At 65.1% G+C, this 57,671-nt stretch carries 45 protein-coding genes and 1 pseudogene (1 of these 46 running past the window's edge); 23 read left to right on the top strand and 23 right to left on the bottom strand.

The features are described 5' to 3' along the window. The 3 genes from Q0627_RS14620 to Q0627_RS14610 all read right to left on the bottom strand — a co-directional run. Positions 1-829: the 5' portion of an amidohydrolase gene (locus tag Q0627_RS14620; RefSeq protein WP_291015182.1), read on the bottom strand. 827 nt of this gene lie to the left of the window's left edge; the window shows 829 of its 1,656 coding nt (coding positions 1-829); the start codon lies at positions 827-829; its stop codon lies beyond the left edge, outside the window. 71 nt (positions 830-900) lie between these two features. After that, positions 901-4,236 carry a DEAD/DEAH box helicase family protein gene (locus Q0627_RS14615; RefSeq protein WP_291015179.1) on the bottom strand — a complete coding sequence of 1,112 codons (3,336 nt, stop codon included), beginning with the start codon at positions 4,234-4,236 and terminating at the stop codon, positions 901-903. Positions 4,237-4,556: 320 nt separating this feature from the next. Beyond that, positions 4,557-5,228 (bottom strand): hypothetical protein, encoded by a 672-nt coding sequence (locus Q0627_RS14610; RefSeq protein ID WP_291015176.1) that lies wholly within the window; start codon positions 5,226-5,228, stop codon positions 4,557-4,559. Positions 5,229-5,249: 21 nt separating this feature from the next. Here Q0627_RS14610 and Q0627_RS14605 point away from each other — a divergent pair, with 21 nt between their 5' ends. From Q0627_RS14605 to Q0627_RS14590, 4 genes and pseudogenes are all read left to right on the top strand, one after another. Then, positions 5,250-6,320 carry an XRE family transcriptional regulator gene (locus Q0627_RS14605; RefSeq protein WP_291015173.1) on the top strand — a complete coding sequence of 357 codons (1,071 nt, stop codon included), beginning with the start codon at positions 5,250-5,252 and terminating at the stop codon, positions 6,318-6,320. A 9-nt stretch (positions 6,321-6,329) separates the two neighbouring features. After that, positions 6,330-6,875 carry a hypothetical protein gene (locus Q0627_RS14600; protein WP_291015171.1) on the top strand — a complete coding sequence of 182 codons (546 nt, stop codon included), beginning with the start codon at positions 6,330-6,332 and terminating at the stop codon, positions 6,873-6,875. A gap of 393 nt (positions 6,876-7,268) precedes the next feature. Then, positions 7,269-8,414: pseudogene (locus tag Q0627_RS14595) on the top strand (IS3 family transposase). Positions 8,415-8,648: 234 nt separating this feature from the next. Further along, entirely contained in the window at positions 8,649-8,873 is a 225-nt protein-coding gene (locus Q0627_RS14590) for a hypothetical protein (protein ID WP_291015168.1), read from the top strand. 352 nt (positions 8,874-9,225) lie between these two features. Here Q0627_RS14590 and Q0627_RS22510 read toward each other — a convergent pair whose 3' ends face one another. Further along, positions 9,226-9,519 carry a helix-turn-helix domain-containing protein gene (locus tag Q0627_RS22510; protein WP_324384037.1) on the bottom strand — a complete coding sequence of 98 codons (294 nt, stop codon included), beginning with the start codon at positions 9,517-9,519 and terminating at the stop codon, positions 9,226-9,228. 579 nt (positions 9,520-10,098) lie between these two features. On the opposite strand from Q0627_RS22510, the gene Q0627_RS14580 reads away from it, so the two are divergent. Together Q0627_RS14580 and Q0627_RS14575 are read left to right on the top strand one after the other, a co-directional pair. After that, a complete protein-coding gene (locus Q0627_RS14580) occupies positions 10,099-10,644 on the top strand; it encodes a hypothetical protein (RefSeq protein ID WP_291015162.1) in 546 nt (181 codons plus the stop codon). 429 nt (positions 10,645-11,073) lie between these two features. After that, on the top strand, positions 11,074-11,739 hold the full coding sequence (locus Q0627_RS14575; RefSeq protein ID WP_291015160.1) for a hypothetical protein: 666 nt from the start codon (positions 11,074-11,076) through the stop codon (positions 11,737-11,739). An 814-nt stretch (positions 11,740-12,553) separates the two neighbouring features. On the opposite strand, the gene Q0627_RS14570 is transcribed toward Q0627_RS14575, so the two are convergent. From Q0627_RS14570 to Q0627_RS14545, 6 genes are all read right to left on the bottom strand, one after another. Beyond that, positions 12,554-14,050 carry an RNA-directed DNA polymerase gene (locus Q0627_RS14570; RefSeq protein ID WP_291015158.1) on the bottom strand — a complete coding sequence of 499 codons (1,497 nt, stop codon included), beginning with the start codon at positions 14,048-14,050 and terminating at the stop codon, positions 12,554-12,556. A 35-nt stretch (positions 14,051-14,085) separates the two neighbouring features. After that, entirely contained in the window at positions 14,086-15,249 is a 1,164-nt protein-coding gene (locus Q0627_RS14565; protein ID WP_298810965.1) for a restriction endonuclease subunit S, read from the bottom strand. Then, positions 15,234-16,697: a class I SAM-dependent DNA methyltransferase gene (locus Q0627_RS14560; RefSeq protein WP_291015154.1), complete on the bottom strand. Its 1,464-nt coding sequence runs from the start codon at positions 16,695-16,697 to the stop codon at positions 15,234-15,236. Before Q0627_RS14560 ends, Q0627_RS14565 begins: the two co-directional genes overlap by 16 nt. Before the next feature lie 143 nt (positions 16,698-16,840). Further along, a complete protein-coding gene (locus Q0627_RS14555; protein ID WP_291015153.1) occupies positions 16,841-17,260 on the bottom strand; it encodes a type II toxin-antitoxin system VapC family toxin in 420 nt (139 codons plus the stop codon). Further along, the gene (locus tag Q0627_RS14550; RefSeq protein WP_291015152.1) at positions 17,260-17,487 is read right to left on the bottom strand and encodes a FitA-like ribbon-helix-helix domain-containing protein; all 228 of its coding nucleotides are present in this window, start codon (positions 17,485-17,487) and stop codon (positions 17,260-17,262) included. Before Q0627_RS14550 ends, Q0627_RS14555 begins: the two co-directional genes overlap by 1 nt. A gap of 332 nt (positions 17,488-17,819) precedes the next feature. Beyond that, the gene (locus Q0627_RS14545; protein WP_291015150.1) at positions 17,820-18,578 is read right to left on the bottom strand and encodes a PIG-L family deacetylase; all 759 of its coding nucleotides are present in this window, start codon (positions 18,576-18,578) and stop codon (positions 17,820-17,822) included. Between the two features lie 154 nt (positions 18,579-18,732). Here Q0627_RS14545 and htpG point away from each other — a divergent pair, with 154 nt between their 5' ends. Further along, positions 18,733-20,688, top strand: coding sequence for a molecular chaperone HtpG (gene htpG, locus Q0627_RS14540; protein WP_291015149.1), 1,956 nt, complete (start codon positions 18,733-18,735; stop codon positions 20,686-20,688). Between the two features lie 112 nt (positions 20,689-20,800). Here htpG and Q0627_RS14535 read toward each other — a convergent pair whose 3' ends face one another. Then, positions 20,801-21,220, bottom strand: a complete 420-nt coding sequence (locus Q0627_RS14535) for a hypothetical protein (RefSeq protein ID WP_291015147.1) — start codon at positions 21,218-21,220, stop codon at positions 20,801-20,803. A 102-nt stretch (positions 21,221-21,322) separates the two neighbouring features. On the opposite strand from Q0627_RS14535, the gene Q0627_RS14530 reads away from it, so the two are divergent. Beyond that, positions 21,323-21,790 carry a nitroreductase family deazaflavin-dependent oxidoreductase gene (locus tag Q0627_RS14530; protein WP_291015145.1) on the top strand — a complete coding sequence of 156 codons (468 nt, stop codon included), beginning with the start codon at positions 21,323-21,325 and terminating at the stop codon, positions 21,788-21,790. A gap of 45 nt (positions 21,791-21,835) precedes the next feature. Here the strand turns inward: Q0627_RS14530 and Q0627_RS14525 are convergent, their stop codons facing one another. Further along, on the bottom strand, positions 21,836-22,663 hold the full coding sequence (locus Q0627_RS14525; protein ID WP_291015143.1) for a crotonase/enoyl-CoA hydratase family protein: 828 nt from the start codon (positions 22,661-22,663) through the stop codon (positions 21,836-21,838). A 43-nt stretch (positions 22,664-22,706) separates the two neighbouring features. Beyond that, positions 22,707-23,783, bottom strand: coding sequence for a diacylglycerol kinase (locus tag Q0627_RS14520; protein ID WP_298810954.1), 1,077 nt, complete (start codon positions 23,781-23,783; stop codon positions 22,707-22,709). Between the two features lie 160 nt (positions 23,784-23,943). On the opposite strand from Q0627_RS14520, the gene Q0627_RS14515 reads away from it, so the two are divergent. Further along, entirely contained in the window at positions 23,944-24,678 is a 735-nt protein-coding gene (locus Q0627_RS14515; RefSeq protein WP_291020445.1) for a glucose 1-dehydrogenase, read from the top strand. A 114-nt stretch (positions 24,679-24,792) separates the two neighbouring features. Further along, entirely contained in the window at positions 24,793-26,421 is a 1,629-nt protein-coding gene (locus tag Q0627_RS14510; protein ID WP_298810951.1) for an AMP-binding protein, read from the top strand. A 3-nt stretch (positions 26,422-26,424) separates the two neighbouring features. On the opposite strand, the gene Q0627_RS14505 is transcribed toward Q0627_RS14510, so the two are convergent. From Q0627_RS14505 to Q0627_RS14490, 4 genes are all read right to left on the bottom strand, one after another. Next, positions 26,425-27,405: an arsenic resistance protein gene (locus Q0627_RS14505; protein WP_298810949.1), complete on the bottom strand. Its 981-nt coding sequence runs from the start codon at positions 27,403-27,405 to the stop codon at positions 26,425-26,427. 422 nt (positions 27,406-27,827) lie between these two features. Further along, positions 27,828-28,457: a uracil phosphoribosyltransferase gene (upp, locus tag Q0627_RS14500; RefSeq protein ID WP_298810946.1), complete on the bottom strand. Its 630-nt coding sequence runs from the start codon at positions 28,455-28,457 to the stop codon at positions 27,828-27,830. A gap of 15 nt (positions 28,458-28,472) precedes the next feature. Then, a complete protein-coding gene (locus Q0627_RS14495) occupies positions 28,473-29,729 on the bottom strand; it encodes a URC4/urg3 family protein (protein WP_298810943.1) in 1,257 nt (418 codons plus the stop codon). Beyond that, positions 29,726-31,000: a GTP cyclohydrolase II gene (locus Q0627_RS14490; RefSeq protein ID WP_291018080.1), complete on the bottom strand. Its 1,275-nt coding sequence runs from the start codon at positions 30,998-31,000 to the stop codon at positions 29,726-29,728. The genes Q0627_RS14495 and Q0627_RS14490 overlap by 4 nt, the downstream gene beginning before the upstream one ends. Before the next feature lie 184 nt (positions 31,001-31,184). Here Q0627_RS14490 and Q0627_RS14485 point away from each other — a divergent pair, with 184 nt between their 5' ends. Next, positions 31,185-31,898, top strand: coding sequence for a CPBP family intramembrane glutamic endopeptidase (locus Q0627_RS14485; protein WP_298810940.1), 714 nt, complete (start codon positions 31,185-31,187; stop codon positions 31,896-31,898). 66 nt (positions 31,899-31,964) lie between these two features. Here Q0627_RS14485 and katG read toward each other — a convergent pair whose 3' ends face one another. Further along, entirely contained in the window at positions 31,965-34,184 is a 2,220-nt protein-coding gene (katG, locus tag Q0627_RS14480) for a catalase/peroxidase HPI (protein WP_298810937.1), read from the bottom strand. Between the two features lie 211 nt (positions 34,185-34,395). After that, positions 34,396-34,869: a Fur family transcriptional regulator gene (locus Q0627_RS14475; RefSeq protein WP_291020043.1), complete on the bottom strand. Its 474-nt coding sequence runs from the start codon at positions 34,867-34,869 to the stop codon at positions 34,396-34,398. A 209-nt stretch (positions 34,870-35,078) separates the two neighbouring features. On the opposite strand from Q0627_RS14475, the gene Q0627_RS14470 reads away from it, so the two are divergent. The 5 genes from Q0627_RS14470 (at position 35,079) to Q0627_RS14450 (ending at position 41,348) form a co-directional block, all read left to right on the top strand. After that, positions 35,079-37,682, top strand: a complete 2,604-nt coding sequence (locus tag Q0627_RS14470; protein WP_298810933.1) for a LuxR family transcriptional regulator — start codon at positions 35,079-35,081, stop codon at positions 37,680-37,682. Between the two features lie 117 nt (positions 37,683-37,799). Then, positions 37,800-39,101, top strand: a complete 1,302-nt coding sequence (locus Q0627_RS14465; RefSeq protein WP_298810930.1) for a DUF2235 domain-containing protein — start codon at positions 37,800-37,802, stop codon at positions 39,099-39,101. Between the two features lie 40 nt (positions 39,102-39,141). Then, positions 39,142-39,453, top strand: coding sequence for a hypothetical protein (locus Q0627_RS14460; RefSeq protein WP_298810927.1), 312 nt, complete (start codon positions 39,142-39,144; stop codon positions 39,451-39,453). 109 nt (positions 39,454-39,562) lie between these two features. Continuing rightward, on the top strand, positions 39,563-40,414 hold the full coding sequence (locus tag Q0627_RS14455; RefSeq protein ID WP_291020055.1) for a 3-hydroxybutyryl-CoA dehydrogenase: 852 nt from the start codon (positions 39,563-39,565) through the stop codon (positions 40,412-40,414). 79 nt (positions 40,415-40,493) lie between these two features. Beyond that, positions 40,494-41,348: a hypothetical protein gene (locus Q0627_RS14450; protein WP_291020057.1), complete on the top strand. Its 855-nt coding sequence runs from the start codon at positions 40,494-40,496 to the stop codon at positions 41,346-41,348. 33 nt (positions 41,349-41,381) lie between these two features. Here Q0627_RS14450 and Q0627_RS14445 read toward each other — a convergent pair whose 3' ends face one another. The 4 genes from Q0627_RS14445 to Q0627_RS14430 all read right to left on the bottom strand — a co-directional run bounded on the left by Q0627_RS14445 (position 41,382) and on the right by Q0627_RS14430 (position 44,500). Beyond that, complete coding sequence (locus Q0627_RS14445) at positions 41,382-42,236, bottom strand: ABC transporter permease (RefSeq protein WP_291020060.1); 855 nt, start codon at positions 42,234-42,236, stop codon at positions 41,382-41,384. Then, the gene (locus Q0627_RS14440) at positions 42,233-42,952 is read right to left on the bottom strand and encodes an ABC transporter ATP-binding protein (protein ID WP_291020063.1); all 720 of its coding nucleotides are present in this window, start codon (positions 42,950-42,952) and stop codon (positions 42,233-42,235) included. The genes Q0627_RS14445 and Q0627_RS14440 overlap by 4 nt, the downstream gene beginning before the upstream one ends. Before the next feature lie 53 nt (positions 42,953-43,005). Beyond that, positions 43,006-43,494 (bottom strand): hypothetical protein, encoded by a 489-nt coding sequence (locus Q0627_RS14435; protein WP_291020076.1) that lies wholly within the window; start codon positions 43,492-43,494, stop codon positions 43,006-43,008. A gap of 139 nt (positions 43,495-43,633) precedes the next feature. Further along, a complete protein-coding gene (locus Q0627_RS14430; protein WP_291020082.1) occupies positions 43,634-44,500 on the bottom strand; it encodes a neutral zinc metallopeptidase in 867 nt (288 codons plus the stop codon). Between the two features lie 229 nt (positions 44,501-44,729). Here Q0627_RS14430 and aspS point away from each other — a divergent pair, with 229 nt between their 5' ends. The 7 genes from aspS to Q0627_RS14395 form a co-directional block, all read left to right on the top strand. Continuing rightward, complete coding sequence (aspS, locus tag Q0627_RS14425; protein WP_291020078.1) at positions 44,730-46,523, top strand: aspartate--tRNA ligase; 1,794 nt, start codon at positions 44,730-44,732, stop codon at positions 46,521-46,523. 153 nt (positions 46,524-46,676) lie between these two features. Then, positions 46,677-50,156 carry a DUF2126 domain-containing protein gene (locus Q0627_RS14420; RefSeq protein ID WP_298810910.1) on the top strand — a complete coding sequence of 1,160 codons (3,480 nt, stop codon included), beginning with the start codon at positions 46,677-46,679 and terminating at the stop codon, positions 50,154-50,156. After that, positions 50,153-52,873: a circularly permuted type 2 ATP-grasp protein gene (locus Q0627_RS14415; protein ID WP_298810906.1), complete on the top strand. Its 2,721-nt coding sequence runs from the start codon at positions 50,153-50,155 to the stop codon at positions 52,871-52,873. Before Q0627_RS14420 ends, Q0627_RS14415 begins: the two co-directional genes overlap by 4 nt. A gap of 86 nt (positions 52,874-52,959) precedes the next feature. Then, a complete protein-coding gene (locus Q0627_RS14410; RefSeq protein ID WP_291011116.1) occupies positions 52,960-53,853 on the top strand; it encodes a transglutaminase family protein in 894 nt (297 codons plus the stop codon). Between the two features lie 108 nt (positions 53,854-53,961). After that, positions 53,962-55,215, top strand: a complete 1,254-nt coding sequence (locus tag Q0627_RS14405) for a hypothetical protein (RefSeq protein ID WP_291011068.1) — start codon at positions 53,962-53,964, stop codon at positions 55,213-55,215. 9 nt (positions 55,216-55,224) lie between these two features. Then, a complete protein-coding gene (locus Q0627_RS14400) occupies positions 55,225-56,640 on the top strand; it encodes a replication-associated recombination protein A (RefSeq protein ID WP_291011070.1) in 1,416 nt (471 codons plus the stop codon). Between the two features lie 140 nt (positions 56,641-56,780). Continuing rightward, a partial coding sequence (locus tag Q0627_RS14395; protein ID WP_298810900.1) for an alanine--tRNA ligase-related protein occupies positions 56,781-57,671 on the top strand: 891 nt, incomplete at its 3' end.

The raw sequence follows: 57,671 nt of genomic DNA, 5'->3' as shown, positions 1-57,671 counted from the left end.
CTGCGCGCCGTTCGAGGATGGTGTCGATCTGTGCCGGACCCTCCTCCGCGGTCCACCAGAGTGCGCCACACACATGTGCCACGAGCTCGCCGGCGGCGTCGGCGGCGAGATAGGTGTCGAGCGTGTCGGTCAGACCGAAGGCCGGGATGCCCACCCCCGCGTCCTGCCAGCCGGTGATGCCCACCGACAGCAGCCGCTGCTGCGCCAGGAGCAGCGCGTCGCGCAGCCTGCCGGGTCCGTACGCGGGGATGAGGGCGTTGACGGCATCGAAGGCGCGTTCGAACAGCACCCCGGTCGGTTCACCCGCGCTGTCGCGCTCGATCCGGCCGCCCTCGGGATCGGTTGTGTGGGAATCGATCCCGGCGCGCCGCAGGGCCTCGGAGTTGGCCCACACCCCGTGGCCGTCGTGGCTGGACAGAATCACCGGCCGATCGGCGACCACCGAATCAAGATCGTCCTTGGTGGGTAGTCCACCGGGGAAGGCGTCCCCGTACCATCCGCTGCCGCTCACCACCGGCTCGTCCGGGTGGGTGCGGGCATACTCGGCGACCGCGTCCAGGTATCCCCGGCGATCGTGGGGGAGTTCGGACAGGTCGCACCGCAGTGCGGCCAGACCCCCGGCCACCGGATGAACGTGCGCGTCGATGAACCCGGGCAGCAGGCTTGCACCGCGCAGGTCGTGAACCTGCGTTCCCGGTCCGAGGAGATCGGTGTCGACGCCGACACCGACCGCGGTGATACTCCGGCCCGTGACCGCTACCGTATCGGCGAATGTTGCCGTTGACGGCTGCCAGAGAGAAGCATTGGTGAAGACGTGATCGGCGGGCATATCAACCCCTGATGATCGGTGGTAACTGATGGATCCACCGTATCCCTCATAGGCCGTGCGTTACTGCCGTTCTATGCGACCGCTTCGGGCATCGCAGTCCGGGTGATCTGCCGCAGGGTGTCGGCGATCGCGAACAGGTCGTCGTCCTCGAACGGGGTGCCGTGGTCTGTGTACGGCGACTCGAAGAGCCGGCCCGGCTCCATGACCCCGTTGCGGGTGAGTTCGTCGACGATATGGCCCACGAACCGCACCTGCTCGACGGTGAACGATGTGCCGCCGAGATAGTGCTCGAACGCCTCGGTGGCGGCGGCGCGGTCGAGGCCGACGAGGCTGCGGACGAACAGGCCGAGCCCACCGGTCTGCTGCTGCGCCCACACGATGTCGTTCTCACCTCCGCCGGAGGCCAGCAGCATCTGTTCGAGCTCTCCGAGGTCGTCAGTGGTCAGTTGCCGATTACGGCGCAGCCGTTGCAGCGCGATGTTGTCGAGGTGTTCGCGCAGGTAGGCCTCCGCTTTGGAACGGAACCGCTCGAAGTTGGTGCCGGGGGTGATGCCGGGCAGATGAACTTCGACACTCTCGCCGAGGGTGTCCTCGAAGTCGGTGTACACCGGGTTGCGGCTGGTCTTCTCGATGAGCCGCACCAGGCTCCGCATTTTTCTCCGGGCTTCTTCGAGCATCGGGAGTGTGACATCGATCCACCATTCGTCGCCGGCCACCGATTCCAGCAGCACGGCCTGCTCGGCCACCGACGGGATCGTCGCAAGTGCGAGCAGGTCGGCTGCCACCTGCTGAACCGTTTGCCGGAGTCGTTCGGCGGCAAGGGTATCCGATTCCAGTTGGGCGAGTTGGCGGCGCAGCACGATGAGATCGAAACGTTTGGCCTCCTCGTCCTCGTCCCGTACCGACGAGGGCAGCCCAGCCAGCGTGCGCGCGGCCTCGGCGTCATCGGCGGTAAGCGTCTGCCACACGCCGGCCTGGGCAAACCGTTCGACGGTCTGCCGGTGTTTGCGGACGACGAAGTTGTCCAGGTTCATGCCGGCGACGATCTCGTGCAGCGTCGCGGTGGTGGCGGTGCGCAGCTCGGATTCGTTGTCGCCGAGTGCGGTCACCAGACTCAGGCGGGCCTCGAACAGTCGCTGCGACAACGACTTCTGGATATTTCCTTCTGATCCGGGCAGATTCTGGCTGAAATACTCGAGGTTGCCGCAGAAGTCGAATACGAAGAAGTCCTGTTTGTCCTTGCCGGGCTCGAACAGATCGGGGCACAGGCGGGTACCACGGCCGATCATCTGCCAGAACTTCGACTTGGACCGCACCTGTTTGAAGAACACCAGGTTCACCACTTCGGGCACGTCGATGCCGGTGTCGAGCATGTCGACGCTGATCGCGATATGCGGTGCTTTGTCCTTGATGGAGAAGTCGTCGATGAGCGACTGCGCGTACGGCGTGCCGTGGGTGATGACGCGCGCGAACCGCCCGGCGTGTTCGGGATAGGCCTGGTTGAACCGCTTTTCGATGAATTCGGCGTGCTTCTGGCTCTTCGCGAAGATGATCGTCTTACCGAGTCTGTCTCCACCGGCGACCCGGTAGCCCTGCGTCATGAGCGTCGACAGCACCTTGTCGACGGTGTCCTCGTTGAACAGGAACCGGTTGAGTTCTTCGGCGCCCACTTCGGCGGGCGGTCCGTCGTCGCCCCAGTCGAGGGCATCCCACTGGTCCTTCTCGTCGTCGGTGAGGTCGTCGTACTTGATGCCCGACCGCAGAAACTGGGTACCCACACTGATGCCCTTGGGCGGCACCAGGTATCCGGCGTCGACGGCCTCGTCGAGGCTGTACGCGTCGGTGGGGACGCCGTCTTCGAGATGGAACAGCCGGTAGGTGTTGTGGTCCACCTCGTCTTTGGGAGTGGCGGTCAGGCCCACCAGCAGCGAATCGAAGTACTCGAAGATCGCGCCGTACTTCGCGTAGACGGACCGGTGTGCCTCGTCGATGACGATGAGATCGAAATATCCTGGCCCGAAACGCTTCTGGTCGTCTACCGTATCGTCGATGAGGTTCATCATCGTGGGATAGGTGGATACGTACATGCGGCCGTCGGTGACCTTCTCGGTGACGAGATTGACGGTGGTGGAGCCGGGCAGATGCTCTTTGAACGCATTGGCGGCCTGGTTTACCAGGGCGGTACGGTCGGCGAGAAACAGCACCCGTTTGACCCAGTTGGCCTTCTGCAGCAGGTCGACGAGCGCGATGACGGTGCGGGTCTTGCCGGCGCCGGTGGCCATCACTAGCAGCGCCTCGCGTTGTTTGCTGTCAAAGGCGTCGCCGACCGCCTTGATGGCGCGGACCTGATAGGGGCGTCCGGCGATGCCGCTATTGACCGGGGTGGTGGCCAGCGGAATCCTGGTGTGGCGGCGCTGGATCAGTAGTTCGAGTTCGGCGGCCGTGTAGAAGCCGTCGATCTCGCGGGGCGGGTAGCCGCCTGCGTCATCCCAGATGCGATGTTCGTAGCCGTTGGTGTAGAAGATGACAGGCCTTCGGCCGAAACGTTTTTCGAGGCAATCGGCGTACAGTTCGGCCTGCTTCTGCCCGACCTCCGGCGACTTCGTGGTGCGTTTGGCCTCCACCACAGCCAGCGGCAGACCGTCGGCACCCCACAGCACGTAGTCGACGAAGCCTTTGCCGGTCGCGTTCGGCATGCCGGTGACTTCGTATTCACGATCGCGGTCCTGGTCGAGTGGCCAGCCCGCTTCGAGTAACAACTGATCGATGAACCGGTCGCGCGTGTCGGATTCGGTGTAGTCGCGGTCATCGGGTTTCGCGTCGGCCTGTGCGGCGGCGATCTTCGCCTGAAGGTCGGCGATCTCGGCGTCACGCGCCGCGAGCAGTTCGTCCTTCTCCGCCAGCGCCTTCGCACGCGCCTCGTCCTGTGCCCTGAACTTGGCCGCGATCTGGGCGAACTGCTCGCGCGACAACGGTGCGGCTCGCGCTGCCAGTTTCGGGTCGAACTGCGCGTGCAGCGGCACCGAATCCGGCTGTGCTGAATAGTGATACGACACCCACACCACAACATGGAACACTTCCCGCACGACGGCCAGTGACACCTCGGGCCGAATCTGCCGGTTCTCGTGCACCGCAGTATTGGCCGTCTTCCGGATCATCGTCATCTTCTGCGTAATACCTTGCGGTACTTTCGCTTTGAACGCCGAATCGCCGATCCGCGCAGCAAGATCGTCCCGGTAAGGAATGCGCAGCGACAGCACATCGTAGAGATACCCGACGACTTCCTCAACGACGCGCCGCGAGTAGAAGCACGCCGACCGCGGATCGGAATGCAGATACGACTCGGCCCGCGCACAGTCTTCGTGGACCGACGGCAATGTCTGGCGGACAAACGCGAAGTTACTCAAGACCGCAGAAGTCCCCGGTGAGTCGTTCCATCGGCTGGCCGATCATCGTTGCCGATGTTGTCGTCCGGAACGCCGGTCATTGCCACCACCTCCATGGGCGTCGATACTATCCGGCATGGGCTGATGCCGATGCTTTGACCTCGGGGTTCCTGCTGTGGAGGAGGCGCTTGAGATTTCCGCGCAGACGGCAGTGGCCACCAGTCTGAAGAGCAATCGAGCGTCACTCTCGGCGCGTTCTTCATGGCCGCCGCTGGGGACCGCTGTTGTCGATGATGGCGGTGTGGTGGTCGGGGCTCGTCCGTATACGGTGTTTGGCGCTATCAGGTGAGCAGATCCTCGACGGTCGGTACGGATGCTGCTCGTGTCAGCCAATTCTGGATCTGTTGGCCGTCGTCGCATCCGAGGATCCGCGCGCGGTCGGTGTCGGTGATCGTCAAGCTGCGGGATTCCAGGACCGTCAAAAGCGCCTCGGCTTTCCCTTCGGCCTTCCCTCGGGCCTCGCCGCGGGCCCGCTGTTCTTGGGCGTATTCGGTGTCGTCCGCCCAGGGGAAGTTGATGGTTGTCATGAGTTCCTCCAGATATTCTCGGGCGGATTTGGGCAGGATGAGTCGGCTCAGTACATCGTACAGTTCGTGGTCGGGGATGTCGGCGGCAAAGATCCTGGTCAGAGCCCTGAGGACGGCCCGGTTGTGGTGGTGGACCATCGCCGAGAGCATCATCAGGTCGGGCAATTCTCGTGCGGTATCCGGCTCGGCGATCGCTGGGATTGTGTCGGGTCCGATGACGGTTGGGGTGAGTGTTCCGGCTCCGAAGTCGATGGGGGTTGCCGCCCAGCGGGCGACTGTCGTGGTCGGGCAGAGCACGAGCAGGTGGACCGGGCAGGCGAGTCGTCGGTAGAGGGCGATGACGTAGTGCGGCCAAGTGAGGTGTTTGCTGTCACCGGCGCCGAGTTGGTGTAGACGCCGTAGTGCGCGGTATTGGGATTTTCCCAAAATACCAGTACGATCGACCAGGTGGACAACTCGATTGGCGACCGTGTAGCACGTCTGATTCCGCGGGGCGAGCAGGGGCGTGTGGCTGCTGCTGTCGGGATGACGCCCGACGCGTTGTCGCGGGCAATTCACGGTCAGCGCGGTTTCGGTGCCGCGGAGCTGATGAGGATTGCGGACCACTTCGACGCTGATCTGCACACCCTCATCTCGGGCGAGCCCGATCCGAGGCGGCCGCGGCTGGTGGCCCGACACGACTACGACCAGAGCACGAGAACCCGATCGATCCCTGGTCATAGCGCCGATCGGCCGATCCTTGATGACATCACGCTCGCATACCGCCAGGCGTTACTCGCACCGCGCGAAGGCTGGAGCGCACCGTCCGACGTCGAAGCCGCGAGAACGCAGCTCGGTGCCGGGTTTGTGCGGCCATTCGTCGAACGAATCGAGGAGAGGCTGGGTATCGAGGTTGTACGAGTCGGTGAACTGTCCACCGCCTACAGCTTCATTGTCGACGGCCGGCCTGTGATTGCGATCCCGGCCACGGCGAGCTGGTTCCGTGAAAATTGGAGCATCGCACACGAACTCGGCCACCTGGTGCTCGGTCATCACGCCAACCCGGAAACCCGCGATGCCGACGAACGAGCGGCCCACGGATTCGCGGCCGAACTTCTCCTGCCCGCCGCCGATATGCGTTCCCTGGACTGGCAAGGTGTCACGCCGGCCGATCTGGCTGCGTGGATATGGGATCTTGGGGTCTCAACCGAAGCGCTCGCCAATCGCCTTGAGTCGCTGGGCATCGAGTCGCCGGTTGTTCGTGATTGGAGCGGGTACACAACTCAACGCTTACTGCGCCATCATTGGGTGCCGAGCGAAGCCGACGACCCGATCACAATCCGGATGGACGCTGCGGCTGTTCGGCGATTCCCGGTCGCACTACAGACCGCCCACCTAGACCGCATCGCACGGGGTGAGGTCGGCAAGGGTATCCTGGCTTGGATGCTCGGCGTAGCTGACGACTCACTGGAGGTGGAAGAGCCGACGCCGCGCCCCGGGGTGTCGACGTCAGATCTGCTTGACGCACTCGGGATCTGATCGGCGCGGATGGTGATCGTCTTCCCGGATAACACTGCCCTCATCAACTTCGCAGTCATCGGTCGGATGGACCTACTTGAGAGACTGGTCGGGCGCAACGGAAGCTGGTGTCGGACCGTGTCGGAGGAGTGCGACGATTGGTCACGCAAGCCGAATCTTGCGGATATGCGGCGAGCGCACGATATCTTCGGTGAGCCACTCACGCCGGAGAATCCGCGTGAACATGCGACAGTGCTGCGGTATCGGGACATGCTTCGAACACCGGGGCAGCCACGAACTCAGAACCTGGGGGAGGCTGAGACGCTGGCCATCATTGAATGCCGAAACATTCGCGCGCTGTTCGTCACCGACGATCAGTCCGTCGGTCGGGTGGCGCCACCTGGCAGTCCGAAGGTCGTAGGAACGTGGGAATTGCTCAGAGCATCTCATCGGCGTGAGTGCGTGACAGCAGACGAGCTGTGGGACTACTCGCGCCGCCTGCATGAAGCAGAGCGGCATACACCACCGACCGGCCCATTCGACCGCGGTGCATTCAATTCCTGGCTGCGAGGCTGACGTACTGCGGCGACGATGGGGCGTCCGTGGGGCAGTTGCCCCGAACCAGCTCACCTTCATTCGAATCGACACGCCATGAGGAGAGTGCCAACAATTGATGCTTCTCAAGTTCCAAAGTAGATCAACTGGCAGTCGAGGCACGTGCTCGCGAGTCTCTGACTCACGGCGAGAGCGGTGTCACATCAGCAGGTTTCAGTCGTTGTTAGCGATCCCCACACCTCATAGCTGGCGGTGTGGGGGCTCCCTGACATGTTGGAGGGCGAGAGTGAGGTCCCGGAGACTCGGTCGAGCGTAGAATCGACTTGTGACTGTGGCATGCCTCCCGTGAACCGGTCCGGGGTGTTTTAGAGTCCTGATTGCCCTGATGAGGGCACAGAAGGGACGATGAAGGACATGGCAGGACGCAAACGCCACACGGCCGAGGACATCGTGCGCAAGCTGCGGCGCGCCGATGAGCTCGCGGCCGAGGGTAAGACCGGTGAGCAGATCGCGAACGAGTTGGAGGTGTCGGCGGCCACCTTGTACAACTGGCGCCGCACCTACGGCGGCATGGACACCGACGCCGCCAAAGAGCTCAAGGAGTTGCGCGAGCAGAACGGGCGCCTCAAGCGGCTGCTGGCTGATGCGGAGTTGGAGAAGGACGCGTTGCGGGAGATCGTCAAGGGAAAATTCTAGGCCCGGCCGCCAAACGCGCCGCCATCGACATACTCAAAGAGGTGAAGGGTATGTCAGAGCGTATGGCGTGCAAGGTGGTTGGGCTTTCCCGCTCAGCGTATCGACGCCTTCCGCAAGCACAGACCCCCGCTGATCCGGATGCGGATCTGCGCTCTGATCTGCGCACGTATGCCGACAAGAATCCCCGGCATGGGTCCCGGCGGGCGTGGGCGCATCTGCGGTTCGACAAGGGTATGACGATCAACAAGTAGAAGGTGCACCGACTGTGGAAGGAGGAAGGGTTGCAGGTTCACCGGGCGCCGCGGCGCAAACGTGCCGGGCAGTCCTCGGTCCCGGTGATCGAGGCGGATGCTCCGAATGTGGTGTGGGCTTTGGATTTTCAGTTCGATGCCACTGTTGGTGGGCGTAAGATCAAGATTGCGTCGATGGTTGATGAGCACACGCGGGTCTCGTTGCTGGACATCGTGGATACCTCGATCCCAGCTGAGCGGCTCGTTGCCGAGCTCGAGCAGGTGTTTGCGGCCGTCGGCGGAGCGCCGAAGGTGTTGCGGATGGACAGTGGACCGGAGTTCATATCGCATGCGTTGCAACAGTTTTGCGACGGGAAGGTAGGTATCAGCTACATCCCGCCGGGCACGCCATGGAACAACGGGTTCGTCGAATCGTTCGGGCAGTCGTCTTCGGGATGAGTGTTTGAACCGCAACTGCTGGACCAGTGTGTTGGAGGCCCGGGTGGTGATCGGGGATTTCAAGGACGATCACAACCGTCGGCATCGGCACTCGGCGTTGGGTTACAAGACCCCGGCCGAGTACGCTGCCGGATGCACCTGCACCCACCACCCGGTGGTGTGTGAGATCGCGTGAGCGATCACCTGTAGGAACTGGCTCTACAACGGCCTGGACCGACTATCGGGGACCTGCCAGGACGAAGTCTGCAGCACGGGAATGGTGTCGGATTCGGGCTTGTGGAAGGCGAACGCCACGCCTACGGCCGCCGGCGGTAGCCCTCGGTGCGAGTGACGTGGTTTTCGAGACGAAGGGGCGTGGAACTGGCAGGACTTGGCGGCCGACCTCGTAGCAATCACAAGGTTACGGTGAATGAGCAGCAGCTCGTATCGTCTCGACGGCGTCGAGCATCCCGTATCGTCGTCCGAGTACATCGAGTACATACTCGAAGGTTTCCGGAGGATTGGTGCGGCGTCTGATCATCGTCTGCAGCGCACGAACCGCAGCGTCAGGCGACACCGCGACAATGTCGGCGACGAACAGGGCAGGTCTGACAACGCGGATCCGATCGGGTACTTTCCCTCGGGGAAGATCTGAGATGTTGTCGGACACGATGGCTTCTGCACCACCGACAACCGCTGCTGCCACAAGGTGCTCATCGTCTGGGTCCGGCAGCCCGAACGAGCCGTCCAGCACCCGGAGACACAGGCGTCACTGAATGCGGCTGCCATCTGCTCGACAAGGTGCGCTGCGCGCGCCGCGGCATCGCCAGGATCGATGCCGCGGTCAACGAGTTTGAGCGTCTCGTGAAACTCGAGTTCTTCCAGGACGGCATCTGACCATACGGGGCGGTATAGACTCTCGGCTGCGAGCGAGAGAAGAAGGTCTCGTTGCAAGCTTGGCCACAGGACACAGGTATCGAGTACGGCTACAAACATGGCTGATCGTGTCAGCCGACCTTCTTCGACGTCTTGCGACGTGCCGCGACGGCCTTACGGACCTCACGCAACTGCTTGCGGACGACCGCTGGGTCGTCTTCGGCGTCGATGGCCACCGATGTCGCGGCGATGGCATCGTACTGCTGTGTCCGGCGAGCATCCCGGTAGGCGAGCACATCATCGAGCAGCAGCCGATGCCGATTGCCGACCCGCTCAGCATTGATATGTCCGTCGTTGATCAATCGGACGATGGTCGGCCGACTCACACCGAGCAGGTCGGCGGCCTGCTGCGTCGTGAGAGTCATGCTCTGCGGCGCCACGGTGACAGCTCGACCCTGTGACATTGCCTCGACCACCCGCTTGAGAACCTGGTGAAGGTTCCCGGGAAGCTCGATTCGATCGTGCCCGTCGTCCCCGACCAGGGCATACGAAGACGAGGCGGTCATCCCCGCTGAACGTTCATGGGTCTGTAGGAAACTCAGCACTGGCGCGAGCTGATCAACATGCTCGGGCAGGAACGTCTCAGACGAGAGCTGAGATTGCGTTGTCATGCCGGACCACCTCTCTGAACGAACAAAACGAAAACTATTTCGATACGTTCGAATATTTCAGATTGCGGCGAAGAAGTCCACTACAGCGGTGCATGAACTGTCGATACGAGCACCTTCGCGCGCATGGGGGGTCAGGCTACGAGGATGGCGAGTCATTTGGCGGGCGACGATACGGGACCACCGAAACGGACTGACCTGGCTATCGCTGTTGTCGCCAGCCGTGATGCCGATATTGTGGACAACTGCGCAGTCGCCCACATTTCGGTGCGGTCCTATGCAGTTCGCCCGGACGGGCTATTTGTGGAGGTTGCCCGGCTGAAATAGTGTCGGGCGGTGGCCAACTACTCCTTCGGCGACCAGCATCAGGCTCCGGGCTTCGTCGAACCGCCGAGCCGAGAATCCGACGGCCGGCGAAAGTCGTGGATACGGCTCATCGTCGGAGCCTTCGCAATCCTGCTCGTCGGGGTGGCCTCCGGAGCGCTGATCGGCGGCCAGACCGGGGACGACGGCGGGACCCGGCAGGCAGCCCAGGCGATGACCGTAACGGTCACTCAGACCGTGCACGAGACCGAAGCCGTCGAAACAACCAAGCGGGTGACCGAGACCGTCACCGCCACGCCGACCACAACGGAAGACGAGGATTCGGGCGACACCTTCGGTGACGGCACCTGGATGGTTGGCGAGGACATCAAGGCCGGAACTTACCGGACCAAAGGTGATCCTGATGGCTGCTACTGGGCTCGGCTCAGCGGAACCAGTGGCGAGTTCACCGATCTCATCGCGAACGGCAACCCCACGGGACCGACGACCGTCACCATCAGCGCAACTGACGTTGCGTTCGAGACGCGTGGATGTGCTGCCTGGCGGCCGGTCTCGTAGTTAGCGGACCTGCCATCGACGTCCGCTCCTCCCGTGGTCTGGCGCAGGTCAAATGGAAGAGCGGGGCCACACGTCTCCCAGACGTTCAGAACCTTGTGGGCGCACACGGCACTGGCTCAGACGAGCTCGTCTTCTTCAGCGCGTCCGGCTGCAGCACGCAAGCTCTGGACTACGCCGACGAGGTGGGCGTGGCACTGTTCACGTACGACCCAGCGGGCGCGGCGGAGGCCGCGAACCCCGAGGCGAAGCGTATGTTGGAGCGAGCGCGCCCACGACGGGGACGAGATCGTGGACTGGGTGTTCGTGCTGGTGCTCGGAGGTCCTACTGTGTGGCTGTGGGTCGGAGCATCGTTCCTAAAAGTCTGACCGAAAGCTACGTCTGAGAGTAGAGTTTCGTGACACAAGACCCATAGCTGAGGGGAACACATCATGCCGACCGTTTCGTACAAGATCCGCAAGGACGACACTGAAGGTGAAGCCAGGTTGCAGGCAGCCGGGTGGACAGAAACTGATCTGGTTCGTGACGGTGAAGACGATTACGTGATCTATCTGCTCGAGTTTGAATCTTGGGCGGATGCCGCGGCCACGGTGGCAGCTATTCCAGACGCAGCGATTCTAGTGGATTCGAGCAAACGACCGCTACCACGAGACGGCCTCCAGGCTTTCATGACGCAGGAGCCGCACAGTGCTGTTAGCACGCTCTCTTCCGTCTTTGAGAAGATTCCAGAGTCGGATGCGAAGATCCGTCGCAGATACTTACGAGCCGTTGCCTTGATGGCGGAGAAGCTAGTTGAGCAGGCGGAGGCTTGGAAGAAGCTAGCGTTTTTTGCCGCCGGGCTTTCGGTAGCGTTACTCGTATTTTCAGGTTTCGTGATCCGGGACGTGGCCGGGAAGGTGCAGGCGAGTGCAAGTGTTGGCTATCAGCTAATTGGAGTCATCTTTGCGCTCACGGTATTTGTCGCTTCTCCGGGCGTACTGTTTCTCTTAGGGCGTCCACTCAAGGGGGTTGATGAGTGGACACCTGACGGCGTTATGAAGAGCGAAAAGGGTGGTAAGGGTGACGATGTTGACAAGGCGGACGAAGAGAAGAAGTAGGATAGACAACCCCCCGACGTGATTTCTGGCGGTAGTTAAAAAGAGCGGGCAGTGCCGTACCGTGGTAGCAACAGCGCAGTCGTCGGCTTGCCCGACCAGGGTGTCGGTCCGTTCAGCTGGTCGGTGCCTCATCAAATCTACAGCTCTTGCCAGTCAGTTGACGGGCTCGGTGTCGCCATTGATGGCTAAATAGTGATCCATTGTGACCCGCGATACGAACACTGGTGGCAGAACTACGAACGCTTCACACGTTGGTCAATCCAGTCAATGAATTCGACTGCTATACATGCGCACTTCCTTACGTCCTCGGCGCTTCCAGATATCAGTCCATCCGTCACAGTGAGGCCTGAGCGCTTAATGTTTGCCCGGACCTCTTGATTCTGGAGCTGGCGCTTTGTCAGTTTCCCTTGGCCGTGTGCCCACGCATTCCTTGCCTCGACGAAACCCATCCACTCCTTCCATGAATCGGTGCTGCCATATTCCGGATCCAACCAGATTTTAATGAACTCCAGCCTTCCCTTCCATGTGCTCTCGAGGGGCTTTCGAACAGATTCTCGAACGATCTTCGGTATCGGTTCTACACACATCGACGAAACAGTTTCGGCGTGATCAATGAACGATTCGGCAGCGAAGGCTTCTACGTAACTGGCGATCTCACATATTGCGGACAGTACTGCTCTCGAAGGTTCATTGCCAGTTTGCTGCCAATCTGCAATATTTGAAGTAGTCCTCTGTGTCCTATCGTAAGCTGCCAATGCCAGCCAAACGAATTCGCACACATCCTCGGCGTACTGCGATCTTACGCCACTTTCATTCATAACGACTGGGCCCATTTCCGCACTATGGCATCGAACTGGTCCCCACTGTCATTGTTTTCTTTGTTCGTGTTTCTGAGTTTTCCGAGTGTCGCAGCTGTATACTGCTGGCTGTAAGGCCCTTGTTTAGAGTTGAGGCGTATCCAGTCCTCCTTGGTTAGGGCTCCGTTAATTGCCAATGCCCAGGTGGCATGGGAGGAAACGACCGCATCGTTGTGCCATGTTAGAGTCCTAATCCAGTCCCTCACCTCTGGATTTATATCGTCAGATCCCCAGGGAAGTGAAGCGTGTTCGCTCGCAGGGTTGCTCAGTCCGTGGCACAGCCACAATGATGTCCATTTACTCAGGGATGCGTTCTTTATGATCTGAATTACCGTGTTATCGACTGCTTTTGCGTGTGTTTCCGACATCACATAGAGGTAGTCAGCGACTTGGTGTGCCATCTGAGGTTCCATTAGTAGAAGGTCGGAGATATAGACCAGTGCTGCGGGGTCTTTAGCTATGGTGACGACAGCCAGTGCGAGTCCCAGATCGAGTCGGACGGGCTGTGGTATTTGATCATTGTCGCGGTTGTGCGCAATGTCTTTGGCCCACGCATCCATCTCGTCCAAAGCGACCCCGCAGAACACGGATATATCTGCCGGTTCATGCACCTCGAAGCTGTAGAAGTCGACTGTTGTCAATTCTTCCCGCTTCTGTTCCCATGCTTCGGTGAGGAAAGCGTGCTGTCGACCTCGACTTTCTACGTATCTGTCTCTACTCATGACGTATGTCTTGCGCTCGTTGACGAATAGCCCCATCGATCGAACCTCTTCATCGAAGATCTCGAGTGAGTTGATCGCATTCTGATAGCTAGACGCACCAATGCGGAAGTCGTCGGAGTATCTCCAGACGGATAGGCCGCGGCGGCGTAATCTGCGTAAGAGCGTATCTGCGTAAGTGTCAGCGAGCCTATCGCTAACCGTACTTCCTTGAGGGAGACCACCTACGTCAGGAGAGATTCCGTGTAGAAAGTCATTTAACCAGTTGATAGTCGACCACTCGCCGGTCCTGGATAGAAGAACGCGGGAAAGTCTATCAATTTGAATTGAGGAGTAGAAGTTTGCGAGATCTGTGACAATTACGAAGTCGTCGCCATTTTCGACTGGCGCGCTAGTGAACGACGAGAAGTCGCCTTTTCCTCGCTCTTTGGCGAGTCCTGCGTCAAGGAGTCTAGCAGCTGATCGATAGAGGACGCGCTCTGGCAGCGGTATCGCGGCTACGGGCCGCCGTCCGTGACGCCATTTGCTGGCCGCGAGTACTGGTGCAGCCTCAGTGCCCACGTTACCCTCTTTGGCTCGGGTATCAATGATCTGAGCAACCTCGTCGAGATGGTTCTCGGCGGCCAGATCGCCGACTTGGACGGGCAGGAGGTCTCGCTGTGCGCTGGAGATTTCGGTTTCGAGTGCCGCACGGACGTCCATCCGTTCGAGGAGACTGGGATCAGCTTTACGCATGCGTCTACCGTAGTGCATCGGGTAGCCATGTCTGACTACAGGGCTCCACGGAAGGCGCGGGATTGGAGTGATATGAAGAGATCGTTGTCGGCTTCCAAAACATGCTCAGTCTCTATCCGTTGATAGTGGATTGATTCCAGTATAGATTGGAAGGATTTGCGAACTGATGCCGGAGGCTGCGCGATCGCTATTCTTTGCATCTCGGTTGCGTTGATGTTGGCCTGGTTTACTGCAGTTTTCGCTAATTTCTTCCGGACTGCTTTCCCGTGTGGGCTCCTCAGATACGCCGACACAAACTCGGCAGATGCGGAGTCGTCGAAGCGAACTCTGACGAGGTACCCCGCCAGGGCAAGCGGCTCGTCCGTCCGAATCACCGCGGCTTTGCCGACTTTCTCCTTGCTATTGGTTCGGTTGAACACCATGTCACCACGCCTCACGGTGTACTTGGGGATCTCTGCAGGTGTGAGGTCGATGTACTTCAGATCGGAGAGGTCGAGGTGGCCGTCATCGGTGACATTACCCATACGAAGAATCGGCCATTCACCGGTGTCGCCCGCCTTGCCGGACGTTCCGTAATCGACGTTTGTGGCAAGTTCACCGATCGTTCCCATCGACCAGTGGGTCGGCCATAGCTGGGGAGGTCCGAACGTTTCGAGGAAAGTCGCATCGGCCAGCGAGTCGAGGTGGGTGAGGACTTGGCGGCGTTTGGTGCGGAGGGTGTCGGCGTGGTCGAGGATTGTGGCGATGCGGCGTTGTTCGGGGAGGGAAGGAAGGGGGATCGGCCACGCCTTGAGATCTGCTTGGCCGATATTCATTTGCGTTCCGCCGCGGCCCAAGGCTTGCAGCCTTGGGCGCTGGGCAAGTAAGTAATGGAACAGATAACGTCGGTCAACTAGGTCTTCCCGGGGCTTCGCGAAGGCGATTGCTTGAGACGTTGCCATCTCGGTCGCGGCAATACCGAGTTTGCCGATTGAGCCGTACATTGCGACGAGGAGTGTTCCGGGTGGAACGATCTTGGCTGCGCTGTTGGCAATCCCGTCGGCAGTGAGCGACTCTTTGGCACTCGTGACGATGCCATCGTTCAAGTCTGCGATCGACAGCCACGGTGTCCCGTCGCCGAAGTATTCGGGGATACTTCGTTTTGGCGTGCCGCCACTGCCCCACTGAGCGACATCTCCAAGTGTTACCTCTGTCGACACAGCATCGCTTTCAGCTCGGCGATGCCCTGTGTGATTTCGGCATCTAACTTTTCGATGTCGGCGATGATGTCCAACGGTGGGCGGTGCTCAACTTCGTCGTATTCGATCTCTTTGTAGCGGTTGAGGGACAGGTCGTAGCCCTGGGCGATGATGCCGGCTTTGGGGACGAGGAAGGATTGGGCGGTGCGGGGGCGGTCGGCCTCGGCGTTGAGGTTGTTCCAGCGGGTGAGGACGTCGGGGAGGTCGTTGGCGTCGACGGGGTTGCGTTTGTCGTCGAGGGAGAAGCCGTCGGCTTGGACGTCGTAGAACCAGACGTTGTCGGTGCCGCCGGAGTTGGTTTTCGTGAAGAACAGGATGGCGGTGGAGACGCCGGCGTAGGGGCGGAAGACGCCGGAGGGGAGTTTGACGACGGCGTCGAGTTTCTGGTCGTCGACGATGATCTGCCGAAGAGTCTTGTGCGCCTTTGAAGATCCGAACAGGACACCGTCGGGGACGATGACCGCGGCCCGGCCGGCCGGCTTGAGGAGTTTGAGGAACAGGGCCAGGAACAGGAGTTCGGTCTTCTTCGTTTTTACGACGCGTTGGAGGTCTTTGCTGGTGGCTTCGTAGTCGAGGGAGCCGGCGAACGGGGGATTGGCGAGGATCAGGGTGTACTTCTCGGCGTCGTCGCTGGCGCCTTCGGAGAGGGAGTCGCGGTAGCGGATGTCGGGGGACTCGATGCCGTGCTGGAGCATGTTCATCGAACCGATCCGCAGCATCGTCGAATCGAAGTCGTAGCCGTGGAACATCGAATTGTGGAAATGGTTGCGCTGCTTGGCATCGAGAAGGGCGTCGGTGTGGGTGTCGCGGATGTACTCGCTCGCCGCGACCAGGAAGCCCGCGGTGCCGCATGCCGGGTCGCAGATCTCGTCGGCCGGGCCGGGCGCGGTCATCTGCACCATCAGGTCGATGATGTGGCGGGGAGTGCGGAATTGGCCATTCACGCCGGCGGCGGCGATCTTCGACAGCAGGTACTCGTACAGGTCTCCGTTGGTGTCGCGGTCGGCCATCGGGATGTCGTCGAGCATGTCGACGACCTTCGACAGCAAGGCCGGGGTGGGGATGGTGAAGCGGGCATCACGCATGTGGTCGCTGTAGGTGGTGCCGTCACCGAGCGACCGCAGGAGTGGGAAGACGTGGTTGGCGACGGTGTGGTGCATGACCTCGGGAGAGGCATTCTTGAACTGGGACCACCGCAGGTGGGTTTGGTCTGGGTCGAAGACCGGGTTCTCGAGGGGTTTGCCGGTGATGTTCGCTTTGCGTTCGGCGAGCGTCTGGACATCGTCGAGGCGGCGGATGAACAGCAGGTAGGTGAGTTGTTCGATGACTTCGAGGGGGTTGGAGATGCCGCCGGACCAGAAGGCGTCCCAGATGCGGTCGATCTTGCTTTTGAGCTCACCGGTGATCACCCGGACAACTCTAATGGACACCACCGACACCGCCGGTCTCAGAGCCAACACATCGACCACTCCCGCGACCGAAACTTCGTCCCGCTCTTCCGATATCGCGACATCCGAAGAGCGGGACGAAGTTTTGGTCGCGGGAAGGCTGGTCAGGTGGGTGAGTCGAAGGGGTTGATGATTGGGGTGCCGGCACCTTGGAAGTCCGCGACCTTGCGGGTCGCTATCGGGTAGTTTGACACCTTGCAGATAGCAGCGGTCATGGTGTCTTCGACGCCGACGTGGACACCCTTCGATTCTCGCTCTGCGCGAATGGCGGCGTAGTGCTCAGCAGCGGCAGGGCCGAAGCTGAGTAGACGATCACCGGCCTGCGTCACGAGTGCGGTGACCGCCGCATCCAGTGCGTGCCGCCGACGTCCGACGGGAAGCCGGTACACCCCATAGCGAAGCTCCGCGACCGTGAAGGTCGTAATCGCGAGTTCAGGTGCGTGCGCCGCAAGCCAACGGATCACACGGTGATCCGGCTGAGGTCGCAGAGGTTCGGACAGGATGTTGGTGTCAGCAACAATCATCAGGCGAGATCGACGTGACGAGCGGCGGAGCGGTCGGGCAGGGTGAATTCACCACGAAGGCTCTCAGCACTGGCAAGCCATCCCGTGATGAAGTCCTGCTCCGAGGCGACGGCGTTCTGCAAGATGTCACGCACCTCCGCTTCCATGGATCGGTCGTTGCGGGCGGCCCTGGCTTTGAGGGCACGTTGCGTCTCGTCCGGGAGATTGCGAATCGTCAGCGTTGCCATGGTTACCTCCAGCTAGCAACGCTAGCAAGAGTGGGCTCGCCTGTGAACGGGTTAACGCGGTGTCGTTTGGGAGCCTCGGGTCGCCGGACCCTTCGTGACCCTCGCTCCTTCGTCGCTTCGGCCTCAGGGATCAAGATGGTTGGTTCTTCGCTCCTTCGTCGCTTCGGCCTCAGGGATCAAGATGGTTGGTTCTTCGCTCCTTCGTCGCTTCGGCCTCAGGGATCAAGATGGTTGGTCCTTTGCTCGTTTTTTGCTTCGGTTTCGGGGATCGAGACGGTTGGTCGCTCTGGTCGTGGGGATCGAGAAGGTGCTCGATGTGGTGGTGTATCTCGTCAGAGGAGGTCGATGCCGCCGGGGGTGAGGTCGCGGCGGCGATAGCATTCGGTGGCCAGGAGGGTGCGGCGGATCTCGGGGGGCAGAGTCATCAGGGCTTTCATGGCGAGGCTGCGGTCCATCTCCGTGTGGTGGGCGCTGATCGCGGACTCCTTGCGGTCGACGATCGCGGCGGACTCGATGTCGACGCGGAGATCGACCTCGTGGTCCGGGGTGCCCTGTAGCCGTTCTACCGGCATGTCGTCGAAGACGTGCTCCCAGAGGATGTCGATCATCCATGCCGTGGCAGTGACCTCGTAGATGGACTTGACCTGCCACGGATCGCCCAGGCGTCGATAGATGTTGGGGACTGCGGCGGCGCGGGCGGCGGCGTCGGCGAGGCGGTGGGTGTGGATGTGGTCCTGATGGCCGTACACACCGATCGGGTCGTAGGTGACCACTGCGTCCGGGCGCAGCCGGCGGATGTGCTCGACCATCACCCGGACCTGCGAATCGAAGCGGGCCTCACAGAAGCGGGGCGCGCCCGGCGCCGACTCGGGGATCCTGTCGTCGGCATAGCCGAGGGCGATCGGCTCGCGCGGCAGGCCGAGAATCCGGGCCGCGTCCACCACCTCGGCGTGCCGGCTCGTACCGGGCGCCCACGTACATACGATGAGATCGGCGTCCCCACCTGCGGCGATATGCCGCGCGATCGTGCCGCCCGTCCACAACGACTCGTCGTCGGGATGCGCGTGCACGAACAGCAGTCGGGGGGCCACCCAGCCACCATAGAAGGACCGGGCCCGTGCTGACAGGGCCTTCGGCGTCGTGTCGGCACCGCCAAGTAGAATTTCGGCGCGTTCGCGATCGCGAACACGTGGTGAACAGCGTCCCAGAACAGGACGCCAGAGTGAGAACAGCGGAGGTATTTCGGTGAGTGCGCAACCAGAGGTCCACGAGTTTCAGGCGGAGTCCCGTCAGCTGCTCGACCTGATGGTCCATTCGATCTACTCCAACAAGGACAGCTTTCTGCGGGAGCTGATCTCCAACGCATCGGACGCGCTGGACAAGCTGCGCCTGGCATCGTTGCAGGACAAAGACCTCGACGTCGATGCCAGTGACCTGCACATCCAGCTCGTGCCGAACACCGACGACCGGGTGCTGTCCGTCGTCGACAACGGCATCGGCATGAACCGCGACGAAGTGATCGGGCTTATCGGCACCCTCGCGCGCTCCGGCACCGCCGAACTGCGCCGCAAACTCGCCGAAGCCAAGGACTCCGCTGCCTCCGAAGAGCTGATCGGCCAGTTCGGCATCGGTTTCTACTCGACGTTCATGGTCGCCGACAAGGTCACCCTCGTCACCCGCAAAGCCGGCGACACCACCGGCACCCGCTGGGAGTCGACCGGCGACGGCACCTACACCATCGCCGACGTCGATGACGCCCCGCAGGGCACCTCGGTGACACTGCAACTCAAGCCGGTCGACACCGAAGACCACCTGTACGACTACGCCGACCAGCACAAGCTGCGCGCCCTGGTGAAGAAGTACTCCGACTTCATCTCCTGGCCCATCCGCATGGACGTCGAGAAGACCACGACCACCCCGGCCGAGGAGGAGGACGCCGAACCGGTCACAACCACGACCGTCGAGGCCGAAACCCTCAACTCGCGGAAGGCATTGTGGGCCAAGTCCAAGGATGAGGTCAGCGACGAGGAGTACAAGGAGTTCTACCGGCACGTCGCACACGCCTGGGACGACCCGCTCGAAACCATCCCGTTCAAGGCCGAAGGCACCTTCGAATATCAGGCGTTGCTGTTCATCCCGACGCAGGCGCCGTTCGACCTGTTCATGCGCGAACGCACCACCGGGGTGTCGCTGTACGTCAAACGCGTCTTCATCATGGACGACTGCGAAGAGCTGATGCCCGAATACCTGCGGTTCGTCAAAGGTGTGGTGGATGCGGCCGACCTGTCGCTCAACGTCTCCCGCGAGATTCTGCAGCAGGACAGGCAGATCCGTGCCATTCGTCGTCGTCTCACCAAGAAGGTCATCTCGACGGTCGCCGACATCCAGTCGACCCGGCCCGACGACTACAAGACCTTCTGGCAGAACTTCGGCCGTGTGTTCAAGGAAGGCCTCGTCAACGACTTCGACAATCGCGACGCCATCCTCAAGGCGTCGTCATTCGAGTCCACCAATTCTGACGAAGCGCTGACCACACTCGCCGACTATGTGGGCCGCATGGTGAGTGGACAGAAGTCGATCTACTACATGACCGGCGAATCGCGCAAGCAGATCGAGAACTCGCCGCATCTGGAAGCGTTCCGCGCCAAGGGAATCGAAGTTCTGCTGCTCAGCGACCCGGTCGATGAGATGTGGTCGGCGTCGGGAATCGAGTTCGAGGACAAGAGCTTTGTGTCGATCGCCAAGGGTGCGGTGGACCTCGACGAACTCGATGACGCCGACAAGTCAGAATCCGAGGACGCGAAGGCCAAGGACGCAGCCGAATACGGCGATCTGCTGACCTGGCTGGGTGAGGCGCTCAGCGACGACGTCACCGAGGCGCGTATCTCGCACCGGCTCACTGAGTCGGCGGCCTGCCTCGTCGGCGACACCTTCTCGATGTCGCCGCAGCTGGAGAAGCTGTATCGGGCATCAGGTCAGGACGTTCCCAAGACCAAGCGGGCGCTGGAGATCAATCCCGATCACGCGTTGGTCAAGGGGCTCAACGAGGCGTTCGCGGCGTCGGCCGATCACTCCGAACTTGAGCCGACGGCTCAACTGATCTACGGGATGGCGGTGCTTGCCGAGGGCGGTGACCTGCCCGATCCCGCCGGGTTCGCCAAGCTGCTCGCTGCGACGCTCACCGCTGCGATCACGACGTAGGGTACGGCCCGCCGGTTGAGGTGAGACGAGCGCGCTCGTTGCTTGCGCTCGTCACACCCCAACCGGCAGAGCCGGGGCACCTCAACCAGCAGCGGTGGGGCAGGTTCGGGGCTTACCAGCCGCCGACGGCGCGGACTGTGGTGTTGTTGGCGCGGTGGGTGGGGCGGATGTGTACCCCGTGTTCGCGCGCGGCGAGGCTGAGCAGGCGCGCCCACTCGGTGTCGGTGGCGGAGACATCGTCGTCCTCGCCGGGTCTGACGAGGAGGAATGCGACGGAGGTGTCATCCTCGCAGATCTCGGCGATCGTGCGCATCAGCAGATTGATTCCGTGCGGATCGGGGCGGATCGCGAGGTCGACGGTGTTGTGGGCGGGGATCGTCCGATTGTCCGAATCGAGAAATGTGAACCAGAGCGCGGTGTAGGTGAACGTCAGGTCGCCTTTGCGGCGTAGCCAATCATCGCGGAGATCGGCGACCGTGGACAGCGTCCGGGTGAGTTGATGTGGCCGGGCGTGCAGGGTGTTTTGTTCCATGGGCGAATAGTGCGCCGTGCGGCTCGATTGCGCGATCACGGTATCCACAGCCCAGCGGTTGTGGATGACGGAGTTGACGGCGCTGATGGCACACTGTCACGCATGGGAGTACGCAAGCGACTGGCCGTCACGATCGGATCGATCGAATGGATGCCCCGGTATCTGCCGCAGATCGTCAAGTGCGACAGCGCTATTCAGAAGGTAACCGGTCAGCGTTACAGCCTGCTCGACATCGCCGACCTGCCCAACATCACCCTCGATGTGCCCGGGCGTAAGAGTGGCATCGTGCGGCGCACCCGGCTGTTGTCCGCCCCGGACGGTGCCGATCGACTGATCGCCGGATCGTATTTCGGTGCCGCCTCCATGCCGCAATGGGTGTACAACGTGCGTGCCGCCGACACGATCGGTGTCTCGCACGGCGGCAGGCAATGGGATTGTGTGCCAACTGAACTCAGCGGTGACGAACGCGCCCAGGCGTGGCAGGTGCTGCGTTCGGTATGGCCCAACTTCGATCTCTACGAGCAGCGCACGCAGCGGCAGATCCCGGTGTTCAGGCTGCGGCCGCGTTGATAGAGCCCGTCCGTCCGGGAGGTAGGCCCGGACGGACGGATCGGCTCAGTCGCCGATGAAATTCGGCTTGCGCTTTTCGAAGATGGCCGTGATCGCCTCGGACAGGTCGTTGGACGGCAGGAACGCGGCATTCCAGGCGGCGACGAACCGCAGGCTGTCGTCGACCGCGGCGCTGCGTGCCCGGTCGAGGACCTGCTTGATGCCGTGCACCACCAGCGGCGGATTGTCGGCGATCTCGGTCGCGGCCGCGCGGGCGGCGGCGAGGGTGGCCTCCGCGTCGTCGAACACGTCGTTGACCAGGCCGATGCGCTCGGCACGGGCGGCGTCGATGTCGCGGCCGGTCAGTGCCAGTTCACGGAAATGGCCGTCGCCGATGATCGCCGGGATCCGGGCCAGAGTGCCCATGTCGGCGACCATGCCCACCTTGACCTCGCGGATGCTGAACTTGGCGTCGGCCGAGGCGTACCGGAAATCCGCGGCGGTGATGAGGTCGACGCCGCCGCCGATGCACCAGCCCCAGATGGCGGCGATCACGGGTTTGCGGCAGTCCGCCACGGCGTTCACACCCGACTGCATACGCAGGATCATGTCGTGGAAACGGGTGCGCGCGGCGGCCCTGGAGTCAGGGGCCAGGGCAGGGGCCAGATCACCGGCCATGCCGGGCAGGTCGAGGCCGTAGGAGAAGTTCTTGCCCGAACCCGAGAGGACTACCACCCGCACCGCGTCGTCGCGGTCGAGTTCGGCGAACACCGCAGGTAATTCGTTCCAGAAGTCCGGGCCCATCACGTTGCCCTTGCCAGGACCGATGAGGGTGACCTCGGCGATGCCGTCGGCGATGGTGACCGTGAACGCTTTCCACTGATGCTCGCTCATGGCACCTGAGATTACCCCGCGGTAGCGGCCGCGGTCCGCGGGGTCAGACCGGGGCCAGCCCGGGCCCGGTGATCAGCGGCAGATCCAGTGCCGTGAGCACGCCGGGTGCGGCATCGACAACTGCGGGGATGGCGTTGACCACACGTCCGACGCCCGCGACGATCGCCGCGTGGTTGTGGTCGCCGACGCTGCTGGTGGGGCAGATGTCGACGCGGTAGGACGGCTCACCGACGATCTCCACCCGGTACGAGCCACCGTCCTGCGCGGGCCGCGCCCAGTCGGGCCGCAGGTCGTCGCGCAGGCGGGTGATGTGCTCGATGACGATCGCCGGCTGCCCGTTCACCATGCCGGTGATCTCGAACCGCACCGCCGCGCGCGTGCCCTTCTCGATGGTTCCGGCGGCGATATCGAAAGTCTCCGGGGCGGGCTCGCTTTCGTGATGCTCACGCACCTCATCGATGGTGACGCCGAAGCCCGCGGCCAGGATCGCCAGGGTGGTGCCCCATGCCATGCCCAGGATGCCGGGCAGGAACAGCATCGGTGTCTGGTCCATCGGCAGCCCGAAACCCATCACGTCGAACATGACGGTGGAACCGTCGTAGGTGGCGTAGTCGGCGATCTCCATGCACCGCACCTGCTGCACGTTCTGGCAAGTGCCGGCGAACGCGAACGGGATCAGGTCGTTGGCGAAACCCGGGTCGACGCCGGAGATGAAGATCGACGCCCCGCCCTCGCGGGCCGATCCTTCGATCTTGTCGATCGCCTTCGGCGGCATCACACCCCACGGATACTGCAGGCCGCCCGGCGCGGTGCCGACCACGTTGATGCCGGCGTCGAGGAAGCGGCGGCAGTCGTTGAACGCCTCGATCGGGCGGGTGTCGCCCATCGCTGTATAGACCACGCAGTCGGGGCGGGCTGCGACCACGTGGTCGAGGCCGAGGGCGGCGATGATGCCGGTATCAGGGCCGGCGGTTCCGGTCAGTTCGGCCGCGTCCTTGCCGGCCTTTTCCGGGGTCGAAACGCTGACCGCGACCAACTCGAACCTGCTGTCGTCGATGAGCTGACGCAGGGCGAGCCTGCCCGCGTTTCCGGTGCCGACGATCCCGACGCGAATGGCCATGGTGTGTGTTGCCTCCCACTGATGTGTGTGCAGGTCCGGGACGTTTCCGCAGGTAGATGAACAATTGTCCGGACTGGTGTCCATATCAGTAGATCACGCGGCGCCGAAGATGGCTAGAACTTGTTCTAATTTCGGCATTCAGGCGGTACTGTTGCTCGCCATGGGACGAGTAGAGAACAAAGTTGCGATCATCACCGGCGGCGCCCGGGGCATGGGTGCGGCCCATGCGCGGGCCCTCGTGGCCGAAGGCGCGAAGGTCGTGATCGGCGACATCCTCGACGACGAGGGCAAGGCATTGGCCGCAGAGATCGGCGATTCGGCGCGGTACGTACACCTGGACGTGACCTCGCTGGAGGACTGGGAGGCGGCCGTCGCCACCACCATCGCCGAATTCGGCACCGTCAACGTGCTGGTGAACAACGCGGGCATCGTCAACGGTGCCGCCATCCAGAACTTCAAGGTGGAGAAGTGGCGGCAGATCATCGACGTCAACCTCACCGGCACCTTCCTCGGTATCCGGAGCGTCGCGCAGCCGATGATCGACGGCGGTGGCGGCTCCATCATCAACGTGTCGTCTGTCGAGGGTCTGCGCGGCAGTCCGTGGGCGCATGGCTACGTGGCGTCCAAGTGGGGTGTGCGCGGCTTGGCCAAATCGGCCGCCCTCGAACTGGCACCGCACAATGTGCGCGTCAACTCCATCCACCCGGGCCTGATCAAAACCCCGATGACGGAAGGGATTCCGGAGGGCATGGTCAAGGTGCCGATGGGCCGGTCCGCCGAGTCGAGTGAGGTTGCGACGTTCGTGGTGTTCCTGGCCAGCGATGAATCGTCGTACTCCACCGGTTCGGAGTTCGTGATGGACGGCGGACTGTCGGCCGACGTGCCGCACGCCTGAGTAGTGTCGGCGGGCTGGTCAATGGAACAAGAACGACGAAATGTTTCCAAACGGCTGATACCTCGCTAGGCTACCCCCGACAGAACGCCTCGCGGCGATGATTGGGGAGTGGGCATGGTTTCACTGGGTGGTTTGAAAGAGTCGGTGACCGACGTCGTCGGGCTGGTGCGGGTGCTGCGTGGCCACGGGCTCGTGGAGTTCAGCAGACCGCACCGGGTGGCGCTCGCGGCCAAGCGGGGAGAACGGCTCGGACCGATGGCCGCGCTGGCCGTCAACGGTGGTGAGAAGTTTGCCGATGATCCGGTGGTTACCGACGAACATGGCACCATCACCTACGGCGACTTCGACAAGCAATCCAACAGTTTGGCAAATGCCTTGCTGGCCAAGGGGATTGAGCGCGGGTCGGTGATCGGGGTGATCGCCCGCGACCACCGGGGCCTGCTCATCACGATGGCAGCGGCCGGCAAGGCCGGGCTGCGGCTGGTGATGATGAACACCGGCTTCGGCGCGACCCAGTTCGTGGAGGTCGCCGAACGCGAAAAGCTCAGCGCCATCCTCTACGACGAGGAGTTTGCAACCCTCGCCGACGCGTTGCCCGAGCATCTGCCGCGCGTCCTCACCTGGGTCGACGGCGACGCCCCGGAAGGTGTGCTCACTCTCGATGCGATCGCGGCGACCGGTGACACCACCGCACCGGCCGAACCCGATGCCGCCGCCGGGTTGGTGATCCTGACCAGCGGTACCACCGGGCTGCCGAAGGGGGCCACCCGCGGTGCGATGTCGCCGTTCGCCAGCGTACTGCTGCTCGACCGGATTCCGTTCCCCCGCAAGGGAACATCGATGATCGTCTCGCCGCTGTTCCACGCCACCGGATTCGCCACCAGTGGCGTGAACCTGGCGCTGGGCAATCGGCTGGTGCTGCGCCGTCGCTTCGACGCCGAGCAGACCGTCGCCACGATGGCCGCCGAGAAGGTCGAGATGCTGGTGGCGGTGCCGACGATGCTGCACCGTATGGTCGCGCTCGGACCCGAGGTGCTCGGCAAGTACGACCTTTCGGCGCTCAAGGTGATCGTCATCGCCGGGTCAGCGTTGTCGCCGGCGGTGTCGGAGGCGATCCAAGACGCGTTCGGTGACGTGCTGTACAACCTGTACGGCTCCACCGAGGTGGCGATCGCGTCCATCGCACAGCCTCACGAACTGCGTCAGGCGCCCGGAACCGTTGGGCGCGCACCGATTTCCAGCCGCCTGCGGCTCTACGACGCCGACGATAACCAGATCACCGCGCCCAACGTCCGCGGGCGGTTGTTCGTCAAGAACGGCGTCCCGTTCGAGGGCTACACCGACGGCCGCAACAAGGCGATCATCGACGGCTACATGTCCACCGGCGACATGGCCCGCTTCGACGCCGACGGGCTGATGTTCATCGAGGGCCGCGACGACGACATGATCGTCTCCGGCGGCGAGAACGTATACCCACTCGAAGTGGAGAACCTGCTCGCCGAACACTCGGCCGTCGACGACGTCGCGGTCATCGGGGTGCCCGACGACGAATTCGGAACCCGGTTGCGGGCCTTCATCGTTCGCGCCGAGGGTGCCGATCCCACACCCGAGGACATCAAGGCGCACGTCAAGACGCACCTCGCCCGCTACAAGGTGCCCCGCGATGTGGTGTTTGTCGACGAACTGCCCCGCAATCCCACCGGCAAACTGGTCCGCCGGCAGCTGCCCACAGGACCCCTGTGATCGTCAGTTCTTGATGAGGGCGGGGACGGCGCGTACGCAGATCGCCATCCCGACGACCTCCACGAGGGTCTGGGCGACAATGACCGCCGCGGTGATCTCCATACCGGCGGGCAGGGCTATCGCCAGCGGCATCACGACGAGCGAGTTACGGGTCGCGCCCGAGAACGCCACCGCACGGGCACGGGACGCCGGTAGCCGCCAGAGCCGTGCCAGCGCTGCGCCGAGGAAGATCATCGCGGCGAGGAACACGGCGTAGACGGGTACCACCCGGGCCACATCGCCGGCCCGGCCGTCGATATGGGGCACCTGCGAGGCGGTCACCACGAGCAGGACCAGCACCATCAGCGGGACCATCGTGGCGGCGGCCGCCTGCGGCCAGCGATCCCAGCCGCGCGCGACGGCTCGGTGTTCGTCCGTGCTTACCGCCCACTGCGTCAGCCACGCCAGTAGCAGGGGCACCACGATGATGATCACGAACGCCTCGACGAACGGGCGCACATCCAGGACGTCGGTGATGTCGTCGCCCAGGAAGATCCGCAGGTACAGGGGGAGCAGGGCCATCTGGGCCAGAAGGAGTAGCGGTGTTGCGGCGACGAGTCGTGCCGCGTCGCCGCCGGCCAGGCCGGTGAACACCACCACGTAGTCGACGCATGGGCACAGGAGGACCAGGAGGACGCCGATCTTGACGGCGTCGTCGTCGGGTAGCAGTGGGAGCAGCCCCGCCACGAGCAGCGGGACGACGACGAAGTTGGCGATGAGCAGTGCCGAGATGAAACGGGTGTCGCGTGCCGCCTCGGCGAGGGAGGCGATCGGGACCTGCAGAAAGGTGACGTAGAGAAGTGCGGCCAGTGCCGGGTTCATCGCAACCGAGAAGGACTCGGTGGTTCCGGGTGCGCTGGCTCCCGCGGCGGCTCCTGCTGCGATTGCGGCGATGTAGATCGGGACCTGGTGCCGGTCCATTGCGTCGACGATGTGTCGTGCCATGGGTCGCAATTGTTCCGTATGTGTGGTTGCGTCAGGTGGGTAGGTCACCTGACCCTTCGTGACCCTCGCTCCTGCGTCGCTTCGGCCTCAGGGATCAAGATGATTGGTCGCGTCGTTTGAGGTCTCCGGGATCGAGATAGTTGGTCGCGTCGCTTCGGGTCTTCGGGATCGAGATAGTTGGTCGCGTCGCTTCGGGTCTTCGGGATCGAGATAGTTGGTCGCGTCGCTTCGGGTCTTCGGGATCGAGATGGTTGGTCGTGTTGGTTGGGGTCTTCGGGATCACGATGGTTGGTTGTGTTGGTTCGGGTCTGGGGGATCAAGAAGTGTGGTGAGGGTGCCTTCTTGATCCCTGAGGAGCCGTCGCGCGACGAAGGAGCCGACCGCGTCACGAAGGGTCTGGTGAGATGGGGCTCCCAGATTTATCAGTCGGTGCCGAAGACTCGGTCGGCGGCGTCGCCGATGCCGGGGAGGATGTAGCCGTGGGCGTCGAGTTCGCGGTCTACCGCGGCGGTGTAGATGGTGACGTCGGGGTGGGCCTCTGTGAGGATTTTCAGGCCCTCGGGGCTGGCGACCAGACACACGAACTTGATCGATCTGGGGGCGTACTCCTTGAGGCGGTCGACGGCGGCGACCGCCGAATGGCCGGTGGCCAGCAGGGGGTCGGTGACGACGACGTCGCGTTCGCCGAGGTCGCCGGGCATCTTGAAGTAGTACTCCACCACCACCTGCGTCTTCGGGTCGCGGTACAGGCCGATGTGGCCGATGCGGGCGCCCGGGACCACCGTCAGCATGCCGTCGGCGATCTGTGAACCGGCCCGCAGCACCGCCGCGATCACCACCTTCTTGCCGTCGATCACCCGGCCGGTGGTGGACTCCATCGGGGTGTCGATGGGGATCTCGTGCATCGGGATGTCGCGCAGCACCTCGTACGCCATCAGCGTCGAGATCTCCGTCATCAGACGCCGGAAGTCGTTGGTGGAGGTCTCCTTCTGGCGCATCAGGGTGAGTTTGTGTTCGATCAGCGGGTGATCGATGACGGTCAGTTGTTCCACTGTGTGCTCCTGTCTCTAGAAGACGGTGCCGTCGCTGATGATGGTCAACGGTGGTAGGCCACCGCGCAGACGTCCGGCGGTGACGCGGCCCGCAGCCCAGGTGCCGCCTTCGAGGACGCAGGCCAGCGGGAGTTGTGTTGCGGTGACACCCAGTTCGGCGCGTACCTCGCCGGCGATCTCGTCGAGGAGGGCGACAGTCAATGCGCGCCAGTCGACTACGAGTTCGTCGTCCACCCGCCACGGGCGATCGGCGAAATCCGGGTCGCGCAGGGTCAGCACGCCGGTGTCCAGGAGTAGTCCGCCGTTGCGGTATTCGGGCAGACCCGTGAGACCGTCGAGACCGGTGACCGGGAAACCGCTCAGTTCCAGCGGCTCGATCAATGAATAGGTGAGCCATTGCGAGAGCTTGTGGAACGGCATTCGGCCGGGCGCCGGTGAGCACCCGTCGAGCGCCGGGTGATACCAGCAATCACCCAGTGCCACAGCGTTTCCTGAATCGTCGGTGTAGGTATTTCCCGACGGCCAGATGGGTGAGAGGTGATCGAGGACCGCACCGAGGACCGTCTCGGCGGTCACCGGCCCGCCCGTGGTGATCGCCTTGAGGAGGCCTCCCGGACGGCCGTCGGAGCCGAAGACGTCCGGGTCGGCGGCCAGCACGTCGCCCAGGCGATGCAGGACGTCGAGCCTGCCGTCGAGGCCCACCAGCGGATTGTCCGCACCGACCTGGAAGGCCGCGGCCAGCTGTTCGGCGGTGAGCGCCCGCAGACCGGCGGCGTCGACACGCAGCGCGGTATCGGGGGCCGACGAGAACGTTCCGGCGAGGAACGCGTGCCAGCTCGCCACACCCAGACCTTCCGACCGGGTGTAGATGCGGTCACCGTCCGGCGACGATTCCCGGAAGGACCAGTCCGGACCCGCACCTGCGTCGAGCAGGACACTGACCACCGTCAGGTCGATGAGGGTGCGGGCCCGGTCGTGCGCGTCCAGGCCGGTGAGCCGCGCTTCGAGTTGGGCGGGGCGATCGACGCCGCCGGCCTCGAAGTGCCGCCACCTGCTGTGATAGGGGATCTGAAGGTCGGGAAAGCGGGATCGGGTCAGCTCCGCCACCTCGTGCGCGGCGCCCGTGACCGCGGCGTCGTCGACGGTGAACCAGCGAGAATCACCTGCCCGCGCACGTTCCAGGAGCAGACCGGCGCGTTCGCGGATCGTGGTGGTACTGCGCAACACCGCGGCGACGTCCGTCGCAGCGGATGTCACCTCGGTGGCCGTCATCCGCCGAGCCCCCGGCCGCGGACCTGCTTGAGCGCATCCGCATCCGGTACGGGGCCCGGCGTGAAGTATCCGGCGGCCATCTTGGCGTCGATCTCGACGCGGGCATCGGCGGGAACCAGCTCGTCGGGAATGTTGACCCGTTCACCCACCTCGATCCCCGAACCGGTGATCGCGTCGTACTTCATGTTGCTCATCGACACCAGCCGGTGGATCTTGCGGATACCGAGCCAGTGCAGGACGTCGGGCATCAATTCCTGGAACCGCATATCCTGCACGCCCGCAACACATTCGGTGCGTGCGAAATACTGGTCGGCGGTGTCGCCGCCCTCCTGGCGTTTGCGGGCGTTGTACACCAGGAACTTGGTCACCTCGCCCAGTGCGCGACCCTCCTTGCGCGAGTACGACACCAGACCCACGCCACCGCGCTGGGTGCCGAGGATGCATTCCTCAATGGCGTGCGTCAGATATGGCCGGCACGTACAGATGTCGGAGCCGAACACGTCCGAACCGTTGCACTCGTCGTGCACGCGGGCGGTGAGTTCGACGTCGGGATCGGCGAGATCGCGGGCGTTGCCGAAGATGTAGACGGTCTGCCCGCCGATCGGCGGCAGGAATACGTCCAGATCGGAGCGGGTGACCAGCTCCGGGTACATGCCGCCGGTCTCCTCGAACAGCACTCGGCGCAATTCGCCTTCGCCGCAACCGAATCGGGCTGCGACCCCCGGCAGGTACCACACCGGTTCGACGGCCACCTTGGTGACGAGGGCGGCACCGCTGTCGAACAGCACCGAACCGTCCGGGGTCAGCCGACCGCGGGCGATGGCCTCGGTGATCTCGGGGAGGATCACGTGCGCCTTGGTGACGGCGATTGTCGGCCGGATGTCGAAGCCTCGCGCCAGGTAGCCCGAGAATGCGTCGGCCACCATCGCACCCCACGGGTCCAGGCTCACGATCGCCGACGGGTCGCTCCACTGCGGATAGGGGCCGATATGGTCGGTGGGTGAGGTGTTGGTCAGGTCGGCGCGATGGTCGCGGGACAGCGCCCCGGCCGCCACCGCCAGCGCCCGGTACACGCTGTACGACCCGCTGTGCGTGCCGATCACGTTGCGATGCCCGCGGGTGATCGTCGTTCCCACGACCGGTCCGCGCTCGTCGGCTGTTCTTGCACCCCAATGGATTTGGGGGGCATCGGCGCCACCGCTGTGCGAGGTGAGCCGGATGTGTCCGGAGGTCATGTCACCTTCTCCTTCCCTGGGGGAAGGCACCAGCATAGCCACGGCCGGAAGAATGCGCCCGGTGAAATATGTGATCGCCGACATAGCGGTCGGCCGCCATACGGCGACCGGTTACGGAAGGGTCTCGATCGGGGGTGTCTCGATCGGGGAACTTTCCGGTTCCGTGATCGGTTGAATCCCTGAGCCGTCACAGTGGTCGGCGAATGTTCAGGAGGATTTGATGGTGCGGTCGCGGCTCGGTTCGGTGCTCTGGATCGTCGCGACGATCGCGATACTCGTGACCGCCAACCTTCTCGTCGCCCTCGGGCAGTTGCCCACCGCCGTCCACTACGCGGTGGTGCCCGTTGCCGCTGTCGTTCTCGTTGTGCTGGCCCGGGTGTCCGGGCTCGGGTGGGACGACCTGGGTCTGGCGCGTTCGCAGATCCGTCCGTCGCTGCCGTACGCGGCGGCCGCGATCGGTGTGGTGGTCGCGGTGGTCGCCGCAGTTGTCGCGGTGCCGGCCTTGCGCCAGTTCTTTCTGTCGGAGAAGTACAACGCGGTGCTACCCGCGTTGTTCGCGGCCGGAATCGTGATCCCGCTGCACACAGTGATCCCCGAGGAGCTCGCGTTCCGTGGGGTCCTGCACGGTCGTCTGACCCACCTGCTCGGCGTGCGGTACGCGCTTTTCGTCGGGGCGTTCGCATTCGGGCTGTGGCACATCGCGTCGTCGCGGGGCCTGACCGGCGGCAACCAGGGACTTTCCGGTGTCCTCGGCAGCGGGACGTTCGGGCAGATCGCCGGGATCGTCGGGGCGGTGGTGGCGACGGCGGTCGCGGGGCTGGTGCTGAGCTGGCTGCGGCACCGGTCGACCAGCCTCATCGCACCGATCGCGTTGCACTGGGCGCTGAATGCCACCGGCGCCGTTGCGGCCGCGGCGGCGTGGCAGTTCGCCTGAGGGTTCGGACACGACGAAACCCGGTGAGAGGACATCGTCGTCTCACCGGGTTTCGAGGGGTCGGACTCAGACGTCGAAGCGGTCCAGGTTGGAGACCTTGGTCCAGGCGGCGACGAAGTCGTCGACGAACTTGCCCGCGGCGTCGTCCTGCCCGTAGACCTCGGCCAGGGCCCGCAGCTGCGAGTTGGAACCGAAGATCAGGTCGGCGCGGCTGCCGGTCCACTTGGCTTCGCCCGAGGCGCGGTCGGTACCCACGTAGGTGCCGTCGTCGTCGGCCGAGGGCTCCCACTTGGTACCCATGTCGAGCAGATTCACGAAGTAGTCGTTGGTGAGTGTCTCCGGCCGATCGGTCAGCACACCCAGCGTCGAGTCCTCGTAGTTGGCACCGAGCACCCGCAGCCCGCCGACGAGGACGGTCAGCTCCGGCGCCGACAGGGTGAGCAGGTTGGCCTTGTCGAGCAACTCGTACTCGGCCGGGACCTGCGACGACTTGCCTTGGTAGTTGCGGAAGCCGTCGGCGCGCGGTTCGAGGTAGGAGAACGACTCGACGTCGGTCAGCTCCTGTGTCGCGTCGCCGCGGCCCGGGGTGAACGGGACGGCGACGTCGTGACCGGCCGCCTTGGCGGCCTTCTCGACGCCGACGTTGCCACCGAGCACCACGAGGTCGGCAAACGAGACGGTGTTGCCACCGGCCGCGTTGAACGCCGCCTGGATCTCCTCGAGCTTGGCGATGACCTGCGCCAGGGCGTCGGGCTCGTTGACCTCCCACCCGGCCTGCGGCTGCAGGCGGATGCGGCCGCCGTTGGCGCCGCCGCGCTTGTCGCTGCCACGGAACGACGACGACGCGGCCCACGCGGTGGACACCAACTGCGCCACCGTCAGCCCCGACTCGGCGAGCTGACCCTTGAGGGTCGCCACATCGGCGTCGGTGATGGTGGAGGCGGTCTCGGCCGGGATCGGGTCCTGCCACAGCAGGTGCTCGGACGGCACCAGCGGTCCGCGGTACAGGTCGACCGGGCCCATGTCACGGTGGATCAGCTTGAACCAGGCGCGGGCGAACGCATCGGCGAGCTCGTCGGGATGATCGAGCCAGCGGCGGGTGATCTTCTCGTAGATCGGGTCGAACCGAAGTGCCAGGTCGGAGGTCAGCATCGACGGATGGGTCTTGCCAGGGCCGAACGGCTCGGGTACCGAGTTGGCCCAGCCGTTGTCCTTGGGCCGCCACTGCTGCGCGCCGGCGGGGCTGTGGAACAGTTCCCACTCGTTGCTGTAGAGGATCTCCAGGAAGCTGTTGTCCCACTTGGTGGGGGTGTGCGTCCAGATGACCTCCAGGCCGCTGCCCATCGCGTCGGGACCGATGCCGGTACCCACCGAGCTGACCCAGCCCAGACCCTGCTGTTCGATCGGTGCGGCCTCGGGCTCGGCACCGACCTTGTCGCCGTCACCGTTGCCGTGGGTCTTGCCGAAGGTGTGCCCGCCGACGATCAGCGCGGCGGTCTCCTCGTCGTTCATCGCCATCCGGCCGAAGGTCTCGCGGATGTCGATGGCCGAGGCGAGCGGATCCGGATTGCCGTTGGGCCCTTCGGGATTGACGTAGATCAGGCCCATCTGCACGGCTGCGAGCGGGTTGGCGAGGTCGCGTTCGCCGCTGTAGCGCCGATCGGCGAGCCATTCGGCCTCCGGGCCCCAGTACACCTCTTCGGGCTCCCATTCGTCCTTGCGGCCGAACGCGAAACCGAATGTCTTGAAGCCCATCGCATCCAGTGCGACATTGCCGGCGAAGACCAGCAGGTCGGCCCAGGACAGGGCGTTGCCGTACTTCTTCTTGATCGGCCACAGCAGACGGCGCGCCTTGTCCAGGCCCACGTTGTCCGGCCAGCTGTTGAGCGGGGCGAAACGCTGCATGCCCGCACCGGCGCCGCCGCGGCCGTCGGACACGCGGTAGGTACCGGCCGCATGCCACGACATGCGGATGAACAGCGGTCCGTAATTGCCGAAGTCGGCGGGCCACCAGTCCTGCGAATCGGTCAGCAGAGCCTTGACGTCGGCCGTAAGAGCTTCCACGTCAAGGCTTTCCAGCGCCTTATCGTAGTCGAAATCGCCACCGAGGGGATTTCCGACATCGGGATTGTGCGCCAGCAGCTTCAGGTTGAGCAGGCCCGGCCACCAGTCGCGGTTGCCGCCGCCCTCGGTGGGGGGTGCGATGGTGTCGTGGGCCACCGGGCATCCGCCGGACGGTGCCGTGCCGCCCTGCGGCGTCTGGGGGGTGTCGGTTGTCTCGCTCATGAGATTGATGATCCTTTCGGTGATCGACCGAGAAAATAGGTAAGTCGACTGCCCGCCGGAAGTGGGTCTCCGGCGCGCTGATTGGGGTTCGGTCGATGGTTGGACTGCGAAAATGGCTGTGCCGCAGTATTGATCGTTCGGCCAAGCGGGAAAATCGTGGGGGCTGGTTGGTGGTCCTTGTTGGAGTGGGTCGGGGCTGGACAGGGTTGGGTCAGGCGGTCTCGGTCCGGGTCGCCGAGCAGTCGGGGCACAGGCCCCAATAGATCACCTCGGCCTCATCGACGACGAAGCCTTGGTCGTTCGACGGTGTGAGACAAGGGGCTTGGCCGATCGCGCAGTCGACGTCGCCGATGGTCCCGCACTGTCGGCACACCACGTGGTGATGGTTGTCGTCGATCCTGGCCTCGTAGCGCGCGAGATGACCGGACGGCTGGATCTTGCGAATCAGCCGCGAAGTGGTCAGGGCCCGCAGTACGTCGTAAACGGCCTGGGTCGAGACATCCGGCAGTGTGGAGCGCACCGCACCGACGATGGTGTCGGTATCGGCGTGCGGATGAGAGTGAACGGCCTCCAGAACGGCGACCCGCGGCCGCGTCACCCGAAGGCCGCTGCCACGGATTCGGTCCGCGAAGGTGGATTGCTCACTCACCTCACCTACGGTAGGCGCGCCGCAGCGGTTTGTCATCAGTTTTCTGGAATCAATCCAGAAAAGTTAGGCAACCCTGTGTCGGGAGTCACTATTTCTTCAGAGTGCCACCGATCGGCTCATCTCGCAGCGTTTCGCGACGCATTACCCTAGCTTTGCTAATAAATATCGCTCGCAACGATTTCGGACCTTTACGCAGCTGCGGTATTGCTGTGGAGCACCTGGGTGATGGGGGCTACATTGTGCCCATGGGGAACAACTGGCCGATGATCGAGCGTGAACTGGAGTTCGCTCGGATCCGGGACGCACTCGGAGACAAGAACGGCCACTGCGGCGTCGTGCTGACCGGCGATGCGGGGGTCGGCAAGACGACACTGGCGCGATATGCCGTGGACGGAATGGAACTGCAGGTGCGCTGGGTTGCGGGCACTGTATCCGCACGCAGCATTCCGCTCGGGGTGTTCGCGCATCTGGTGGGGCCGGCAACCTCCAGCGATCCTGTCACCTACCTCGCCGCCGCCCGCGAATCCCTGCTCTCGAACGGACATCCGGTCATCGGCGTCGACGACGCCCACCTGCTCGACGAACTGTCGGCGACGCTGCTGCATCAACTGGCCATCGACAAGGCCGTCCATATCATTGCCACGGTACGTAGTGGCGAAGCGGTGCCCGACGCCATCACATCGCTGTGGAAGGACGACCACGTCGTCCGGGTGGCATTGACACCGTTCAGCAAGGAGCAGAGCGTCGAACTGGTCGAACGAGTCCTCGGCGGACGACTCGAGGGTCTGTCGGCCGACCTCATGTGGGACGCGTCCGGCGGCAACGCGCTGTTTCTGCGGCACCTGGTGCAGGGCGCCGTCGAATCGGGAAGCCTGCGTGAGGTGAACAATGTGTGGCAGCTTCGCGGCCGGGCCACGATCACCTCCGAACTTGCAGCCCTGCTCGAAAGCCGCATCGACAGGCTCGATGACGACGTGACGCACGTATTGCAATTGCTCACGCTGTGCGAGCCGATCGACCTCGACGTCCTCATGGAGCTGGCGGGCGAGCGGCCGGTGGAGAATGCCGAAGACGCCGGCCTGATCCGGATCGGCCGCGACGGCCGGGCACTGACCGTCCGCTATGCCCACCCCCTTTTCGGCGAGGTGATTCGCAAGCGGCTCGGCTTCGCGGCGTCCCGTCGTCTGCGGGGCAAACTCGTCTCCGCATTGCGTACCCGTCCGCTGCGTACGGCCTCGGATCGTATCCGGCTCGCCGGATTGGCTCTCGAGAGCGATGCCGACGCCGATGCCGAGCTGTTCGCCGCGGCTGCCCGGGATTCGCTGATGCTCGCCGACGTGTCGATGGGCGAGCGGTTCGCACGCGCCGCCGTCGACGAGGGTGCGGGCGTGATAGCCGCGAGTCTGCTTGCGCGAGCACTCATGTGGAAGGGCCGCAATACCGAATCCGACGCGGTGCTCGCCGGATACGACCCGGCAGCGCTCGACGACGGCGAACTCCTCGTCTGGGGACTGCAGCGGATCGGCAACCTGTTCTGGGGTCAGGGCGACGTGAGCGCCGCCGACGATGTGCTCGCGCTGGTCCGGGAGCGGATCACCGATCCGGTCCTGAGCCAGATCGTCGACGGAATCGCCTCGGCCTGTGCGCTTTTCACCGGTGATATCGCGGGTGCGATCGAATTGTCCGACAAGGTGCTCGACGCGTCCGCGCCGCTGCCGTGGGCCACCGAGTGGGCGGTCTTCGGTGGCGGGCTCGCGCGCGCCCTCGCCGGCCGCGGCGCCGAGGTGGCCGCCATCGCCCGTCGTGGGCACAGCGCGGAGACGAGCACCGATGGGGTACTGCGATTTCCGGCGGGCTTCGGTGAGATTCTGGCGCTGACGCTGACCGGACAATTGTCAGCGGCCCAGTCCGCGGCCGACCAGTACGTCGAATTCTCTTCCGCCGGACAGTATCTGGCTTGGGCACTATCGGGAACGCACATGGCCGCCGTCGACGTCGCACGCGGGCGGTTCCCCGCCGCGGTCGAGCGGATCGAGCAGACCATGGCGGCGCTGGCGGACCAGGACAGGCTGTCGTGGGTCTTCCCCGGCAGAATCTATCTCGCACAGTCGTATTCGGCGCTCGGTGATTCCAAAGCAGCCGCCGGGGTCCTTGCCGCCGCCCGCTCGTGTTCGGGTCCGGCCGTCGAGGTCTTCCGGCACATGCTCGAGATCGCACAGGCGTGGCAGTACGCATCCGAGGGCATGGTGTCGGCCGCGACGACGCACGCGCGCACCACCGCCACCGCGGCGGCGGCGAGCGGTCAGTTCGCCATCGAGGCTGAAGCCCTGCACGCGGTGGCCCGGTTCGGTACTCCCGACGAAGAGGTGCCCGTCCGCCTCGCCGAGCTGGCGGCGCAGATCGACGGGGACCTGGTGGGGCTGTACGCGCGGCATGCGCGCGCCGTCGTCGAGTCCGATGCCGGTGCGCTCGACGGGTGCGCCGCCGAGTTCGAGCGGATCGGTGCGCTGTTGTCGGCGGCCGATTCGGCTGCCGCGGCGGCCACCCTCCACGACAGTGTGGGTGAGCGGACCGCGCTGGCGGCCTCGGCCAAGACAACCACCAGGCTGTCGGCGCAGTGTGGTGGCCTGCACACCCCGGCCGTGGTGGAGTCGGCCAACCCGCTGCCGCTGACCGTCCGGGAACGAGAGGTCGCCAACCTGGTCGCCGCAGGCCTGACCAACCGGGAGATCGCCGACAGACTGGTGGTGTCGGTGCGGACCGTCGAAGGTCACGTCCTGCGGGCGTGCACCAAACTCGGTGTCGGTGACCGCGCGGCGCTGGCGGCGTTCCTCACCGGTGATAGCTGAGCACGGCGCCGGTGCTACGTGGGTGACCGGCCACGCGCGTCCGGTGATCGAGTAGCCGACTACCCGTGACACACCTCGTGACCGTTCGTACTGTCGGAACATGACCTGGGAGGGCCGATGAAAACGCTGGTGGTGTGCTGTGACGGTACGTGGAAACGTGCCGACGACGTCGACGTGTCCAACATCGAGAAGATCGCCCGCGCCGTGGCGCCGGTGGACGCGGACGGAAAGCCGCAGATCGTCTATTACCGGGCCGGCGTGGGTACCGGCGGCAGCAAGACCGAGCGCCTCGTGGGCGGCGCGTTCGGGATCGGGCTGGATTCGGCCATCGTCGACGCCTACCGGTTCCTGGCGCTGAACTACGAGAAGGGTGACAAGGTCTACGTCTTCGGGTTCAGCCGCGGTGCCTACACCGCGCGCAGTCTGGTCGGGATGATCGCCACGATCGGACTGCTCAAGCCGAAGGGCGTGGCTTCCGGAAAACTGCCGAAGGCTTTGAAGCTGTACCGCGAACGGCCGCGGCGCAAGTCCGGATTCGATCCGGGGTTCAGGGGAAACCCGGAGTGGGACAAGGAGAACGAGGAGTTCGCACCGTTCTGTCACGAACCGGTGCCCATCGCGTTCCTCGGCGTGTTCGACACCGTCGGGGCGCTGGGAGCACCGGGACCGACACGACGCCGGTACCGCTTCCACGACGTACGACTGAGCGAGCAGGTGCTCGTGGCCCGGCAGGCGCTGGCCGCCGCCGAACGCAGACGGGCATTCGCGCCATGCCTGTGGGGCCGCATCAACGCCGACGGCGGTAGTCGCGATGTGGTGCAGGTGTGGTTCGACGGTGTGCACTCCGACGTCGGCGGCGGCTACGAGAACTGCGTACTCGGCGACCGGACGCTGGCCTGGATGGTCACCGAGGCAACCAAGACCGGACTGGCCTTCGACCTCGACCGGATCGTGCCCAACCGCTGTCAACTCGACGAGGAGGCGCACAATTCGCTGACCGTCTTCTATCGCATCGCCAACGTCTTCAGCAGGTTCGCGGCAGCATACGGCAGACGGATGCCGTCGGATCTGCTGAAGAGGTTCCGACGCGGCTGGCGGAACTTCGCGCCCATGGTCGACCCCGTCGACGCCGACGAAATCCAGCGGTGGGAACAACAGTACGAAGAGGCGGTACCCGCTGAGCGGGCGGTGATGACCAAGCCGCGCCCGGACGACGGACGCGCCTGGTGTGTGCTCCTGGCGCAGCCGGCACTCGACAGACTGGGCGGTGCGAAGCGCTGGCCGGTCAACCCGAACATGACGGTCTGGCTCGATGAACTCGCCGAGTGCGGCGCGACCCCGCAGGACATCGCGGTGTCCGTGCCGACCCTTGCCGACCTCTCCGTCGACCACCGGGAGACTGGGTCGGCCGCGGGATGAGTCGCTGCCCGAAACCGGCGCGGGTTGTTAGTGTCGTCCCATGACAGAGCTCACTTCGGACGTCGGCACCCGGTCCGGTGAGGACGTTCACCCCGAACACCTGCGACCCGGCGACATCGTCGGACGCGCTGATCACCCGGATGAGCGGGTTGTGGTGTCCGGGATCAGTGTCCCGGTGATGATGCCCACCGGCCGGGTTCCCGAGCATGTGTTGCGCTACCTGGTATGCGTCGCCTACGGCGACGGAATCGGCTATGTCATCGGTGTTTTCGCCGACGAGACCGTGGTGCGATATCCGCGCGGCACGCGCGTCAACCCGGGACCGCACGGCGAGCTCGCCGACCCGGCCTGAGCCTGCCCTGCCCCGCGAGCGCGGGGCCTCACTATCATCGACCCGGTGACAGTGCGGTCGAGAGGCACCCGGCCCCGGCTCGCATCCACCGAGATTGGAGAACAGCCATATGACGCAGCTAGGTGTGGTCGGCGGAGGCACCATGGGCGCCGGAATCGCCGAGGTCGCGGCCCGCGCCGGCGACCAGGTCCTGATCCTCGAACGTGACCAGGAGACTGCCGACGCGGCGCGTGCCCGGATTGCGGCGTCCCTGGCCCGTGGCGTCAAGCGGGGCAAGCTGAGCGAGTCCGACGCCGACGCCGCGCTGGCCCGGTTGAGCACCACGACGACCGTCGACGACTTCAGCGATCGGGAACTGGTCATCGAAGCGCTCCCGGAGATCGAGAACCTCAAGGTGTCGTTCTTCGCCGACCTGGACAGGGTCACCCCGAAGGAGACGATCCTGGCCACCAACACCTCGTCGATACCCATCATCCGGGTGTCCAAGGAGGTCGCCGACCCGTCCCGCGTGGTGGGAGTGCACTTCTTCAACCCGGTGCCCGTAATGCCGCTGGTGGAGATCATCTCCAGCCTCGCCACCGCACCCGAGGCGGCGCAGAAGGTCACCGACTACGTCCGTGACAACCTCGGCAAGAAGCCGATCCAGGCCGGTGACCGTGGCGGATTCGTCGTCAACGCACTGCTGATCCCGTACCTGGTGAGCGCCATCCGCATGTTCGAGAGCGGCTACGCATCCAAGGAAGACATCGACACCGGCATGGTCAACGGATGCGCGCATCCGCAGGGTCCGCTGGCCCTGTGCGACACCGTCGGCCTCGACATCGTGCTCGATGTGTCCGAGTCTCTGTACGACGAGTTCCGCGAATCGCACTACGCCCCGCCGCCGCTCCTGCGCCGGATGGTCGACGCGGGCTATCTCGGCCGCAAGAGCGGCCGCGGGTTCTACGACTACGCCAAGTAGCCGCGCGACCGGGCCCGCGGTCAGTTGAACACCCGGTTGACCCCGGCCAACGTGATGTGGACCACTAGTATGCAGGACCATGACAAGTGGACATATCGGGTTGATCCGGGGTCGTCGGGGGATTCGGACAGCACTCACCGCGATCGTGACCGCCGCGCTGGCGGCCGTCGCGCTCTGCGCAGCGCCGGTGGCGCAGGCTGCTCCGGCATGGCGCCTGGCCGGGACGTCGGGCTATCCGAGCATCGACGCCAACCAGGGGCTTGCCACGACCGCGTCGGGGCGGCTCACGGTTCGCGGGTACACGTCGATCCGTCCGGATCTCGCGCTCTCGGGCTGGAACCACATCGGGGACCACGACATCCATCGCGGTCAAATCTATGACGCCTACGAAAACCTGTCGTCGGGACGCAAGCTCTTCGTGGTGACCGATGCCGCCGGTCGTAGTCGCTCGTACTTCCATCGGGTGCGGCCGGGGGAGAAGGGCAACAATTCCTTCGCCACCGTCTCGCCGTCGGGCAAGTATCTGGTGTCCGGGGAGTTCGGTAAGCAGCGCCGGCTGCTGGTGTTCGCCAATCCCGTCGGGCAGCCCGATGGTTCGACGATCCGCTATCTCGGGGAGATCCGGTTCGACCGCACCGTCGGCGACATCCAGTCGTGTGACTTCATGAACGAGCGGACATTGCTGTGCGTGGACGACGATCGGCCGGTCAAGACGGTACATGCGGTCAACCTGACGGCGCCGCTCGGCGGGGACGTCACCTCGGCACGGTTGTCGACGGCTCTGACGTTGCCGCTGCGGGGCCGCAGCGCCTGCACCGGTGACTGGGAATCGGAGGGCGTGGACTACGACGCGACCCGTCAGGTGCTGCGGGTGGCGGCCATCGAGCCGCTGCCGTGCCTGCTGAACACCGTCGTGTTCCGGTTCGCCCGATAGGGATCACCGTCATCGTGCGTCCTCGGACGAAGATCAGTCGCCGCTGCGCAGATCGGCCTTGGCCAGGTGCACCACGCCGGCGATGAAGAAGCCGATGGCGATGGCCGCGAAATACAGCATCGAACCGAGCGCACCACCGAACGGGCTGTCGAAGGTCACCATCTGACCGGCGCCGATCTCGGCGTTGCGGAACGGTGACCAGCGCTGCAGCAGGATTCCGAAGTCCCCCTGCAAGAACTCGACGAACTTCTCGACGCCGAACTTCCACAGCAGGATGAGCATCACCACCAGGCCGGGGCGGGGGAACAGCGCCGACAATCCGAGACCGAGCGCAATGACGAGCACCGTGAGCAGCGGCGTACCGAGCCATAGGCGCACACCGTCGTAGGAGAACACGTCGACACGGCCCCAGACATCGGGGAACAGCAGGTGGTAGCCCCACATGATGCCGAATGTGATGATCATCGAGGCCATACCCGAGATACCGCCGAAGACGATGAGTTTGGCGACGGGTAACAACCATCGGCGTGGCTGGACGGCGAAGGCCAGCTCGACGGTGCCGTCGCGGAACTCGCCGCAGAACGAGGTCACCGCGCCGGTCATCAGGATGAACGTGGAGAACACGATGATCCAGTACGCGGCGTTGTTGGTGTCCATGCCGCCGCTGCCGTCGATCTTGTTGAGCTGGGCGGCCTTGGCGATACCGAAATTGAGGGCCGCGGGGATGAACGCGGCCAAGGGGAGTACGGCGTACCACAGGGGACTGCGGTGACCGAGCTTGGCGAACTCGGCCCGGACGGCGCGCAGCAGATGTGTTACCGGATTCGCCGAGCCCGGAACTCGCGGCACCGCCGGCACGGGCACTGTGTCGGGTCTGCGGTGCGTCATGACCCTGAACCGCCTGCGACGTAGTCGACGCTGGTGCGGGTGATGGCCAGGTACGCCGACTCCAACCGGCGGGGACCCGATCCGAGCGCGAGCACCTCGGTGCGGCTCGCGTCGGTCAGGACCCGGCCCTTGCCCATGATGATGATCCGGTCCGCGGTGATCTCGACCTCCGACAGGCTGTGGGATGCCACCAGCACAGCTTTGCCCTGCGCGGTGAGCGTCCGGAACAGTTCACGCAGCCACAGAGTGCCCTCGACATCGAGACCGTTGGCGGGTTCGTCGAGCACGACGCACCGCGGATCGCCGAGCAGTGCGGTGGCTATTCCGAGGCGCTGCAACATCCCGTAGGAAAACTTGCCGGTCAGTCGTCCTGCCACGGAACCCAGTCCGACCAGGTCCAGGACCCTGTCGGCGTCGCCGGGGGGAACGCCGGCCAGCCGCGCCTGCCATCGCAGGTGCTGGAGCGCCGTGTGTTTGGGGTTGTGGGCGAACGGATTGAGACCGAAACCGATCGCGCGTTTGAGTTGCGCGAAATCCCGGAGACGACGGCCGTCGACCGTGATCGAGCCCGCATCCGGCGTGGTCAGACCCGCGACCATCCGCAGCACCGTCGTCTTACCCGCCCCGTTGGGGCCCAGGAGGTAGGAGAGCGAGCCGGCGCCGGCGCCGAGGGTGACATCATCGACGACCACGTTGTCGCCGAAACGCTTGGACACCCCCGACACCGAGATCCCCGGACGGGGGATCGCCGGCGCGCCCGGCAGGGGGTTCAGTAGCCCCAGTTCTTGACGCCGTTGCAGCCCGAGGCCCGGCAGTTGGCCTTCCAATCGAACTTCCACAGCCCGCCCTGACGGACGTAGTAGTAGGTGAACGACTGAGCGGGGAAGCCGGCCATGACGCCACGACCGCGCAACGACATGCGGTTGCCGTTGACGACCGGCTTACCCAGGACGCGCCCCTGGATGGAGAAGAAGTCGTAGGAACGGCTCATCGACATCACCTGGCGCAGGTTTTTCTGCACGGTGGGGTTGTTGCCGTTGAGGCTGACCTCGAACTTGGGATTGATCGGCAGGTTCGGGTTCCAGAAGGCCGCGTACTGACGTTCCATCTGGGCCACCGAAGGCTGCGCGGACCGCACGTAGAGGTCGGCGACCTTGCCGTTGCGGATCGACACGTCGGCCGAGGCAGGTGAGACCAACCCGGCGGACAGGAATATCGCGAAAAGCCCGACCAACACAACGCGCACAATCCGCCGCATCACAGCTCCCTCGTTCACAGGATCGAAATCGTCGAATGACTGGGGTGAACCGTATAAAGACGCGCTTACTTAGTCAACCCTAAGTGCAATGGCCGGTGCGGAATCAGCTTCGGGCGATGCCGCGGATCGGGCGAACCGGTCAGCCCAGATCGCTCGCCGAGAAGGTGTCGCACGAGTTGGGATCGCCGCTCTTGTAGCCGGTGCTGAACCACTTCACCCGCTGCTTGGACGAACCGTGCGTCCAGCTTTCCGGATTGGAGTTGGAACCCTGGATAGTGTCGTCGCCGATGGCGCGCGCGGTCTGGATGGCCGATGCGATCTGATCGGAGGTCAGCGGTTTCAGGAGCGCGTCGTCGCCCTTGTCTGCGTGATAGGCCCACACACCCGCGTAGCAGTCGGCCTGCAACTCGATGCGCACCGAACCCGACGTGGCCCCGTGTGAGCCCATCTTGTTGCCCTTCTGCAGGGAACCGGTCAGGTTCTGCACGTGATGGCCGTACTCGTGGGCCACGACGTACATCTGCGAGAGCGGGCCGTCGCTGCCACCCATCTTCACGAGCATGTCGAAGAAGGTGGGATCGAAATAGGCGGTCTTGTCGGCGGGGCAGTAGAACGGACCGGTCGAGGAGGACGCGGCGCCGCACGCGGTGTTGACCGTGTCCGAGAAGATCACCGTTTTCGGCTCGGTGTAACCCTTGAGCAGGTCGGTCCACACCCTGTCGACGCTGACCGTCGTGGCCTTGATGCGGCAGATGGTGTCGCTGTTGGCTTTCTCGTATGTGCAGGACTGAAGGTGCTTGTCGATCTCGGACACCACGGCCGTGTCGTCCGACGATCCACCGCCCCCGCCCATGATGTCGCCGGGATTGAGGCCGAACAACAGCGCCACGATCGTCACGAGGACGCCGGCGCCGCCGCCGAGCGCGATGCGCCCGCCCCGGCCGCCACCGCCTCCGCCGCCGGAGACGTTGCCGGTTTCGATGGATCCGCTGCCGCTGAAAGTCACGGGAAACATCATGGCATGACGAGAGCCCGGTCACGCGCAGGAATGCGCTGGACAGCGCGCGGGTCGTGTCGTGGACCCGGTGCCGGGAGGCGGTTGTGGCCCTGCGCGCCAGATGGGGCACGATGGAAGGGCCGATTCGGCGCCCGCACGCGTTCGATGCACGCACGTGCGACGGCCTTCTCTCGTCGGGGGCCGCGCCGAAAGTAACCACCCTTTGGAAGGACCCCCAGTGCTCCGCACACATCTCGCCGGATCGTTGCGCCGCAGCGATGCCTCGCAGACCGTCACAGTCGCCGGTTGGGTCGCGCACCGTCGCGATCACGGTGGCGTGGTCTTCATCGACCTTCGTGACAGCTCGGGGCTGGTGCAGGTGGTGTTCCGTAACGAGGACGTCGCCGCGGTGGCGCACCGGTTGCGTGCCGAATACTGCGTTGCGGTGACCGGTGTGGTCGAGGAACGTCCTGAGGGCAGCGAGAACCCGAACCTGGCGTCGGGGGAGATCGAGATCAACGCGGTGACGCTCGAGGTGCTCAACGAGTCCGCTCCGCTGCCCTTCCAGCTCGACGAATCGCCGGGCGAGGAAGCGCGCCTGCGGCACCGCTACCTGGACCTGCGCCGCGAAGGGCCGGCCAAGGCTATCCGGTTGCGTTCGCAGGTCAGCGCCGCCGCCCGCGGGGTGCTGGCCGGCCACGACTTCGTGGAGATCGAGACCCCGACCCTGACCCGCTCGACACCCGAGGGCGCCCGCGACTTCCTGGTGCCCGCACGACTGCAGCCCGGCACGTTCTACGCGCTGCCGCAGTCGCCGCAGCTGTTCAAGCAGTTGCTGATGGTCGCCGGGATGGAACGCTACTACCAGATCGCGCGCTGCTACCGCGACGAGGACTTCCGCGCCGACCGCCAGCCCGAGTTCACCCAACTCGACGTCGAGATGAGCTTCGTCGACCAGGACGACGTGATCGCGCTGGCCGAACAGATCCTCGTCGCCCTGTGGAGGCTGATCGGTGTGGAGATCGCCACGCCCATCCCGCGGATGACCTACGCCGACGCGATGCGCCGCTACGGCTCGGACAAGCCCGACCTGCGGTTCGGCATCGAGCTGGTCGAGTGCACCGAGTTCTTCGCCGACACCCCGTTCCGCGTGTTCAAGGCCCCGTACGTGGGTGCCGTCGTCATGCCGGGCGGTGCCTCGCAGCCCCGTCGGCAGCTCGACGCCTGGCAGGAGTGGGCCAAGCAGCGCGGAGCCAAGGGTCTGGCGTACATCCTGGTGCAGGAGGACGGTTCGCTCGGCGGTCCGGTCGCCAAGAACCTATCCGACGCCGAGCGTGCCGGCATCGTCGAGCACGTGGGCGCGGCGCCGGGCGACTGCATCTTCTTCGCCGCCGGACCGGTCAAGGCACAGCGGGCGTTGCTCGGTGCCGCGCGCGGCGAGATCGCCTCGCGGCTGGGCCTGATCAAGGACGGCGACTGGGCGTTCACCTGGGTCGTCGACGCCCCGCTGTTCGAGCCCGCCGACGAGGCGACCGCCTCCGGCGACGTGGCCGTCGGCTCGGGTGCGTGGACCGCGGTGCATCACGCGTTCACCTCGCCCAAGCCCGAATCGCTGGAACTGCTCGACACCGATCCGGGTGCCGCGCTGGCCTACGCCTACGACATCGTGTGCAACGGCAACGAGATCGGCGGCGGCTCGATCCGTATCCACCGGCGCGACATCCAGGAAAAGGTGTTCGCGATCATGGGCATCAGCCACGACGAGGCGCAGGAGAAGTTCGGCTTCCTGCTCGACGCGTTCGCCTACGGCGCACCCCCGCACGGCGGCATCGCCTTCGGCTGGGACCGGATCACCGCACTGCTCGCCGGCGAGAACTCGATCCGCGAGGTCATCGCCTTCCCGAAGTCCGGTGGCGGCGTCGACCCGCTCACCGACGCCCCGGCGGCGATCACCGCGCAGCAGCGCAAGGAGTCCGGTATCGACGCCAAGCCCGCGGTGCGTGCCGATCAGCAGGCCACCGCCGCGGAGTAGTCGGCACCTGAACGAACCCGACGTGTGGGAGGCATCCGGCCGGGTGCCTCCCACACGCGTCCAGGCTGTGATCCGGCGTCGGTGTTGTCCGCATGCCAAGCGAGGCAACGGTATGTGTGATGAGATTTTCACCATGACTGTGGAGGTGCTCGGATGACAATCAAGGTCGCGCTGGAACATAGGACGAGTTACGCATTCGATCGGCCCGTCAAGATCTATCCACACGTGGTGCGCCTTCGTCCTGCCCCGCATTCGCGTACACCGATCGAGGCGTATTCGCTCACGATCGAACCCGACGACCACTTCCTGAACTGGCAGCAGGATGCGTTTGCCAATTATCAAGCGCGCCTGGTCTTTCCGAACCCGTCGACGAAGCTGTCGATCACCGTCAGCCTGATCGCCGATCTCACCGCGATCAACCCCTTCGACTTCTTCGTCGAGGACTGGGCCGAGAATTACGGTTTCGAGTATCCCGAGGATCTGCGTCGGGATCTGGAGATCTACCTGCGCCCGGCGGGCGTCACCGAAGGCGAGTTCTCGGGCGCACCGATCCACCCCGAGGTGGCCGTCTTCGCCGAGAAGTACCGGCCCACCGGCAAGACCCGCGTCATCGACTTCCTGGTGGCGATCAATCAGGCGGTCTGCTCGGCGGTCAACTACACGGTCCGGCTCGAAGCGGGTGTGCAGACGCCCGAGTACACGTTGTCCAGCGCGATCGGTTCGTGCCGCGACTCGGCGTGGCTGCTGGTCGCGCTACTGCGGCACCTGGGGCTGGCCGCCCGGTTCGTCTCCGGCTACCTCGTGCAGCTGACCTCCGACATCAAGGCCATCGACGGTCCGTCCGGGCCCGACGCCGACTTCACCGACCTGCACGCGTGGGCCGAGGTGTACCTGCCCGGTGCGGGCTGGGTCGGCATGGACCCCACGTCGGGCCTGTTCGCCGGCGAGGGACACATCCCGCTCGCGGCCACCCCGCATCCCGGGGGCGCGGCACCGATCACCGGTGCGACCGGTCCATGCCACGCCACCCTCGACTTCTCCAACTCGGTCACCCGTTTCCACGAGGACCCGCGGGTCACGCTCCCGTACACACCCGAGCAGTGGAACAAGGTCCTGGATCTGGGTGGCCGGCTCGACAAACGGATGCACGACAACGACGTCCGCCTGACGATGGGCGGGGAGCCCACCTTCGTCTCCACCGAGAACCAGACCGGCGCCGAATGGACCACTGCGGCCGACGGACCGCACAAGCGGTTGCTCGCGTCGAAGCTGACCGAACGGCTCAAGGACGACTACGCGCCCGGCGGACTCGTGCAGCGCAGCCAGGGCAAGTGGTATCCGGGCGAGCCGCTGCCGCGTTGGCAGATCGCGCTGATGTGGCGCACCGACGGCAAACCGATCTGGCGCCGGCCCGAACTGCTCGCCGACCCGTGGACCACGATGGATACCACGCGCGCCGCCATCGACACCGAGACCTCCGGTCCGCAACCCGGTGAAGGCGGCGGACACGTACGGGCCAGGGCACTGCTGATGGCGTTCGCCGATGCGCTCGGCCTGCCGGCCACTCAGGTGATGCCGGCGTTCGAGGATCCGCTGGCGCGGATGCGCGAGCTGGCCGCGCTCCCGCCCGGTGACCCGGCGAGCGATCCCACTCTCGTCACCCAACTCACCGTCGCCCTCGCCGAGGCAGCCGTCGACATCGAAGAACCCGACGAGGAGGCCGACGACCTCGATCCGACCGCCGACTCGGTGAAGGCCAGGCAGTCACTGCTGGCCAGGCTCGATGAAGCGGTCACCGTACCCACGGCGTATGTGTTGCCGCTCAACAGGTCCGACGACGGCACGGCATGGCAGTCGGCGAAGTGGACGATGCGCCGCGGCCGGATCGTCCTGACCCCGGGAACATCGCCGGCCGGCCTGCGCCTGCCGCTCGACTCGCTGTCCTGGGGACCGGCCCCCACCGTCTTCGAGTCCGATCCGTCGGTGCGCCGGCCGGATCTGCCCGACGATGTGAGCGGCACCGTCGGGCACATCGTGAAGCGCACCGACCCGAGCCAGTTCCTGCCGCGCACCGCGCTCGTCGCGCAGGTACGTGGTGATGTGCTGCACGTGTTCCTGCCACCGACGTCGTACCTGGAGGAGTACCTGGCGGTGATCGGGATGCTCGAGGACGCCGCGGCGGCCGCGAAGACGCCGGTGGTCGTCGAGGGCTACGGCCCGCCCGGCGACGCCCGCCTGACCACGCTGACCGTCACCCCCGACCCCGGCGTCATCGAGGTCAACATCCAGCCGACCACCAGTTTCGCCGAACAGTCCGACCTGCTCGAGTCGCTCTACGAGCATGCCCGGCACGTGAAACTCGGTACCGAGAGCTTCGACCTCGACGGCAGCCACGGCGGCACCGGCGGCGGCAACCACATCACCCTCGGCGGCCCGACCCCCGCCGACTCGCCGATGCTGCGCCGTCCGGACCTGCTGGTGTCGATGCTGACGTATTGGCAGCGCCATCCCGCGCTGTCGTACCTGTTCTCGGGGCGTTTCGTCGGCACCACGTCGCAGGCGCCGCGCGCCGACGAGGGCCGCGAATCGGCGCTGTACGAACTGGAAATCGCGTTCGCCGAGATCGACCGGCTGGCGACCAAGGGCGAGCCGGGAACAGGCGTCGACGCCCCACCGAACCCGTGGGTCACCGATCGGGCGCTGCGACACCTGCTCACCGACATCACCGGCAACACCCACCGCGCCGAATTCTGCATCGACAAGCTCTACAGCCCGGACTCGCCGCGCGGGCGACTCGGGCTGCTGGAACTGCGGGCGTTCGAGATGCCGCCGCATCATCGGATGGCGATGGTGCAGTCGCTGCTGGTGCGTTCGCTCGTGTCGTGGTTCTGGGACCAGCCCTACCGTGGCCGGCTCATCCGGCATGGCGGTGACCTGCACGGCAAATACCTGCTGCCGTACTACCTGATCCGCGACATCGGCGCCGTCGCCGAGGACCTGCGGGAGGCGGGATACGAGTTCGACACCGCCTGGCTGGCCCCGTTCACCGAGTTCCGCTTCCCACGGCTGGGTACCGTGCAGATCCGCGACCACGAGGTGGAGTTGCGCGGTGCGATCGAGCCGTGGAACACCCTCGGTGAGGAGTCGACCGGCGTGGGCACCGCCCGCTATGTCGACTCGTCGGTCGAACGGGTGCAGGTGCGGGTGTCCGGGGGTGAGGACGACCGGTTCATCCTCACCTGCAACGGGCACCCGATCCCGCTGCGTTCCACCGGCATCCCCGGGGAGCGGGTCGCGGGTATCCGGTTCCGGGCCTGGCAGCCGCCGAGCTCGCTGCATCCGACGATCACCGTCGACACCCCGCTGACATTCGACCTCGTCGACCAGGTGGCCGGGCGGTCCGTCGGCGGCGCGACGTACCACGTGGTGCATCCGGGTGGCCGCGCCTACGACCGGCCGCCGGTCAACGCCGTCGAGGCCGAATCGCGGCGAAACGGCAGATTCGAGGCATCCGGGCACACCGCCGGCCACGTCGACATCGGTGTGCTGCGTGAACGGATGGCGCGCGGCGCGATCGACTCGGGGGTCCCCGGCATTCTGGATCTGAGGCGCGCACGTACAGTTCTTCGGTGACCGTTTCACCTGGCATCGACGCCGCGAGCGACGCCGTACGCGCGGTGTTCGACCGCTACCGGGCTGATGCCGGATCGGGATCGTACGACGAGATGCTCGACGCGGCCGGTGGGATCCGGGCCGGCTGGTCGGAACTGGTCGCAGGCTACGGTGTGCGCGGCGCGGGCCGGCTCGGGGACGCCGCGCACCGGCTGGCCGGTGCCGTCCACGACGAGGGCATCGTCTACAACGAGTTCGACGGCGACACCACGGTCACCCGTGACTGGGTGGTGGACCCGGCTCCGCTGATGGTGGACGGCAATGACTGGGCGACGCTGGAGACGGCGATCGCCCAGCGGTCGACGGTGCTCGACCTGCTCCTGCGCGACATCTACCACGACCAGAAACTCATCACCCGGGGTGTGGTGCCGCCGGAGATGATCTACGGCCACCCCGGTTACCTGCGCAAAGCCGCGCACCTGAACGTTGCCGCACCGCATGCGCTGTTCCTGCACGCGGTAGACCTGGGGCGGACCGTCGACGGCACCCACCTGGTGTTCGCGGACAGGACGCAGGCGCCGTCGGGGATCGGGTACGCGCTGGCCGATCGACGTATCCTTTCCCGGACGTTCGCGCAGCTGTTCCAGGACTGCGCGCCCAGGCCGATCTCGAGGTTCGTACAGACGCTGCGGCTGGCGCTGCTGGACTACGCCCCTCCCGGAGTCGATGATCCGACGGTCGTGGTGCTCAGCCCCGGCAGCATGTCCGAGACCGCGTTCGATCAGGCGTACCTGGCGTCCGCGCTGGGAATCCCGCTCGTCGAAGGCCCCGACCTGACCGTGCGTGACGGCTACGTCTACATGCGCTCGCTGGGCAAGTTCCGCCGCGTCGACGTGCTGCTGCGCAGGGTCGACGCCGAGTTCGTGGATCCGCTCGACCTGCGCACCGATTCTCAGCTAGGCGTCGCCGGTCTCGTGGAGGCGATCTCCCGCGGTAACGTCACCGTCGTCAACACCCTCGGCAGCGGTGTCCTGGAGAATCCGGCGCTGCACACGGTGCTCGATGCGGTGGCGCGTGAACTGCTCGGTGAATCGCTCCTGCTCGAGTCCGTACCGACGTTCTGGGCCGGCGACCCGGTAGGCCGGTCGAAGATCATCGCCGACGCCGAGTCGATGGTCCTCACCAATGTGCGAACGGGCGAAGAATTCGTGGGTGCGCTGATCGACTCGGCGACCCTGACCGACCTGCGGGCGCGCATTGAAGCACAGACCTGGCAGTGGGTCGGACGGTCGCTGGTGCGGTACTCGACGGCACCGACGATGCTGCCCGGCGTGGCCGACCCGGTCTCAGCCCCACAGGTGCGCCGCGCTCCGGTCTCGTTGCGTGCGTTCAGCCTGGCCCGCGGGCAGTTCTACGCGGTCATGCCGGGAGCGCTGGGCTCGGTGCTCGTCGACGGCGTTCCGGGTCGGGCGATGGCCACCATCGGCGCCAAGGACGTATGGCTTACCAGCGGCGGCGCGGGCGGGCATGCATCACGTAAGTCGCAGTCCCGGATCGAGCCGGCGGACGTCGTCGACGTGTCACCGACACCGGTTCGGGCGGCCGTAGCGTTGCCGCACGACAACGCGGGCACGGCATTCGTCGCCAGCCCGCGTGTGCTGTCGGACCTGTTCTGGGTGGGTCGTTACCTCGAACGCGTCGACGGGACGACGCGACTGGCGAAGGTATGCCAGTCGCGTTACGAGGAGCTGCAGCGGCGGTCATGGGTGGGGCTGCCCAAGGTGGTTCCCGTACTTCTGAACGCGGCCGGCTGGATGACCGGTACCGCCGAGTACCTCGGCACCGCCGCGCTGCTGAATGCCGATCCGGACGATGAGCCGGCGGACATCCTGAGGTTGGTCGCCAAGCTGACCGCCGATCGGCATGTACCCGGCACCATCGCCTATTCGCGGATGCGGCTGGTGGGTGCGGTGCGCGCGGTCCGCGACCAGATGACCACCAGCACATGGATGGTGCTCGCGCCGGCCGAGCGGGCGATCGCCCGGTTGACCGAATTGCTGAGCTCCGAGGTGGATCCGTCGGTTCCTCAACTGGATCTGGGGCCCGAACTGGCCGCCGCCCACGACGACATCCTGTTCGCGGTGCTGGCGTTGTCCGGGCTGCAGGCCGAGTCGATGGTGCAGGACCCCGGCTGGTATCTGCTGGATGTGGGTCGGCGCGCCGAACGGGCCATCGCGCTGGCAGACCTCACCTCGGCACTGTTCGTCGAGGTCCGCGACGCCGACCTGGAACAGCAGCTGCTGGAGTCGTTCCTGATCGCCAACGAGTCGTCGGTGACGTACCGGCGGCGCAACCGCGGCCTGATCCGGCTGGGTGCGGTGCTGGAACTGATGCTGTTCGATGAGTCCAACCCGCGCTCGATGGTGTATCAGCTGACCACGATGATGCGTGACCTGACCGCGTTGCCGGATTCGGTGAGGTCCACGGGCGCGGAACGGATCGTCGAGGAACTGACCGCCGGACTGCGCCGGGCCGACCCGGCGGACCTGACCGCTGCCGACGCGGAAGGACGCCGCGCCGATCTGGGGGAGCTGATGACGACGCTGCGCGACGGTATCCGCGACACGTCCGACCTGCTGGCACGGACCCGCTTCGCGCAGCCGCGCGCACTGCGGCCGCTCTGGGCGGGTCGGGGCGGCGATACACACATCGGTACCACCGGCGGGAGTGCCGGATGACGTCGGCTCACGAGAACGCGGCGGCCCCGTTCGCGCCCGTCGCCGGCACCGGCGTGCAGGCGCCGCACACGCGCCGCTATCAGGTGATGCACCGCACCTCCTACAGCTACAACGACGAGGTCTCCTCCTCGTACGGCCGTTGCTACCTGCGGCCCAGAGATCTGCCGCATCAGCGGGTCCTCACCGCGGGCGTGATGATCAAACCCGAACCGAACGACCGGTCGACGGGCGTGGACGTCTACGGCAACTCCGACGCCTACTTTCATGTGCGCTCGGACCATACGGAGTTGGTGGTGGTGGCCGAATCGCTGGTGGAGGTCGACCCCGTCGACCCGGCGTTGTTCGTGACGCCCGGCGCGACGGGACCGTGGGAGCAGGCGCGCCCCGGCCCGCTCGGGTCGGCAGTGTTGCGCGAGTTCGCCATGGACCTCTACCCGCCGGAGATCACCCCCGCGGTGCGGGCCTACGCGTCCCGGGTGTTTGTGCCGGGACGTCCGCTCGCCGAGGCGGTGCGTGATCTGACGACCCGGATCTTCCACGATTTCACCTACGAATCGGGGTCGACCGCCATCAGCACCAAGGTCGATACGGTACTCGAACGGCGCAAGGGTGTGTGCCAGGACTTCGCTCGCGTGGCGCTGGCCTGCCTGCGGTCGGTCGGGCTGGCGGGCCGCTACGAGTCGGGGTATCTGGCGACCGATCCGCCTCCGGGTCGCGAGCGGATCTACGGCGCCGACGCCAGCCACGCGTGGGCGGCGGTGTGGGTTCCCGGGGAGACTCCCGGCGCCGAGACACCGGGGCCCGGGTACTGGCTCGCCTTCGATCCGACCAACGACAAGTGGGTGGACGAACGGCACGTCACGGTGGCCTGGGGCCGCGACTACGACGACGTACCGCCGCTGCGGGGCGTGATCTACACGGACTCCACGCGCAGCGAGATCTCGGTGTCCGTCGACGTCTGCCCCGTGGACCCGGTGTGAAATAGCATCCGCAATGTGTGATCTGCAATGTGCCACAGCACAACTGGTGTTTAGGTAAATGAACAACAATGACGTGTGTCACTGGTATTGGGTAGGTTGGTCAGTGCCATGACGGTACTTACAGAGGGTCGCATCATCCGCGTCGTGCGCGCAGCCGAGGCCATGTTGTCGCAGCGCGCAGGTTCGTCGGTCGTACTCGAAGATCCCGAGGATCTCGGGGGCCGCGGCCGCACCACGGTCGTCCGGGTGCGCGTCGCCCAGAACCCGTTCTCCCAGGCGCGGACGCTGGTCATCAAGGCATTGCCGGTCGATGAGGAACCACACGCCTTCCATCGCGAGATCGCGGCCTACAAATACGCGACGACGCTGCCGACGCAGTCGCGACCGGGGCCACAGATCATCGCATCCGATGCCCAAGCCCGTGTTCTCGTGCTCAGCGACCTCGGCCACGGCCGGTCGATGTCCGGGCTGCTGACCGGTCGTGACGTCACCGAGGCCGTCCACGCGGTGAGCGCATGGGGCCAGGCACTCGGGCGCATGCACGCCGCCACCTTCGGTGGGGAGAGCGACTTCCGGGCCCTGCTCCGGCGCGGCGCCAACAGCGCCCAGGACGTCAACGTCCTGCGTGATCAGGCCGTACGTGCCTTCTCCCTGTTCGACGGGGCGCTGCGCGCACTCGACGTGCCGGTGCCGCCGCGGGTGACGGGGATGCTCGCCAACGCCTGCGACCTGTTCACCGAAGGTGAGCACCGGGCGTTCAGCACCTCGGATGTGGGCCCGGAGAACATCCTCATCAACGGCGAGGGCGTGCAGTTCATGGACTACGAGTGGGGCGGCTTTCGCGACGCCATACTCGATGTCGCGTACTCCCAGGTCACCTGTGGTTCGGTGTTGTCGGCGCCGTCGCAACGTGCCAGCGATCCGGCCGTCCGGGAGCGGCTGGAGGAGGCGTTGGTCGACGCGTGGCGTGCCGAGGTCGCCCTCATCTGGCCGGCGCTGTCCAATCGTCGTGTCCTGGCGCGCAGACTGCTGGCCGCGCGACTCCTGTGGGTGTGGCTGTCGACCGTGTGGATGCTGCCGCTCGACGGCCTGCAACCCACCGTCGCCGACATCGTCGAGGCGGGGATCGGTGGCACGGTCGACCTCGCGGGTGCCGGGACGGACGACCTCGCCGTCGTGGGCGCGTCGCTGAGCGGCGCGAACGGTCACCTGCATGACCTGGCGCTGTACACCTCCGATCCTCGTGTACTGGTTACCCGCTGGGCCGACCTGGCCACAGCGGCCGGACGTGCCGGTGACGACGTGCTGTCGGCCACGGCGGTCCGGATCGGTGCCGCCCTGACCCGTGACTGGCTCACCTGAGTCATCCCGATGGATTCATTGTTCGATGCGGCGCCGGCCACGCCGCCAGGTGAGGCGCCGGGCTCCGGTGGCGCACCGACGGCACCGCTCGCGGTCCGGATGCGTCCGCGGACTCTCGACGAGATCATCGGTCAGCAGCATCTGCTGGGCAACGCATCCCCGCTGCGGCGCCTGATCAGTGGATCGGGTGCGGCATCGGTGCTGCTGTACGGCCCGCCCGGAACCGGTAAGACGACGATGGCCTCGCTCATCTCGCGGGCCACGGGCGGGCGTTTCGAGGCACTGTCGGCATTGTCGGCGGGCGTCAAAGAAGTGCGCGCGGTGATCGACGTGGCGCGCCGGCGTCTCATCGACGGCCACCAGACGGTGCTGTTCATCGACGAGGTGCACCGATTCTCCAAGACCCAGCAGGACGCGCTCCTCGACGCCGTCGAGAACCGGATCGTCCTGCTGGTGGCGGCGACCACGGAGAATCCTTCGTTCTCGGTGGTGGCACCGCTGCTGTCACGATCGCTGGTGCTGCGGCTGCAGACACTGTCCGACGACGACATCGGTGAGGTGATCGATCGCGCCGTCGCCGACCCGCGTGGCCTGGGCGCGGCAGTGCGGTTGACGACGGAGGCGCGGGCCCACCTGGTTGCCGTCGCCGGTGGGGACGCACGCCGGGCCCTCACCGCGCTGGAGGCCTCCGCGGACGGCGTCGTCAGTCTCGCAGAACCCGGCAGCCTCGTAGAATCCGGCGATTACGGCTCTGCCGTGCCCGTGATCGACGTGGCCGAAGTCGAGGCGTCGATCGACCGGGCCGCGGTGCGCTACGACCGGGACGGCGATCAGCACTACGACGTCACCAGCGCGTTCATCAAGTCGATCCGTGGTTCCGACGTAGATGCCGCGGTGCACTATCTGGCGCGGATGATCTCGGCGGGCGAGGACCCGCGATTCATCGCCCGCCGGCTGATGGTGCACGCCTCCGAGGACATCGGTATGGCTGACCCGACGGCGCTGCAGACCGCGGTCGCCGCGGCGCAGGTGGTCCAGTTGGTGGGTATGCCCGAAGCCAAGCTCGCGCTCACCCAGGCCACCATCCACCTGGCGACGGCCCCGAAATCACCGGGGGTGGTCGCGGCGATCGGTGCCGCGATGGCCGACGTCGCCGCCGGCAAGTCGGGTCCCGTGCCACCGCACCTGCGCGACGGGCACTACGCGGGCGCCAAGGCGATGGGCCACGGCAAGGGCTATCGGTATCCGCATGACAACCCCGACGGGGTGGTGCCGCAGCAGTACCCGCCCGACGATCTGGTGGGCATCGACTATTACGTGCCCACCGCGCACGGATTCGAACGGGAGATCTCCGCCCGTCTCGGCAAACTGAGGTCGATCATCCGGCGTGGCCCGCGGCGCAGGACGCCGCCCGCTCAGCCCTGACCGGCGCTTCCGACGGGGAATGTAGGCTGGTGTGTCGCAGTCGTCGCCACGCCAGGCCCCCTGGTGTCGTGCGACAGCCCGCACAGCGAACGATCACAGAACCCCGCGATCACAAAAACCTCAGCAAGGACGAGACCACAGTGCAGACGCATGACATCAGGAAGCGGTTCCTGGATCACTTCATCCGCGCCGGACACACCGAGGTGCCCAGCGCATCGCTGATCCTCGACGATCCCAACCTGATGTTCGTCAATGCGGGCATGGTTCCGTTCAAGCCGTACTTCCTCGGTCAGCAGACCCCGCCCTTCTCCCGCGCCACCAGCGTGCAGAAATGTGTGCGCACCCTCGACATCGACGAGGTCGGCATCACCACCCGCCACAACACGTTCTTCCAGATGGCGGGCAATTTCAGCTTTGGTGACTACTTCAAACGCGAGGCCATCACCTTCGCGTGGACGCTGCTCACCAACTCCGTCACCGATGGCGGCTACGGCATCGACCCGCAGAAACTATGGCCGACGGTGTACCTCGATGACGACGAGGCAGAAGCCATCTGGCGCGACGAGATCGGCGTCCCGGCCCAGCGCATCCAGCGGCGCGGTATGAAGGACAACTACTGGTCGATGGGGGTGCCCGGCCCGTGCGGACCGTCGTCGGAGATCTTCTACGACCGCGGACCCGAGTACGGCAACGAGGGCGGCCCGGAGGCCGACGAGGACCGCTACATCGAGATCTGGAACCTCGTGTTCATGCAGAATGAACGCGGCGACGGCGGCGGCAAGGACAATTACGAGATCCTCGGCCCGCTGCCGAAACAGAACATCGACACCGGAATGGGTATCGAGCGCGTCGCGTGTCTGCTACAGGGTGTCGACAACGTCTACGAGACCGACCTGCTCAAACCGATCATCGACCTCGCCTCCGAACTGACCGGGCGCGGCTACGGCAGCGGAGCGCACGACGACGACGTCCGGTTCCGGGTCATCGCCGACCACGCCCGCACGGCGGCGCTGCTGATCTGTGACGGCGTT

The sequence above is a fragment of the uncultured Gordonia sp. genome (assembly GCF_937858515.1).
Lineage (GTDB): Bacteria > Actinomycetota > Actinomycetes > Mycobacteriales > Mycobacteriaceae > Gordonia.
This window is presented reverse-complemented; position numbering and strand designations above follow the sequence as displayed.

Coding starts and splice junctions, on each gene's coding strand:
- Q0627_RS14600 (WP_291015171.1), top strand. CDS start 6,330: ATGGTGATCGTCTTCCCGGATAACACTGCCCTCATCAACTTCGCAGTC.
- Q0627_RS14590 (WP_291015168.1), top strand. CDS start 8,649: ATGAGCAGCAGCTCGTATCGTCTCGACGGCGTCGAGCATCCCGTATCG.
- Q0627_RS22510 (WP_324384037.1), bottom strand. CDS start 9,519: ATGACTCTCACGACGCAGCAGGCCGCCGACCTGCTCGGTGTGAGTCGG.
- Q0627_RS14575 (WP_291015160.1), top strand. CDS start 11,074: ATGCCGACCGTTTCGTACAAGATCCGCAAGGACGACACTGAAGGTGAA.
- Q0627_RS14570 (WP_291015158.1), bottom strand. CDS start 14,050: ATGCGTAAAGCTGATCCCAGTCTCCTCGAACGGATGGACGTCCGTGCG.
- Q0627_RS14555 (WP_291015153.1), bottom strand. CDS start 17,260: ATGATTGTTGCTGACACCAACATCCTGTCCGAACCTCTGCGACCTCAG.
- Q0627_RS14550 (WP_291015152.1), bottom strand. CDS start 17,487: ATGGCAACGCTGACGATTCGCAATCTCCCGGACGAGACGCAACGTGCC.
- Q0627_RS14535 (WP_291015147.1), bottom strand. CDS start 21,220: ATGGAACAAAACACCCTGCACGCCCGGCCACATCAACTCACCCGGACG.
- Q0627_RS14530 (WP_291015145.1), top strand. CDS start 21,323: ATGGGAGTACGCAAGCGACTGGCCGTCACGATCGGATCGATCGAATGG.
- Q0627_RS14525 (WP_291015143.1), bottom strand. CDS start 22,663: ATGAGCGAGCATCAGTGGAAAGCGTTCACGGTCACCATCGCCGACGGC.
- Q0627_RS14520 (WP_298810954.1), bottom strand. CDS start 23,783: ATGGCCATTCGCGTCGGGATCGTCGGCACCGGAAACGCGGGCAGGCTC.
- Q0627_RS14515 (WP_291020445.1), top strand. CDS start 23,944: ATGGGACGAGTAGAGAACAAAGTTGCGATCATCACCGGCGGCGCCCGG.
- Q0627_RS14510 (WP_298810951.1), top strand. CDS start 24,793: ATGGTTTCACTGGGTGGTTTGAAAGAGTCGGTGACCGACGTCGTCGGG.
- Q0627_RS14505 (WP_298810949.1), bottom strand. CDS start 27,405: ATGGCACGACACATCGTCGACGCAATGGACCGGCACCAGGTCCCGATC.
- Q0627_RS14495 (WP_298810943.1), bottom strand. CDS start 29,729: ATGACGGCCACCGAGGTGACATCCGCTGCGACGGACGTCGCCGCGGTG.
- Q0627_RS14490 (WP_291018080.1), bottom strand. CDS start 31,000: ATGCTGGTGCCTTCCCCCAGGGAAGGAGAAGGTGACATGACCTCCGGA.
- Q0627_RS14485 (WP_298810940.1), top strand. CDS start 31,185: ATGGTGCGGTCGCGGCTCGGTTCGGTGCTCTGGATCGTCGCGACGATC.
- katG (WP_298810937.1), bottom strand. CDS start 34,184: ATGAGCGAGACAACCGACACCCCCCAGACGCCGCAGGGCGGCACGGCA.
- Q0627_RS14475 (WP_291020043.1), bottom strand. CDS start 34,869: ATGACAAACCGCTGCGGCGCGCCTACCGTAGGTGAGGTGAGTGAGCAA.
- Q0627_RS14470 (WP_298810933.1), top strand. CDS start 35,079: ATGGGGAACAACTGGCCGATGATCGAGCGTGAACTGGAGTTCGCTCGG.
- Q0627_RS14465 (WP_298810930.1), top strand. CDS start 37,800: ATGAAAACGCTGGTGGTGTGCTGTGACGGTACGTGGAAACGTGCCGAC.
- Q0627_RS14460 (WP_298810927.1), top strand. CDS start 39,142: ATGACAGAGCTCACTTCGGACGTCGGCACCCGGTCCGGTGAGGACGTT.
- Q0627_RS14455 (WP_291020055.1), top strand. CDS start 39,563: ATGACGCAGCTAGGTGTGGTCGGCGGAGGCACCATGGGCGCCGGAATC.
- Q0627_RS14450 (WP_291020057.1), top strand. CDS start 40,494: ATGACAAGTGGACATATCGGGTTGATCCGGGGTCGTCGGGGGATTCGG.
- Q0627_RS14445 (WP_291020060.1), bottom strand. CDS start 42,236: ATGACGCACCGCAGACCCGACACAGTGCCCGTGCCGGCGGTGCCGCGA.
- Q0627_RS14435 (WP_291020076.1), bottom strand. CDS start 43,494: ATGCGGCGGATTGTGCGCGTTGTGTTGGTCGGGCTTTTCGCGATATTC.
- Q0627_RS14420 (WP_298810910.1), top strand. CDS start 46,677: ATGACAATCAAGGTCGCGCTGGAACATAGGACGAGTTACGCATTCGAT.
- Q0627_RS14410 (WP_291011116.1), top strand. CDS start 52,960: ATGCACCGCACCTCCTACAGCTACAACGACGAGGTCTCCTCCTCGTAC.
- Q0627_RS14405 (WP_291011068.1), top strand. CDS start 53,962: ATGACGGTACTTACAGAGGGTCGCATCATCCGCGTCGTGCGCGCAGCC.
- Q0627_RS14400 (WP_291011070.1), top strand. CDS start 55,225: ATGGATTCATTGTTCGATGCGGCGCCGGCCACGCCGCCAGGTGAGGCG.